This window comes from Capnocytophaga sp. H2931 (assembly GCF_002302535.1).
GTDB lineage: Bacteria > Bacteroidota > Bacteroidia > Flavobacteriales > Flavobacteriaceae > Capnocytophaga > Capnocytophaga canis.
The window spans coordinates 173,015-230,685 of record NZ_CP022381.1 but is presented as its reverse complement, the minus strand read 5'-3'; the positions used below and the strand labels follow the sequence as shown (position 1 = coordinate 230,685).

Genomic DNA, 57,671 nt, shown 5'->3' with positions numbered 1-57,671 from the left:
TATGCTTTCTACAGTTGGAGTACTGCTCACCGCCGTGTTTTTAGGAGTTTTTGTGTGGTATGTTACTGATTTTACTATATTTGAGAGTTTGCTATTAGGTTCAATTGTGTCATCGACTGATGCTGCTGCTGTATTTTCGATTTTACGATCTAAAAATCTAGAACTCAAAGAAAATTTACGTCCAACTTTGGAGTTTGAGAGCGGAAGTAACGATCCTATGGCTTACGTTTTAACAACTACTTTTTTAGGTTTGGTACAAATTCCTGATCAAGATTTATTAGGTGTAATTTTTATTTTCCTAAAGCAGATTATATTAGGTGGTATTTTAGGATTTATCTTTGGGAGACTTAGTAAAATTATTTTCAACAGAATATCTTTAGGATTTGAAGGGTTATATCCTGTGTTAGCCATAGCTTTGATGTACATTACTTTTTCAGGAACCGAAGCACTTGGTGGTAATGGATTTTTAGCAATTTACGTAGCTGCGGTTTACTTAGGTAATCACAGTTTTATCCACAAAGGAAGTGTTATCAAAATGTTTGACGGATTGGCATGGTTAATGCAAATTGTGATGTTCTTGACCTTAGGTTTATTAGTTAATCCTTCTGAAACCATTCCATTGATGGGAATTGGATTGTTGATTTCTGTATTCTTGATTTTAGTCGCACGTCCATTAAGTGTGTTTTTGGGAACATTGCCTTTCAAAATGAGTTTCGCACGACGTTCTTATATTTCGTGGGTTGGACTTCGAGGAGCTGTACCTATTGTATTTGCCACGTATCCTATGTTAGCAGGTCTTGAAAAAGCAAATATCATCTTTAATATAGTATTTTTTATTTCGGTAACTTCCGTATTAATTCAAGGAACAACACTTTCAATGGTAGCCAAGTGGCTCAATTTGGCATCTGAACAACCTGCCGAAAATGAAGAAAACCCAGCCGATGCTATCAAGAGAGAACATCCTCGTGCGGTCATGCAAGAAATTTTTATTCCAGAAGATTGCTATGTGGTAGACAAAAAAATAGTAGATGTGGACTTTCCTTCCAATGCCATTATAGCAATGATAAAACGCAAAGACAAATACATAACTCCTAACGGTTCTACCCAAATTGAAGGAAATGATACCCTGATTGTTATATCTGATAACACCCAAGTTATGGATGAGGTTCGCAATGCTTTGGAGTTGGAGTCATAATTTTAATAATAACTTGAAGATTTTTTCACTCAGATAAAAGTAGAAATAAATTACCAGAGAGAGGGTACCTATGGAAGTTCAAAAATAAATTTAAAATTCATATGAAGCAGCTATTTAAATTTTTTATATGTCTCTTTTCGATAAGTGTGTTTTCACAATCGATTGATAACAAGTTGTTTACTGTAGAAAGTAAGTATGATTTCAAGCAGACAATAAAGTTACTCAAAAAAGGATTGACCTCGGAGAATATACAAATATTTTCAGTGATTGATCATAGCAAAGCAGCTAAAAAATCGGCACTACATTTGGCTCCTACCACAGTTTTAATTATAGGGAATCCGAAAGTAGGTACCGTTTTGATGCAAGAAAATCAATTATTAGCTATTGAATTACCTTTAAAAATACTCATTAGAGAAGTCAACGGAAAAACTTTTGTAACCTATAAACGTTTAGAAACCTTATATAATGATTATACGATTGAAAAAACAAAACCTTTACTTGAAAAAATTGACCAAGCAATGCTAAAAATAATAGAAAAAAGTATTTCTATGTAAGTTCAATTAAGATGTGGAAAAAAAAAGTTTATTTTTAATATGTTGTTAAACAGTATGTTATAAATATTTTCAAAAAAAACTCAAAAAAAAGTGATTAAAAATTTGGAGGGAATAAAAAAAGTCGTATCTTTGCAACCGTAAAACAAAAGGATAGGCGGGAGTAGCTCAGTTGGTAGAGCGTCAGCCTTCCAAGCTGAATGTCGCGAGTTCGAACCTCGTCTCCCGCTCAAAGCCGTCGAAAGACGGCTTTTTATGTATATAAAATATATGTAAACTTACTTCTCTAATTTGACTATTTTACAACTGTAAAAATACTGATACTATGGATTTATTTTACGCTGTTGATTTGGCAGGAGTTTTTGTATTTGCTATTTCAGGAGCTTTGGCTGCTCGCGAAAAGAAAATGGATTTGTTCGGGATTTTCATCATCGCGTTCGTTACTGGACTTGGAGGGGGAACCCTACGAGACGTACTATTAGGTCGAACACCGGTTTTTTGGATGCAAGCCCCTATTTACGTAGCAATGATTTTCGGAGGAACCTTGTTTGCTATTATCTTCCGAAATAAAATTCATTATTTGCGAAAATCCTTATTATTATTTGATACTATTGGTATCGCTTTTTTTACCATTATTGGAACAGAGATAGCACTTTCCTTTTCCTATGAATTGCATCCGACCATTGTTGTGTCTATCGGAGTGATGAGTGCTTGTTTTGGTGGAGTTATTCGAGACATACTCTGTAATGATATTCCTGTAATTTTTCATAAAGAAATTTATGCAACTCCTTGTGTTGTAGGTAGTTTAATGTATTTGGGGTTGAAAGAGCTACCTTTTTTTCACGATTATATTTCTTTGATAACCATTGTTTTTATTATAGCTTTTCGAACTTATGCCATCAAAAAATCATTGGAATTGCCTAAAATAGGTTAGCTCACATATCCGAAAAACTTGAATATAACGCTGAGTACATAAATACTTTTATATCTTTTCAAGGAAAAAATATACGCTAAAAATTGTCAATTCAAAAAAAAATATTACATTTGCCTCGTCTTCAAGGAACACTATCTAAAAAGATTTTCTCAAAACACATACTATAATATTTTTCTGAACAACCAAAGTAGCTACAATGTTTTGATAGCTATTAAAACCCATATTTCTTTAAATAATTTAAGATTCAAATGTTAGACATTACAGATTTAAAATCTATGAAGCTACCTGAATTGCAGGGAATAGCTCAAGCAATGAAAGTGCCTAAGTTTCGCAGTTTCAACAAAGAGGATTTGATTTACCAAATTCTTGATCATCAGGCAGCTAACCCTTCTCAAGAACAACAGGAAAGCGAAAAGAATGAGGTGAAAACCAAAAAGCAGACACAAAAGAAAACTCAAAGAAAGACTGTAACAAATAAAAAGAAATCAAATTCAGCCTCGACTACCACTCCAACAGTTCCTCAAAAGGAGGAAAAGATACAAGAAGAAAATACTCAAAACAACGGAAAAACTAATAAAGAACAACTTCCAAAATCCGATGCTAAGGAAAATGTTACCACTAATAATAAGGAGAATAAACAATTCCAGAAAGTAGGATTTCAGAAAAAGAATAACCAAAATACTACAAATCAATCTCAACAAACATCTCAAAATCAGCAGAAGACAGGGCAAAATCAGAATACCTATCGCAATGGAAATGGACAAAATAACAACTCTGAAAATTTTGATAAAGAGAAACGAAATCGATACCGTTCACCTGATTTTGAATTTGATAGCATCGTAGAGTGCGAAGGAGTTTTGGATATTATGCAGGACGGCTATGGATTTCTGCGTTCTTCGGACTACAACTACTTAGCATCTCCCGATGATATTTATGTCTCCCAATCACAAATCAGATTGTTTGGATTGCAAACAGGAGATACCGTACTGGGTGAAGTGCGTCCTCCGAAGGAAGGTGAAAAATATTTTCCTTTGCTTAAGGTTTTGAAAATCAATGGTCTTGATCCGCAAATTGTACGTGATCGAGTACTTTTCGAGCATTTGACTCCACTTTTTCCCAATGAAAAATTTAAATTGGCAGATAAAGGAAGTACGCCTTCAACGCGTATTATTGATCTATTTTCTCCTATTGGAAAAGGGCAAAGAGCAATGATTGTAGCTCAACCTAAAACAGGTAAAACGATGTTACTTAAGGATATAGCTAATGCTATTTCAAAAAATCATCCAGAGGTGTACTTGATGGTATTGCTCATTGATGAACGTCCGGAGGAGGTTACGGATATGCAACGAAGTGTTCGTGGTGAAATCATCGCCTCAACCTTTGATAAAGAGGCTTCGGAGCATGTGAGAATAGCCAATATTGTTTTAGAAAAAGCCAAGCGATTGGTTGAATGTGGACATGATGTGGTTATTCTTTTAGATTCAATCACTCGTTTGGCACGAGCATACAATACCGTGCAACCAGCCTCAGGTAAGGTGCTTACAGGAGGTGTGGATGCTAATGCTTTGCACAAACCCAAGCGTTTTTTTGGAGCAGCTCGCAATATTGAAAATGGAGGTTCTCTGTCAATTATTGCAACCGCTCTAACCGAAACTGGATCAAAGATGGATGAGGTTATTTTCGAAGAATTCAAAGGAACAGGAAATATGGAATTGCAGTTGGATCGCCGTATTGCTAATCGTCGTATTTTCCCTGCCATCGACCTGATTTCGTCTTCAACCCGTCGTGATGATTTATTACTTGACGAAAAAACATTGCAACGTATGTGGATTCTACGTAAATACTTAGCCGATATGAATCCTTTGGAGGCTATGGAATTTATGGAAAATAGAATTAAACAAACTCGCGATAATGAGGAGTTTTTATTAACAATGAATCAGTAAAAAAATAATAAAATATTTCATAATTAATTTAAAATGGAAATAAAAGTAGACGCAAACAAAGTTGATATGTTTATCGTATCAAATGGAAAGTACTTCAAGAGTGAAGCTATTCCTTACATCCGAAAACAGTTGTCTGAAATGAATGAAAATCAGTGGGTTATGCTGCAAACTTTACAGTTTAAAGATCCACAAACAGCGTTGTTATTATCACTTCTTACACCAATAGCCGCAGTTAGTGGTATTGACCGAATTTTTATCGGAGACGTTGGTTTAGGGGTAGCGAAAATTTTAACTTGTGGAGGTTTAGGAATTTGGACAATTGTCGATTGGTTTTTGATCATGGATGCCACTCGTGATAAAAACTTTGAAATGTTACAAAATTTATTGCGATTTTGACCTCAAGAAACCTGTATGTTTTTGTAACGCTTCTTTCTATTGTTGGATGGATTTGGTTAGTAGTTAACTTGTTTCTTGAACAACATAGCGTTGGGGTGTCTGTTTGTTTGTCAAAACAAATCACCGATGTTCCTTGTCCTTCCTGTGGTTCAACTCGTTCGGTTCTGTCCGTTTTTAGAGGTGATTTTTTGGAAGCGATTTTTCGGTGGAACCCTTTGGGGATTGTTGTTTCACTGGCCTTGATGATTCTTCCCATATGGCTGGTCTATGACTTTTTGACAAAAAAACAGACACTGTACCAAAAATATATTACAGCAGAAAATCTATTAAAAAATCCGTATCTTTACATTCCGCTTTTTATATTTTTGGCATTGAACTGGATTTGGAATATTTATAAAGGACTATGATTGAGATATCTAATTTTAATAAAAGACTTACGGAAAGTGAAAAAGAACGAGCTTCATATAGCTACCTGATGTCAATTGTAGTGTTGCTTGTGGGGTTACCTTTGCCGATTGTAAATTTAATTTCAACTTTCTTTTTTTATATTGCTAACCGAAATAATACCTTTTTTGTTCGTTGGCACTGTATCCAGTCTTTAATTTCACAACTCAGTGTTTTTTTCGTCAATACAGTTGGATTTTGGTGGACAATTTCCATTATTTTTGGAAGTAATGAAGTTTCTAATCTGTATATTTCTTATGTTTTAGCAGCTATTATTTTTAATATTTGGGAGTTTGTAGTCACATTTTATACAGCAACAAAAGTTAGAAAAGGCATACACATTTCGTGGTGGTTCTATGGAGATATTACGAATCTAATAGTTAAAAATAATGATAGGAAGACTGATTTTTAGAGGTTTAGCTGTTTTTGGTGTTTTTTTTATCTCTTGGTTACTATTGGCTCAAATCAACTGGATTAGGGTGTTTAATTTTCTACCCAACAATTCAAAGTACCTACATAAAATTGAGGAGAAATTGGGCGAAGTTACCTTAGCTGATTTTAAACGGTACAATTCGGAATTGGAGAATGTCTTTGTTTCAAAAACTATTGATAGTATTGTAACAAAAATATGTACAGCTAACGGTATTGTAAAAGATTCTTTGAACGTATACATATTCAGCAATTCTGAGGTAAATGCTTTTGCTTTACCTGATAATCAAATGGTTATATATACAGGGTTGATCCAAAAAACTGAAAATCCTGAAGCCTTAGCAGGGGTCATTGCTCATGAATTGGCTCACATTCAGAAAGATCACGTGATGCAATCGCTAAAAAAGGAAATTGGGTTAGGAGTCTTATTTACTGTACTTACAGGACAAAGCGACTATACACTAATTTCTGAAATTAGCAAAATGCTTGTTTCTTCCTCTTTCAGTCGAAAAATGGAAAAAGAAGCCGATCTTTTGGGTGTGGAATATCTCATAAATGCTCAAATAGATCCAGTACCTTTTGCCGATCTAACAAGCAATCTTAATGATATGGAATTTAAAGCACTGAAATGGATTAACTCGCATCCTATGTCGGAAGAGCGTAGTAAATATATTATGAAAGTTGTTGATAATAAGGATTTTACTTTCAGAAAGCTTGTCCATACATCTACTTGGGAGAAGATTAAAGAACAAATTAATTCTGACTTATGAGAAAGATTTTCAGCGTAATTTTTTGTTTGTTATCACTTTCATTATCAGCACAAAGTAAGATAAAACAAGCTAAAAATAATTTAGGAACTCCACAGCAAACGCAGTCGGGAAGCTCCTCACAAAGTAGTGGTTACAGCACTTCATTTGGAGATTCTTCTGTAAGTTTTTGGGATATATTTTTTGAATCTTTCCTATATGACCTCACTTTGGCATTGGCATATAATATTGCTTTTGAAACTGAAGCTGAATCCGAAGGACGTATGAGTCGAGCTACATTAAATCGGTATCCTTTTTACGGAAATTCAAAAGGTGACTACCAGTACGAAGCTCCTTGGGAAGACTTTGTGTTATGGCGATTAGAGGGCTCAAATTACTATTTTTCAGAAAAAGGACGCTTCTTTACCAATGATTTTAATGCAAAGGTTCGTATTGGAGAGCGTTTTGGCATCAATTTACAATATTTACACTTTTGGGAAAAATTGCTACAAGCTGAGGACGAAAAATTAGATATTTTTGTGCTTACGGGTGAATACTACCGAATTAGAACTCAACGGGTTTCTACTCATTGGGGAATTGGGGCAGGATATGTAGGTAACGAATTGAAACAATGGGGATTAGCTTTTGAGTTAGGAAATGAAATATTCTTTAGGCCTTTTTCCCTTCATGCTGATTTAAAGTATGTTTATTTCAAACGAAACGATGTATTTTCATTTTCTGTTGGGCCTCGATTCTATTATCGAAACTTACATATCGGAGCAAAATATCAACGAATGAATTTGGCAAGTGTGCAAACCTCAGGCTTCAGTGTAGGTTTGGGAATTGTTTTTTGATATATATTATCGTGTTTTTATGTTGATATACAGTCACTTGTATTTGAATTACTTTTTTTTGTGAAATATTTGTAAGAAAAACTTTTTTATTTCAAAAATATACGTATCTTTGCAACCGCATTTGGGGGAAGATACTCAAGCGGCCAACGAGGGCAGACTGTAAATCTGCTGACTATGTCTTCGCAGGTTCGAATCCTGCTCTTCCCACTAAAAGAGATTTTCAGTTTTGAAGGTCTCTTTTTTCGTATACGACCATTTCGTTTTTTAATCATTTTATAAAATAAATAGCTATGTATAAGCAATTTATCCAGCCAATACTCTTTTCATTAGATCCTGAAAAAGCCCATCACTTAACGTTTTCACTGTTAAAAATCATCCATAAAATCCCTGGAATCCCTTCCCTGCTTCGTTCCATCTATCAAGTAGAGCATCCCGCTTTGGAGCGTGAGGTTTTTGGAATTAAATTTAAAAATCCGGTAGGACTTGCGGCGGGATTGGATAAGGAAGCAAAACTCTACAAGGAATTGTCAAACTTAGGTTTTGGATTTGTTGAAATCGGAACAATTACTCCCAAAGGGCAACCTGGTAACCCTAAAAAACGTCTGTTTCGTTTGAAAGAAGATAAAGCCATTATAAATCGAATGGGATTCAACAATCAAGGGGTAGAAGAAGCGATACAACGCTTGAAAACGAACAAAAACGTACTCATTGGAGGCAATATAGGTAAAAATAAAATTACTCCAAATGAAAACGCAGTAAACGACTATAGCTATTGTTTTGAACGTCTTTTCCCATATGTGGATTATTTTGTGGTGAATGTAAGTTCTCCTAATACTCCTAATTTGAGGACATTACAGGAAAAAGAACCATTAAAATTGTTACTCAATACATTGCAACAATTAAATCTTGCTAAGGAAAAGCAAAAACCAATACTTCTAAAAATTGCACCTGACTTAACCGATGAGCAATTGCTCGACATTATCGATATTGTTAAAGAAACAAAAATAGCAGGAGTAATCGCTACTAATACAACTATTTCACGTGAAGGATTGCAATCAGCCAATAAAAATGAAGTAGGAGGACTTAGTGGGAAACCGCTTACCAAACGCTCTACTGAGGTCATTCGTTTTTTAAGTGAAAAAAGTCGTAGAGCCTTTCCTATCATTGGAGTTGGGGGTATTCATTCAGCAGATGATGCCATTGAAAAATTGAACGCGGGGGCGTCACTCGTGCAACTTTATACGGGCTTCATTTACGAGGGGCCTAATCTTATCAAAGAAATTAATAAAAAACTAATAGCTACCGCACGGCAGCGTAGTTGAGTTTTAAATATTGAAGTAGAATCAGACAAGAGACTTTTCAGAATATGGAGTCTCTTTTTATATGACTCTTGAAACGGTCAAACCGTCACGAATTGGAAATAAAACGGTTTCTACACGTGGGTCTTCTTTGATTTTTTTGTTGTACTCAAGCAGAGCAAGAGTTTGTTTGTCGTTTGATTTCACATTTTGTACCACTTTTCCGCTCCAAAGTACATTGTCCGATACAATAATCCCTCCCGAGTTCATCTTGTTGATAATCAAATCGAAATATATAGCATAATTTTGTTTGTCGGCATCAATAAAAACCAAATCAAACTTGGTTTCCAATGTAGGAATAATGTCTTTTGCTTTTCCTAAATGCTGAATGATTTGTTTGCCTTTATCACTTCGGTCAAAGAATTCTCGTTGTAGTTCTTGTAATTCTTCCTTAATATCAATGGTGTGTAAAACGCCATTTTTTTGCAGTCCTTCAGCCAAGCATAATGTAGCATATCCAGTGTAGGTACCTATTTCTAAAATTGCTGATGGACTAATAAGTTTTGATAATAAACTCAATACACGCCCTTGAAAATGACCGCTAATCATACGGGGTTGTAAAACTTGCAAATGGGTACGACGAGTCAGCTCCTGTAATAAAAGAGGTTCACTTTCTGTATGTTCAGAAGCATATTTTTCAATTTCTTTAGGTAAAAAGTGCATTTAATGATTTTTTTATGTTGTTGTATATCAGTAATATAAGAAGTAAAGATTATAAAAAAATAACATTCAGTTGGCGATTGTTCAAATCTTATTTATTTTTGCAAACATACTAAAAAAATAAGAAATGCAAAACGGAATTTACGCAAAATTTAAAACTACCAAAGGTGATATTTTGGTAAAATTGACGCATGACAAAACTCCTGGAACCGTTGGGAATTTTGTAGCATTGGCAGAGGGAAAACAAAAAAACAATAGTAAACCCTTAGGTACCCCTTATTACGATGGGTTAAAATTTCACAGAGTGATAGCCGATTTTATGATTCAAGGAGGTTGTCCTTTGGGTACAGGAACAGGAAATCCTGGATATCAATTTGATGATGAATTTCGCTCAGATTTGAAACATGACAAACCAGGAATCCTATCCATGGCAAATGCAGGGCCTGGCACTAATGGAAGCCAGTTTTTTATTACACACGTACCAACACCTTGGTTGGATGGAAAACATACTGTTTTTGGTGAAGTTGTTGAAGGTCAGGGTGTTGTAGATGCTATATCTCAAGGAGATATTATCAATGCAATTGAAATCATTCGAGTAGGAGAGGAGGCTCAACAATGGGACGCCGTGCAGGTTTTTGAAACGTTCAATGCCGAAAAAGAAGAACGCATAGCAAAAGCTCGTGAAAAAACAGAAAAAGAATTAGCTACTGAAACCGCAGGATTTGAAAAGACTGAAAGTGGATTGTTCTATAAGATTATTGAGAAAGGAACAGGAAAACAGGCTGAAGCAGGCGAAGAAGTAGCCGTACATTACACGGGGATGTTGCTTGATAAAACTGTTTTTGATTCATCATACCGTAGAAAACAACCATTGAAGTTTACTGTTGGAGTAGGACAGGTGATTGAAGGATGGGACGAAGGAATTCTATTGCTTCAAGAAGGAGATAAAGCTCGTTTGGTAATTCCATCTGATTTGGCATATGGAAGTCGTGGTGCAGGAGGAGTAATTCCACCAAATGCTCCGTTGATTTTTGATGTGGAATTGGTAAAAGTGTACTGATAATAAACTATTAGAAATGAAGTTAGTCCAATTTAGATAAGCATTATTTGGGCTAACTTCATTTTGTATATGTTTATTAATATTAAACACGGAATAAAATACTCTTATTTAAAAAACTAACTTCAAATCCAATGTCCTTTTGAAATCCTGTAATAGAGGGTTTAATTCCACTAAACGGGCAAATTTTTCGTCTGGAGTTACACGTATTTTATGTATAATTTCTTCATTTTCAATGATGTTTAATGAGATGTCATAATTACTAAGTGATTTGCGTAGAAAACCCAATAACTTAGCTTCTTCACGATGAACCTCATCACGAATCGTTTTGTTTGGAACTTGTAAATCAAGAACAGTTCCATGCAGAGTCGGTTCTCCCATTTCTAAAGTCGAAGCTTGAATGCGTTCTCCTTGGGCTTTTAAGGTTTCAACGTATGCGTTAAAGCTATCAAAAAACTCTTTTTCAGTGAATTTTTCACGAGGTAAAGAGGCTTCGTCGATTTCTTCTTCCTTGAAATTTCGCAATACCTCTTGCTTGACTACAACACTTTTGATGGAGTAGTTCGACACTACCTCCTTCCTTGCTTCGGCACTTATGGAAGGAATCTGTTCCTGTACAGGAAGTGTTGTTGATTTATTAGTTATCTGCTTGGATACTACACTATTATCCTCTTCGGGAGTGTTTCCATTCAAAATATGAGCTGGGATTATGAAGCGTCCATCATTTTTTTTTTATCTCCTTCAAAGGTCAATGAAGCCAATTGCATTAGAGCAATCTCAACCAAAAGTCGCTGATTTTTACTAGTTCTATATTTTAAATCACAATCGTTGGCGATAGTAATGGCTTCCATCAGAAAAGGAACACTTGCCTGTTGTGTCTGTTGTGCGTATTTTCGTTTGGTTTCTTCTCCCATTTCCATTAGTGAGATCGTAGACATGTTTTTACATACCATTAAATCTCTGAAATGACTCGCAAGTCCTGAGATGAAATGATGTCCGTCAAAGCCTTGTGCTATGATATTGTTGAAAGTTACCAATAAATCAGGGAGTTTGTTTTTTAAAATAAGATCTGTTACGTTAAAGTATGTTTCATAGTCCAAAACGTTCAAAATCTCAGAAGTTGCCTGACGTGTTATTCTATCCCCCGAGAAACTTACTACTCGGTCAAAAATAGAAAGAGCATCACGCATGGCTCCATCCGCCTTTTGAGCGATTATTTGAAGAGCCTCATCTTCAGCCTCAATCCCTTGTTCTCCAGCTATATATTTTAAATATTCACGAGCGTCGTTTACTGTAATTCTTTTGAAATCAAATATTTGGCATCGAGAAAGAATTGTGGGAATGATTTTGTGTTTTTCCGTGGTTGCTAAGATGAAAATAGCGTGTTTTGGAGGCTCTTCTAAAGTTTTTAAAAACGCGTTAAAAGCAGCAGTCGAAAGCATATGCACCTCGTCGATGATATACACTTTATATTTTCCCACTTGTGGCGGGATACGCACTTGCTCTATCAGTTTACGGATGTCGTCCACGCTGTTGTTTGAAGCTGCGTCCAACTCAAAAATATTGAACGCAAAATCGTTATCATCTTGAGTACCGGAATATTGTTCGTTAATTTTCTTTGCTAAAATTCTGGCACAAGTTGTCTTTCCCACTCCACGAGGCCCTGTGAATAGAAGTGCCTGTGCTAAGTGATTATTTTCAATAGCATTGGTCAACGTATCGGTAATGGCTTGTTGCCCCACCACATCGCGAAACGTTTGCGGACGATATTTTCTGGCTGATACTATAAAATTGTTCATGCGTAATATTTTTCATTTGGCTTTGCACCTCCGTTCCCTTATCAAAGCCTTAAAATGTAGGTGTTTTTGCCTAATATCCTAATATTTTTAGCATATCTTCCGCTTTTTGTTGTTCCATAAACAGGCGGGAAGAGATTTTTCCTTCTTCGTCTTTGTCAATAAGTATGATTTTAGGTTGTGGAATCAGACAGTGTTGCAACCCACCTACACCTCCAATAGTGTCTTGATAAGCTCCTGTATTGAAAAATCCAATGTATAACGGTTTGTTTTTGTTATATTTAGGTAAATAAATAGCGTTCATGTTTTGTTCACTATTGTAGTAGTCATCACCATCGCAGGTCAATCCTCCCAATAGAACGCGTTCGTATTCGTCATTCCATCGATTGATAGGCAGTAGCACAAAACGTTTGTTAATGGCCCATGAATCAGGCAAGGTTGTGATAAATGAAGAGTTTATCATATTCCATTTTTCACGGTCGTTTTGTTGCTTTTGGTACATGATTTCATAAATTGCCCCTCCAGCTTCTCCCACTGTGAAACTTCCAAATTCGGTAAAAATGTTTGGTACAGGCACTTTTTCCTGGTCACAAGCAATTTTTATCTGACGAATGATTTCATCGACCATATATGCGTAGTCGTACTCAAAAGCTAATGAACTTTTGATAGGGAAACCGCCTCCAATGTTCAGGCTGTCTAACTCAGGAGCTACTTTCTTCAATTGAATATACACTTTCAAACATTTCAGAAGCTCGTTCCAATAGTAAGCATTATCCTTGATCCCTGTATTAATGAAAAAATGTAACATTTTTAATGTAACTTTTTCATTATCTTTTATCTCACGGTTGTAAAAAGGAACAATGTTTTTGTAGCCGATTCCCAAACGACTGGTGTAGAACTCAGAACGAGGATCTTCCTCTGAGGCAATACGAATGCCTATATTGTATTTTCCGTTGATTTTCTTATCGAAAAGATTGATTTCCTCGTAGTTGTCTATGATTGGCATACACCTGTCAAATCCACGATTTACTAAGTCAGCGATGCCATCAATGTATCCATTGCGTTTGAACCCATTGCAAATGATATGGTTTTCTTTTGTGATTCGTCCTTCCTGAATCAAGTTGTTGATGATGTCTATATCAAAAGCCGAAGAAGTTTCCATGTGGATATCGTTCTTCAAAGCTTCGACCATAACATGCTTGAAATGAGAACTTTTTGTGCAATAGCAATAGTTGTAATTTCCTTTATATTTATGTTTTTTTATCGCTTTTTGAAACCACGATTTGGCTCGTTGGATATTTTCTGAAATTCGAGGCAAATACATAAATTTTAACGGAGCTCCGTATGTACGAACCAGCTCCATTAAGTCAATATCGTGAAAACGAAGTTCGTCTCCTTCTAATCTGAATTCTTCTTGTGGAAAATAGTAAGTTTGGTCTATTAAGTCGATGTATTTATTTTTCATTTATATTGATTTTTTATATTAGGTTAAAAAAAATTTTTTGATTAAATAACTATTTTTTTCGGCGTGTTAAAATCAAAAAAAGGAATAAAATCAGTATAGAAAATTAAATACGCAAAGGCAATAATCTTTTTCTTCGAGGTTGTTCTTGTGATTTCTCAACAAACCTCAATCGGAAAAATATCAAAATGTCTTTTCCTTTGAAAATAGAATCTAAAATATTTTTTCTTTCAATGCGAAGAATATTCATTATTTGTAAAAGGTGCTTTCTTAATTATCAATTACTTACCTATAAAAACGCATATAACATGCACACACGTTGCAAAATTATATATTTTATTGGAATAAACATATATTTTTTTGAAATTAATATCAACAAATTGTTCATAAAAATAGAACACAAAAATATTTTAACTTTAAATAAGGGACAAAAAATCTTAACCTATTGATATGGCAACAGTTGCTTTTCGTTGTTAAAATCCTGTTGAAAACATATTCGTTTTTCATTATTATATTTGAAAATTATGCCTTTATTTTGCATTCGAGAAATAGATATACCATGACTCCGTATATATTTTTCTTTTATTTTATCTACTTGAAAATTAACTATTTAACTTAATAATAAATAATCATTCCCTAAGTAAAATTAAGGAAAAAACTAAACAATCATTATGAACGAAGAACAAAACATTTGGTGGCTCAATGAAGAATCCGAACAGATTTTAAACAGAGGGTATTTGTTAAAAGGAGAAACCGTTGAAGGAGCAATTGATCGCATCACTCATGCAGCGGCTCGTAGGCTTTACAAACCTGAATTACAACCTGCCTTTAAAGAGATGATTACCAAAGGATGGATTAGTTTTTCATCGCCCATTTGGGCAAATATGGGAACGGAACGTGGTTTGCCAATTTCGTGTTTCAATGTACATGTACCTGATAGTATTGAGGGGATTACGCACAAATTAGGTGAGGTAATCATGCAGACTAAAATCGGAGGTGGAACATCGGGCTATTTCGGGGAGTTGCGTCATCGTGGTTCTGCTGTTACCGACAATGGAAAATCAAGCGGCGCAGTGAGTTTCATGAAGCTTTTTGATTCGGCTATGGATGTGGTTTCGCAAGGAGGCGTTCGCCGTGGAGCTTTCGCTGCTTATTTAGATATTGACCACCCTGATGCAGAGGAGTTTTTGCAAATTAAAGATGTTAATTTTCCGATTCAGAATCTGTTTTTTGGTATTTGTGTACCAGATTATTGGATGCAAGAAATGATTGATGGCGACCTTGAGAAACGCAAATTATGGGCAAGAGTATTGGAATCACGTCAACAGAAAGGACTCCCATACATTTTCTTTACGGACAATGTGAACAGAAATCGTCCTCAGGTCTACAAAGATCATAATATGCTCATCCGATCAAGTAATTTATGTAGTGAAATTATGTTGCCATCCAGCTTTGATGAATCGTTCATTTGCTGTTTGTCATCAATGAATTTGGAATTATTTGACGAATGGAAAGATACTAAAGCTGTGAAATTAGCTATTTTCTTCTTAGATGCTGTTTTATCGGAATTCATTGAAAAAACAGAAGGAAATTACTACTTACAGGCAGCGAGAAATTTTGCCATCCGCCACCGAGCGCTGGGATTAGGTGTATTAGGGTATCATTCTTATTTACAGAAAAATATGATTCCGTTTGAAAGTTTTGAAGCAACACAATTTAATGCTCGTGCTTTCAAACATATTAAGGAAGAGGCGGATAAAGCTACCAGAGAATTGGCACATATCTATGGTGAGCCTGAGCTTTTGAAAGGCTATGGGCGTAGAAATACTACCACTATGGCAATCGCTCCTACTACATCAAGTTCTGCCATTTTAGGACAAGTTTCGCCGGGGATTGAGCCTTATTCAAGTAATTACTACAAAGTAGGATTGGCAAAGGGAAATTTTATGCGTAAAAATAAATACCTAACTGCCTTGCTTGATGAAAAGGGATTGAATAATGAAGATATTTGGAGAAGTATTCGCTTAAATCACGGTTCGGTTCAGCATTTGCAAGAACTAACCCAGCATGAGAAAAATGTATTTAAAACTTTCAAGGAAATATCTCCAATGGAAATCATTACCCAAGCAGCTCAGCGTCAGGCTTATATTGATCAAACACAAAGTTTGAACTTGAACATTCCTGCTATTATGCCAATCAAAGATGTGAATAAAGTGCTGATTGAGGCATGGAAACTGGGTGTGAAAACATTGTACTACCAACGAAGTCAATCGGTTGCTAAGGAGATGATGATGAATTTTGTGAATTGCAGTAGTTGTGAGGCATAATACGAATAATGAGAATATAAATGGAATACTAACAATGAATAAACTTACTTTTTTTCTGATTTTCTGTTCCATAGTGGTGTTTTCACAAGAGAAATCTGTGGAAGATATATCCTCAAAAAAAATAGATCGAGGGATGATAAATCCTTTTAGGAGAATGTATCAGGAGTTTGCTACTCCAAATCAGTATAGAACGGCTTCTGGGGCTCCAGGAGTGGCCTATTATCAACAACAGGCTGATTACGTGATGAAAATAGAAATAGATGATCAAACACAAAAATTGTATGGTGAACAGACTATTACTTATCATAACAATTCTCCCGAGACATTAGATTATTTGTGGTTACAGTTGGATCAAAACAAGCGTTTGCCAGAAGCTCCAACCAAAAAACGAAATAGCAAATTTATGGACGTGGCTTATGAACCTCAACGATTTGCTGAAACTTTTATGGCAGTACCTTTTGAGGGAGGTTACCATATTGAATGGGTCAAGGATGCTACTGGTAAAGAGTTGGCGTACACCATCAATGAAACGATGATGCGAGTGGATTTAAAACAACCTTTGGCATCGGGAACTAAAGTTTCTTTTTCAGTGAAATGGTGGTATCAGATCAATAATTATCAAAAAAATGGAGGAAGAGCTGGTTATGAATATTTTCCAAAAGATGATAATTGCTTATATGTAATCGCCCAGTTTTTTCCACGTATGGCGGTCTATAACGATGTGGAAGGTTGGCAAAATGAACAGTTTTGGGGCAATGCCGAATTCGCCTTGAATTTTGGAAATTATGATGTTTCCATTACAGTTCCTGCAGATCATATTGTCGAAGCCACAGGTGAATTGCAAAACCGGAAAGAGGTATTCTCCCCTAAGATGTTAGAGCGATATGCCTTGGCTGAAAGATCATTTGAGAAACCTGTCGTAATTGTGACCCAAGCCGAAGCTGAGGCTAAAGAAAACAAAAAAGAAACTGCAAAAAAGACATGGCGTTTCAAAGCATCAAACGTGCGTGATTTTGCGTTTTCAAGTTCTCGTAAATTTATTTACGATGCTATGGCAGTAAAAATAGGTAATAAGAAGGTAATGGCTTTATCACTTTATCCGAAGGAAGCAAATCCCTTATGGGAACAGTATTCAACTAAGGTGGTAGCTCATACGCTCGAAACATACTCAAAATTTACGTTTGACTATCCGTATCCAAAAGCAGTGTCTATTAGTGCTGAAGATCAAGGAATGGAATATCCAATGATTTGTTGGAACTATGGTCGTCCAAATTCAGAAGGATCCACCTCAATGGATACTAAATTTGGAATGATAAGTGTAATCACTCATGAGGTGGGACATAACTTTTTTCCCATGGTTGTAAATTCAGACGAGCGTCAATGGGGGTGGATGGATGAAGGAATGAATACCTATTTGCAATACTTTGCTGAACAGTCCTACGGGGAGCAATATCCTGAGGACATTGCTCCTTACAAAAGGTATCCAAGCAAACGTGGATTTGCCAAACAGATTGTGAAATATATGTCAGGTGACCCAACTTACTTGGAGCCAGTAATGTCTAATCCAGAGGAAGTTACTAGATTAGGAGAGAATGCGTATGGCAAACCAGCTGCAGGATTTGCTCTTTTGCGAGAAGTAATTATGGGAGCTGAATTGTTTGATTTTGCTTTTAAAACATATGCTAATCGTTGGAAATTCAAACACCCTACACCCGAAGATTTTTTTAGAACTATGAGTGATGCTTCAGGCGTTGAATTAGACTGGTTTTGGAGAACATGGTTTTATTCTACTGAGTATGTCGATTTGGGTATTAAATCTGTAAAACTGTACCAAGTATCGGATACGCCAAACGACAAATTGAAGGCAATGTTAAAAGAGCGAAACATGAAAATTACGGACTTACAGCCTTTAGTACATGTTGTTTCCAAAGGAGATGCTGCTTATAAAAAAGAGAATTTCGACAAACATCCATATGAATTATCAATTCCCTTAGGAGATTATGTTGCCGATAATCGGTCGTTGGAGCAACAGTCAATGGCTCCGCAACCTACATATTTTTACGAAGTAACGTTCGAAAAAAAAGGAGGTGTTCCAATGCCTATTTTATTGCAGGTTAATTATGCTGACGGTGCTTCGGAAATGATGAAATTTCCAGTACAAGTGTGGCGATTGAATAATAGGGAGTTCACGTACATCATAACATCTAATGAACGTATAACTTCATTTATGATTGATCCTGAAGAACTTACAGCAGATATTAATACTCTAAATAACCATCATACTACCGAAGAACCATAAAATAAGGATTACACTGATTTTCAACATACTAAAAGAAGCTGTCCGAAGAGGGTAGCTTCTTTGTTTTCATAGAAAAGGCATAAACTACATTTTACCAAGAAAAATCTATTTTTCACTTTGAAGTAACATTTTTCAGATTGTTTTTGGAAACAATATAGATTTTTCCCTGTTTTAGGCTACATTTCTAATTTTTTCGTGTAATTTTCTGAAATTATACTTGGCAATATTTTAAATTGTATCTTTGCCATCGGTTGTTTTTTTCACAGCCTAAAATTACAAAATTTTAAGGAAAAACACCAAATAAAAACTGTCCGAAAAGTCTCGGACAGCTTCTTCTCTTTAATACATTTTTTCATATCAGAGTTTCTTCTAAAAGAACTAACTCCTCGATAAAAAATTATTTTTCATAACCTGGATTATTAGGTTTTAATGCAGGGTTAAGCAATATTTCATTCGATGGTACCTCATATAAGTAATATTTATCTAACCAGCCTTTCCCGTCCTTTACAGGGTCATTATACAAATAACGATAACCTTCTGTAGCAGCGGGATTTGCGTGTCCAGAATTCAAATCTACTATGGCAGTGGGACCTTCTTTACCAACAAGAGTAGATTTTTTAATCCACATTCCATAAGCCTGTTTATTAACGAACCAGTCTGCCTTTTTCCAACGACGTACATCATCAAACCCAAATCCTTCACCCATAAGTTCAATGATACGTTCTCTACGGATTTCCCAAAGCACAGGATCAACCGTTTTATCTCTTTGTGGGTCAAATGAATCATCAACATTAGCTACAATCATTCTACCCACAGAAGCTCTGTCACGCAACCTATTTATGGAGCGGTCTGCTACATCTTGATTGAAAGCACCTAATTCAAATTTTGCTTCAGCATAATTGAGCAGTACTTCTTCAATTTTAAAAATGGGTTTATCAGAAGTATTTAGGGCACCATTGTTAAAGCTTTTTTCCCAGCCACTATAATTTTTCCATACGTAATAACCTGAACGACAAGAAACAAACCCTTTAGCCCCAACTCCTCCAACAAAATTAGGAATAGTGGGCACTAAGGATGCACTCCAGTTTTGTGCAGGTAGGCGTTTCATTCCTTCACCTGGATTGCTTTTTGTAATATTCGGTTTCATAATATCAATATATTCCCTATCCGCAGGATTGTTGGTATATGTCCAACCAGAACCACCCTCTTCCCCAGCTTTTGGGCTTCTTGCCAAGACTTTATAAGGAGGTATTACGGTATGGTATAATCTAGGATCTCTATTTCTGAAAGTTTCATAAGGAGTTTTATCTCCAGCATAGAGCGTATTGGCAGCATTATGAATAGGTAATCCGTCTTTGGTTAAATACATATCCACAGTATGTTGTGGCATTTCTATGAAATGCGAAGAGGTATGTTCCAAATAACTATCGTTATGACGGAAATAAGAGTGATCAAAATATTCCTTTCGCAAAATCACTCCAGGAACTCCTTCTAGTGAAGGGCTTGTCCAAAGTTCACCATAACCTGCAGCAACCTGTCCATCAGTACCTGTGTATAATGCAGGATATGATTTCATCAAAAGTTCAGAAACGCGAACACATTCTTCAAGATATTTTTCATAATCTCCTAAATTGTGGTATTTGCGCCAAGTAGCCTCACGTAGAGCAAAGCGAGAGAGTACCACTCGAACCACATCTTGAGATATGGTATTCTTTCCCGACTTGGCACCTCCTATGTGTTGTTCTGCCCATTTTAATCGCTCCAAAATCTTGTCTGTAACTTCTTTCCTAGGAGTTCGTGGACCGAATGCTTCAGGAGAATCTTCATTCAATACTGTTTCTACCCAAGGTACATCTCCAAATCGGTTTACTAGTTCCATATACTTGTAAGAATGGAAAAAATACCCCACAGCTCTCCAATAATTCTTCTCATCTTGAGTCATCTCAGATTTGTCAATATTAGCAAGAAGCATATTGGCACGACGAATGTGACCGAAATCCCAACCATTTCCAGAAACGGCATCACCAATGGTTTGCCAAGCATACGGATTTTGAGCACTTACTCCTTTGTGTGTAAGGTATCCTGCATAGCGGTCTGCGTGATAATTATTCCCTCCAGGAAATAATCCATAAAGCGGATAAGCAAATGCTTTAAAATTATCAAAATTTTTGAAAGCATTAGCCTCTGTAGGTTTATCAAGTGGGTGTTTTTCAAGAAAATCATCATTACATCCTACTGAAAATAAAGACCCTACGATTATTATAGTTTTAAGTAGATTTTTCATTTTTGTACTGATTTTAAAAAGTTAAACTTCCTCCGAAGGAAACAATCCGTGAAAAAGGATATCCCCAATTGATTCGTTCTGGGTCAATTCCTTTTGGTAAAGAGCTGAAAGTAGCCAAATTCTCAACCCCTATAAAAAAGCGAAGTTGAGAAACATTTAAAATTTCGAGAACTGGTTTTTGGAAAGCGTATGATAAAGTAATATTTTTGATGCGAAGATACGAGGCATCTTGTAAGAACTTATCCGAAGTACGTCTGTTATGTCCTGCGTTTCCTCCTTGCCCGTAAATTCTGTAATAGGTAGCATTAGGGTTTACCGCAACCATATAGTCAGGATTTGAAGGGTCGTAGCTTTTAGCTCTCCAATAATCGGTTTGATTATAAAACAATGGATTGAATTGCCCATCTGGGGCAAACGGAAATATTGCCTGTCCACCTATCCAAACATCGCGTTTGCCTATACCTTGCAACATTACATTCAAGTCAAACCCTTTGTAATTAACACCAAAATTAGCCGAATACTGATAGCGTAAAGAACTGTTTCCTATCACTTTCATATCTCCAGGATCGTCAGCCGTATTTTTACCATTATCAATTCGGTTAGTAGCGTGTTCGTCATCACGTAAATTTCTAAACTTCATATCACCAGGACGTACATTCACATTTTTAACAGAGGTTACCCCATCTTTCAACTTCCAACTGTTAACATCTGCAAAATCATCAACTGAGTAGTATCCGTCGGCTACATAACCCCAAATTTCACCAAAATCACGTCCTTCATACCATAAAGCCTCTCCTTTTCCGTTAAAAAGAACTCGTGATTTATTAGTTTCAAATTTAGTAAGTTTCGACTGATTATCGAATAAATTAACTCCTATACGATACCCAAAGTCACCTATTTTGTCTTTCCAATTGATCTCAAATTCCCAACCTTTAGTATGCATAGTTGCCGAATTTTGACTAGGTGCAGCGATACCAACAACCGCAGGTAATTGCACAACACCTTCTGTCAGCATATCTTTAGTATCTCTCTGAAAAATATCAAAAGTAGCTCTTAATCGATTATTAAAAAATCCAAAATCTGCCCCGAAGTTAATGGAAGTAACCGTTTCCCAAGTAAAAGAATTACTAACCAAACTAGGCAACCCCATAGCTGTAATTCTATCGAAGTTTTCTGACCATTCATTTGACTTATAAACCCCCAATGTTGGAGAATACTGATAAGGATTAATGTTCTGATTTCCAATTTGTCCCCACGAAGCACGTAACTTGAACTCATTAAGCCAGTTTTCGGAAAAAGCCATAAAATTTTCGCGACTTACCTGCCAACCTAGTGATGCAGAAGGAAAAAAACCAAAACGAGAATTTTTAGGGAATTTTGAAGAGCCATCATAACGTCCGTTGATTTCAAGTAAATACTTTCTATCATAATTGTAGTTGAATCGGAAAAAACCACTTCGGATAGTATATTCTGAATATCCATCGGTTATCACAAAATTCTCGGTAGCACCGCCAAAGGAAGGTACAGTTGGTACATTCTGACTTTCAGCGGTACTGCGTACTATCTCATAATAACTTGATTCTTGGGAAAATCCTGCCATCAAACTAAAATGATTTTTTAGAATATCTTTTGTATAGGTTCCGTAAGCATTTACAGAATTGTAATTAGTAAAACTATAATCTTTCCGATATACATCTTTTGTTGGAGAAGACGTTTCGCCTCCTTGTATAGAGGTATGTATCCACTTGTTAGAAAAATGGCTATGTCTGTTATCTGTTTTATTGAAAGTATATTCAAAAATCCCTGTAAATCCTTCAAAAGGCTTAAATATAGATTTTGAAAAGATACGCGTTGTACCCCCATTGTTTACTGATGTGTTATTTCCTAAAATAGAGTTACGCGGTGTAATTAAAGGCAGGTCTTTATTTGAGCCAATATTAACACTTGCGGGAAAATTTCCTTCTGGATAATACGAAATCAATCGAAGGCTATAAAGATGAGCTCCTTGCGGATTCGTTTTTTGGGACTCAGAATATCTTACATCAACCTCTTGAGTAAACCAATTAGCAATATCTGCTGAAATAAATGCTCCTAAATTTTTACGTTTGTAGGAATCTTTATCGGTAATCAAAGGGCCATCTTCGTGATTGTATCCTCCAGACATACGATAACGTAACTTGTCAGTCCCTCCCGAAACAGATACATTATGCGTCTGCAAAAGTCCTGTACTTAATATATTGTCATATAAGTCTTTTTCGTGTAAATAATAAGGAATTCCGCTGGGATCTACATAAATACCATCACCAATGATATTGAATTTAGATGGGTTTTCTCGGTATTCTTTTAAATATTGTACCCATTTGGTAACATCCTGTGAATTTGCCCAATATGCGTTAGGAAAACCTGCTTCTTGATATGCCTCAAAATATTCATATAGAGAAGCTTGTTTAGGTTTATTAATTGATTTTTCAAAACCAATGTTGTAATTGTAATTGAATTGAAATTTAGTACCTGAAGAAGGTCGTTTGGTGGTTATGAGTACTACACCTCCCGCTGCACGAGCTCCATAAATGGCAGACGAAGCAGCATCTTTTAACACAGTAACTGACTCAATATCCTCTGGATTGAGTGAGCCTATATCACCAGGTACGTTATCTATCAGCACAAGAGGACCTCCTCCGTTAATGGATAGATTTCCTCGTATTTGGAGGGTATTACCATTTTGCCCAGGGGTAGGATTTCTCGTTACTTGTAATCCTGCAACAGCTCCTTGTAAAGCACTAGATGTATTAACTACGGGACGATCACCTAAAACCTCCGCCATCTTCACTTGCGACACGGCTCCTGTTAAGTTCTCTTTCTTCTGTGTTCCGTATCCAATTACCACTACATCTTCAAGCTGTTGTGTCTCCTCTTCAAGAATTACATTGATAATCAGGTTTTTAACACTTTCGTCCATTACTTTTTTGGATTGCGTCTTAAAACCAATAAAACTAAATTCAAGTACATCGCCCTGTTGCACTTGAATTTCGTAATTTCCATCAAAATCGGAAACCACGCCACTCTTAGTCCCTTTTATCATAACATTAGCTCCTGGTAAAGGGCTATTCATCTCATCAGTAACTTTTCCAGTTACTTTCACTTGTGCTATTAGCGGTAAAGCTAAAAATGTCAGCATAAGTGTAGTTAATAATTTTTTTAGCATATAGTGTTAATTTTTATGATTACATGTGCCAAATTTATGAAAAAAAAGAAGTGAAAAACATGATTTTTGTTATGTTTTTGGGTGTAATGGACAAAAAATAGACTTTTTTAGAAGATTGGTTTTAATAGTTATTTCTTAGACCCTATTTTTTTACTAAATTATTGAGACCTTTGCAAGAACCATTTAATCCCTATATTTCCGTATTCGAATGATTTTTTACATGTGTTTTTGAAAATTTAAAAGTGTACTTTTTATCGTTTTTCCCATTTTTTCGGATTGATTTTACCCGCCTCTTTTTTTTGAGTTATCTATCTCAATTGTCTACTACATTTTTAGTAATTTATTTAAAAAATCTTTTGTTTTTCAACTTTTCCCTCGGACAATTCATCTTCTTTTCGATCTTAGGAGATTTCAAAAGATTTCGGTTTTTTCGAATAAAACCAACTTTGCGTATACTTGTATCTACTTTCATACTTTCATGAATGACGACTCTGTGTTTTTCCAATTGATGGTTGATTTCCGAAAGTAATAGAAATGAAAGTATTTCATTTCGGTAAACTTAGGACAGAATCTTTCACCTGTATCTGCAGAGTTTTATAGCCGATAGATGGTTGCTTCACATTCCGATGAGCAACATTTTGAAGAGCAACATTTTGAAGAGCACTAATCCATTGCAAGGTTTTTCGCCCGAAGTGGAAAGTCCTTTTTAATGATGTGGGGTGATGAAAAACGCAATATAATGGTAGCCATTTTTGTTTTAAAAGAATCTTTTCGATTGCTTCTTTCTATATTGTAAGAATCAAAGGTCGTAACGGATAGGCTTTTGGAGCTTTTAATGAGACAAATATACAACACAAACACTTAATAATTAATTGTTTAAATGTTTATTTCTCATTTTTATCCTACAAAGGTTTTTACTGTCCAAAACCGATAAGTTACATAAAAAACGTCCAAAAATCAAAAACTTTTGGACGGGAGTGATTTAATAAATATTTTTCAAGGGATACTCTAATTTTCCCTTTTTTACTCTTTTCAACATCTTCAAAGAACATTCTCAAACTAACAGTCGGCTAAACTAACAGCCACAGCTAACCCTCCTTCCGAAGTTTCTTTATATTTATGATTCATATCTTTGGCGGTTTCCCACATAGTGCTAATTACTTTATCAATAGGGACTTTCGCATTTTTGGGGTCTGTTTCGATAGCGAGTTCAGCCGCGTTAATTGCTTTGATAGCTCCCATGGCATTTCTTTCAATACAAGGCACTTGCACCAAACCTCCGATGGGATCACAGGTAAGTCCTAAATGGTGTTCCATGGCAATTTCAGCAGCTATAAGCACCTGGTCTGGCGTACCTCCCATCAACTCACATAAAGCTCCTGCCGCCATTGCTGATGAAACGCCAATTTCAGCTTGACAACCACCCATCGCAGCAGAAATAGTAGCTCCCTTTTTAAATAAACTACCTATTTCACCCGCTACTAACAAAAATTGCTTGATTTGCTCATTGGAAGCCTCATGATTTTCAATAGTTAAATAATAGAGCAATACAGCGGGAATTACACCCGCACTTCCGTTAGTTGGAGCTGTAACCACGCGACCCAATGAGGCATTTACTTCATTGACAGCCAGTGAAAAACAGCTTACCCATTTCAATATTTCACGGAATTTAACATTCGTTTTTTTGATAGAAAGCAACCAATCTTGTGGATTGTGATATGTTACCACCCCAATCAAATTTTTATGAATATCATAAGCACGACGACGAACGTTTAGCCCTCCAGGCAGTATCCCCTCAGTGTGGCAACCTATGTAGGCACATTCAAGCATTGTATTCCAAATACGCAATAGTTCGCTATCAATTTCGGCTTCTGAACGTATAGATTTTTCATTTTCGAAAACAATTTCTGAGATTTTTTTGTTTTCTCTATGACAATATTCTAGCAATTCGGTAGCTTTTTCAATTGGAAAAGGAAAATTTCGTACAACTTTTCCTGTATTATTGTCGCTTTCTTCGTTTTCTTTGATAATAAAACCTCCTCCTATAGAATAAAAAGTAGAATTATATTCAAAATCATTGCCTTTTGCGGTAAAAGAAATTCCATTGGCATGGAAAGGTAAGAAGTTTTTGTTAAAAACAATATTTTCTGAAGGAATGAATTTAATAATTGACTCATTCCCTAAGCAAAGTTCCTGATTCCTATTGATGGCATTGATGATGACTTCTAAACTTTCAATAGGGACATACTCAGGGTCAGCACCACTAAGCCCTAACATCACAGCTAAGTCCGTAGCATGTCCTTTTCCAGTTAAGGACAATGAACCATATAAATCTACTTGAACTTCAAAAGTTTTATGTAAAAAATTTTTGTCTTTCAATTCTTTAACAAATGCCTCAGAAGCTCTCCAAGGGCCTAAGGTATGTGAACTTGAGGGGCCTATCCCTATTTTTAACATATCGAATACGCTGATTCTTTCCATTGTATTTGCTGTCATAGTAAATTTACCGCAAATATAGTAATTTAGGCTGTTCTGTAGTTAAAATTTTCTGGAAATATTTTACCGAATTACGGTCAATTTTTGCCACAGAGGCTCATCGGGTAGGGGAGCGATGATTTCGATTTTTTCCTTTTTTACAGGATGAATAAAACTCAATTTTCGAGCGTGTAAATGAATACTACCATCTGCATTTGAACGTCTGGCTCCGTATTTTAAATCACCCTTAATAAAGCAATCTACAGCAGCTAATTGTGCTCTAATTTGATGATGTCTTCCTGTAATTAATTGAATTTCCAACAGATAGTAATTGGTTAGTTTTTCTAACACTTTGTAATGTAAAATAGACTTTTTACTATCTTTAACTTCTTTTGAATGGGCTGTGGATTTATTTTTCTCCGAGTTTCGCGTAAGCCAATGAACTAAGGTTCCCTCGCTTTCGGTCGGACAGTTATCAGTCATTGTCCAATATGTTTTTTCAACAGCGGTCTTATTGGCAAATAGGATATTGAGCCTTGAAAGAGCCTTTGAAGTTTTTGCAAAAACAACAATTCCTGTAGTAGGTCTATCTAAACGATGTACCACACCAAGGAAAACTTCTCCAGGTTTATGGTATTTCTCTTTGAGATATGATTTCACAATTTCACTGAGTGGAGTGTCGCCAGTTTTATCGCCTTGAACGATGTCTCCTGCTCGTTTATTGATGATGATTAAATGATTGTCTTCGTAGAGAACGTCTAAATTTTTTTCGTTTGAAATTACTTTCATATTTTCGTTTTTTAGTCAAATACATAAATCGGAAGTCGTCATAGAACAAACCTCCCAAAAGTAATGCTATAGCAATGGTAAGAGCGTATAGATTCATCTTCATCTTAACGAAGAAAAAACCTCCGGATAATCCTCCTAAAAAGAAAAAGGTAATGATAAATAATCGAAGTTTAATAGTTGATTTTAAGTTTTTTAGCTGATTTTTGTGTTTATTTTTACTCAGATAAATCCACTGTGAAAGTTCGATACCCAAGTCTGTGAAAAGTCCCGTTAGGTGAGTAGTTCGTACCACTGAATTTGATATTTTCGTAACGAAAGAGTTTTGTACACCCATTGCAAACAGCAGAATAAAGGCTGTCACATCATTCGAAAAATCAGTGATAAAATAGTTGAGAGCCATTGCTGTAAATAACAAAAAGCACTCAACAATGGTTGGAGCTAAAAAAATATTGTGTTTTTTGTAAAAATTTGCTGTTTCTATTAAGTAACCCGATGTAAATGAACCCATTAGAAATGAAAGAATATATAATAAATAGAGAGTTCCTTTCCAAAATTCCATAATAAAAACGTCGTACATAAAGAGTGCAAAATGCCCCGTTACGTTAGTTGTCAATTTCCCTAAAAATAGAAATCCAACAACATTTACGACCCCTGCAACGAAAGATAATACTACCGCTATTTGCAGATTATTTTTTGGAGTCCTTTTCTTTCCCTGATGTCGAAACATTTTATAAGCCTTAAAAATCAATAACCTCAATAAATCATACAAGGGCGTATAGACTACGCCCCTGCATGTATTTACCTTTTGTAAAAAGATATAGTGTCATTGACTATTAAAAAAAGTGACGTCTAAAGGCCTCCATAGCTTGATATTTTGCCAAACCTAGTTTGTGAAGACGGTTAGCCGTATCAGAATTTCGCTCTTCTGCTCTTTGCCAGAATTCACGCATGTCACTTCCCATATACATAGCTCCGTCTTTTTGTGATTGGTGGAAGAAAATCGCCTGACGTTTGCGAAGCACTTGGTCACGTGTCATAGGAACAATCATTTCCATTTCGTGAACATCCCACTCATGCCATGCACCGCGGTAAAGCCACACCCAACAATCTTTCATATAATCTTCATTTTTCAAACGTTCCAAAGCAGCAAAAATTCCATCCAAGCATACTTTATGTGTTCCATGAGGATCGGCTAAATCACCTGCTGCATATATCTGATGAGGTTTTACTTCACGAATCAAATCTTCTATTATTTTGATGTCTGCCTCACCAATTGGTTGTTTTTCAACCGCTTGAGTTTCATAGAAAGGTAAGTTCAAGAAATGCAAATTTTCATCGGGAACATTGTAATAACGCGTAGCTCCATAGCACTCATGACGACGGATGTTTCCTTTAAGTTTCCAAACATCCAAGGTCTCTTTATCTCCTTGTTTTTTATTTTTAAGGATTTGCATTACTTTTTCAAGATGTGATACATCCGTTTTTCCCAGTAATATATCATGAGCTACTTCTACAAAACGTAACGCTTCAGTGTCAGCAACTGCCGTGCTTCCCGAAGTTTGGTAAGCAATATGTACCTCGTGCCCTTGTTCTACCAATCGGTCAAAAGTACCTCCCATTGAAATTACATCATCGTCGGGGTGAGGGCTGAAAATAATAACTCTTTTTTTGTGAGGATGTTCTCTCTCAGGTCGATACGAATCATCGGCATTAGGTTTTCCGCCTGGCCAACCTGTGATGGCTCTTTGAATACGATTAAAAATACGGATATTTAGGTCGTAAGCCGAAGTGTCCTCTAACAAGACTCCTAATCCATTTTCAAGATAATCTTCCTCACGAAGTCCTAAAATGGTTTTATCTAAACGTTCGCACAACCAAACTACCGCACGTGCAATTTCTTCTTCGTTTTTATTATTGAAATCATAATCTCCTACTAACCAAGGAGTTTTATTGCGAATCAATTCACTTGCAGCTGTTTCATCAATCACAAAAGTTGTATTTTTGTGTTCTTGTAAAAATGTAGCGGGAATTTGTGACGAAACTTCTCCTTCAATAGTTTTTGCAATGATTGAAGCCTTAGAAGCTCCCCAAGCCAAAAGCACTACGCGACGAGCCGCTAAAACTGTTCCAACTCCCATTGTAATGGCTTTACTAGGTACATTTTTATATCCACCGAAAGCGTGTGCTGCATCCGTTTTTGTTACTTTGTTCAAAGTGACCATACGCGTGATGGAATTTACGTTTGAACCAGGTTCGTTAAATCCGATATGTCCAGTACGTCCGATTCCTAAAAGTTGGAAATCAATTCCACCTGCTTGTTTTATTTTTTCTTCATAAGCGTAGCAGTAGTCACGAACTTCTTCCTTGCCTAATGTTCCGCTTGGGATGTTGATGTTTTCAGGAAGTATGTCCACATGGTTGAATAAGTTTTTGTGCATAAAATGCCAGTAACTTTGAATATCTTCCTTTTGCATTGGGAAATACTCATCCAAGTTGAACGTAATTACATTTTTAAAGCTAAGACCTTCCTCTTTATGCATACGAATTAACTCCTGATAAACCTTTACAGGAGAAGAGCCAGTCGCTAAACCGAGTACGCAATTCTTTCCTTCAGCTTGTTTTGTTCTAATCAATTCAGCTATTTCTTTGGCTACGGCAATAGAAGCCGAATTTGCATCCGAAAAAATAACATTGTGTATTTTTTCATAGCGAGTTTCCTCGAACAATCCAGCAGGCTGGTGTTTGATGGATTGCGTGTTTTTTTGAATGGTTGTACTCATTTTATTCTTTTTTTGGTTGTTTCTTTACTTTATTTAGGTAATAAGTTATAATAATCTTTTGATTTTTTAAGTATGGATTAAGGATGCAAGACTCTCTTTGATTCAATCACTGTATGATCCGTAATATCTACTTATTTCCGAAATCAGAATACTCTCATGTGAGAAGAATAATTAGTTAATAACTTTCTTCTTCATTTGGAAAACTTATGTTTTTCACATCTTCGACATAGCGAGAAACCGCTGAATTAATATCTTCATATAAATTAGCGTATCTACGTAGAAAACGAGGATGAAACCCTTGAGTCATTCCAAGTACGTCGTGTAGTACAAGTACTTGGCCATCCACATGGCTTCCTGCTCCGATACCAATTACTGGAATTGAGACAGATTTAGCAACCTCTTCCGCTAATTTTGCAGGAACTTTTTCCAAAACAATAGCAAAGCATCCCATTTTTTGCAGTAAAAGAGCATCTTGTTTTAGTTTTTCAGCTTCAGCATCTTCTTTTGCTCGAACAGTGTATGAACCAAATTTGTAAATTGATTGTGGTGTCAATCCCAGATGCCCCATAACAGGGATTCCTGCATTTAAAATACGTTTTATACTCTCCTTTATTTCCTTACCGCCTTCCAATTTTACTGCGTGTCCACCGCTTTCTTTCATTATGCGGATGGCAGAACGTAGAGCTTCCTTAGGGTCGGACTGATATGAACCAAAAGGCAAATCGACTACTACTAAGGCACGGTTCGCACCACGAACCACTGATGAAGCGTGGTAAATCATTTGGTCTAACGTAATTGGTAAAGTCGTTTCATGTCCTGCCATTACGTTACTTGCCGAATCTCCCACCAAAATAACATCTATTCCAGCTCCATCAATGAGTTTACTGAACGTATAGTCATACGCCGTAAGCATTGAGATTTTTTCACCTCTTGATTTCATATCAATCAGTGACTTGGTTGTTACACGTTTATATTCTTTTTTTGCTACTGACATATTCAAATTGTTGATTTATAATCGCCTATTTTCTGTGTATAGTTTGCGTTCTGTCAGGACCTACCGAAACTAAGGTAATTGGTACTTCGAGTTCCTTCTCTAAGAAATCAATATAATTTAGCAACTCCTGTGGCAATTTATTATGATCTTTGATTGTCGTTAAATCCTGAGCCCATCCTTTCATCTCTGTGTAGATAGGCGTAACATTTTGTTCCTCAATATTGTATGGTAAGTGTTTGATTTCTTGTCCTTTATACAGATATGCAGTACATACTTTCAAAGTGTCAAATCCACTTAGTACATCGGCTTTCATCATCATCAGCTGTGTAACTCCATTTATTTGAACAGCGTATCGTAATGCAACCAAATCCAACCAACCACAACGACGTTTTCGCCCAGTGGTAGCTCCAAACTCTTTACCCACACGTCCCATTGTTTCACCTGTTTCATCAAACAATTCGGTAGGGAAAGGTCCACTACCTACACGTGTGGTATAAGCTTTGAAAATTCCTAACACATCTCCAATCTGCGTTGGAGCAACCCCCAAACCAGTACAAGCTCCAGCAGCCGTAGTATTTGACGAGGTTACGAAAGGATACGTGCCAAAATCAATATCCAACAGCGAACCTTGAGCTCCTTCAGCCAAGATTTTTTTATTATTTCTGATAGCTTGGTGTATATATTCCTCACTGTCAATAAACTGTAAACTTTTTAGAACCCCTATAGCTTCAAAAAACTCAGCCTCTAACTCAGCTAAGTTGTACTGAATTTCAACATTGTAGTGAGAAATCATTTCTTCGTGTTTGTCGGTCAAATTGCGGTAACGTTCTTTGAAGTCATCCAATTCGATGTCCCCCACACGAAGTCCATTTCTTCCAGTTTTGTCCATATAAGTAGGTCCAATGCCTTTGAGTGTAGAACCAATTTTTGCTTTTCCTTTTGAAGTTTCAGAAGCAGCATCTAACAATCGGTGAGTAGGTAAAATAAGATGTGCTTTACGAGAGATTAATAATCTTTTTTTCAGATCAATATCGAATTTTTTGAGTGCTTCGATTTCTTTTTTGAAGATGATAGGATCAATAACTACCCCATTTCCAACGATGTTTATTGCACTTTCATGGAAAATTCCAGACGGTATGGTGTGCAAGACGTGTTTGATGCCGTTAAATTCAAGAGTATGTCCTGCATTAGGTCCTCCTTGAAAACGAGCTATGATATCATATTCTTGAGTGAGAACATCTACAATTTTTCCTTTTCCTTCGTCGCCCCATTGAAGCCCAAGAAGTAAATTTACTGCCATTTTTTAGCGATTTTATGATTTGGTTATTTGTTTTTCTTTCCGTAAAAATATAGCGAATGGTTCGTAATTTCTATATTAAAAACCTCTTCAATTGTTTTTTTGATAGATTGGATTCTCGGATCACAAAATTCAAACACTTCGCCTGTATCGGTTAAAATTACATGATCGTGCTGACGGTCAAAGTATGATTTCTCGTAGTGAGCTTGGTTTTGTCCAAACTGGTGTTTACGTACCAAACCACATTCCAAAAGCAACTCAATAGTATTGTAGAGCGTAGCACGACTTACTCGATATTTTTTGTTTTTCATGCTGATATACAGCGTTTCAATATCGAAATGTTCACCACTTTCATAAATTTCTTTCACGATAGCGAAACGTTCAGGTGTTTTTCGATGTCCATTTTCCTCTAAGTAGGCGGTGAAAACCTTACGAACAATTTCCAGATTTTCCTCTGTGGTATTAGCCATATCTTTTCAAGTGTTAATTATAAGGGACAAAGTTACAATTTTTTTTGCTATTAAACAATTATGGTTTGATATTATTTATACCTTAGATTCAATCCCCAAGTACAATTTTTTATGCCATCAATTTATAAAATAAATTTTTAGGTTCTTCAAAATCTAGTGTTATTACTTACTTTTATAGTTTTTAAAGTTAAGGTGTTCGTGATGTGCTCTCTAAAAAAGAATCATCCTTCGGTTAATTTTTTGTTCTTTAGAAAATATTTCCTTGCGAATATTGGCTTGTTCCTGAGTGTTTTGAGGGTTATAAACACCTCTTTTGAGCCTATTCCTCTTAAGCTCCTACTGATGGTGCCTTTCTGATACACCTAATTGCTTGGTAACAAATTTTTGTGATTTATTACATTTAAGATATGCTTTTATTTCGTATCTTTGCTCCAAAGTTAAGTGTTTATACTTCATTGTTTTATGTGATGTTTCTTAAATTACATTAGTATTTAAATTCCATCGGTAAGTGCGATTTGTTGATGATAGTTGTTTATTCATATACAAATGACTACCTTTGTCCGCTTGTTATACAGTAGAATAGTTTTTATTTAACTTCACCTATGGTACTACGTACCTATATTTCAAAAGTATATTTAAAGTAAAATAGTATCAATAAAAATTTAAACATGCGATTACATCGAAATCTTACAGAGGCTGTCATCGAAGGATTGGGGTTTATTTTTAACGAGCAACAGTATGCCGATAAAGTAGTTGAAAGACAACTGAAAAAAGATAAACGCTGGGGGGCTCGTGATCGTGCTTTCATAGCCGAAACGATGTATGACATTGTACGATGGAAACGTCTGTATGCTGAAATTGCAGAGGTAAAAGCTCCGTTTTCTTCACATGATTTATTTCGGATGTTTGCTGTATGGGCAGTTCTTAAAGGTGTTCATTTGCCCGATTGGTCGTGTTTTGAGAACACACCCCAACGTCGTATTAAAGGCAAATTTGATGAACTTTCAAAAATACGTAAATTTAAAGATTCCGTTCCCGACTGGCTTGATGCTTTGGGAGAAGCGGAGTTAGGTTCAGATATTTGGAGCAAAGAGCTCACTGCCCTCAATGAATTAGCTCCTGTTGTATTACGAGTGAATACTCTAAAAATTGCTCCTGCACAGCTCAAAAACCTATTAAGAAATGAAGGTATCGAAACAAAACTTCTAAAATCCTATCCTGAAGCCTTAGAGTTGATTCAGAGAGCTAACATATTCACTACCAAGGCTTTTTCAAGTGGTATGTTTGAGGTGCAAGACGCTTCGTCACAGAGAGTAGCTCCTTTCTTGGAGGTACTTCCCTCAATGCGAGTGATTGACACATGTGCCGGTGCTGGTGGAAAAACCCTACACTTGGCATCGCTGATGAAAAATAAAGGGCAAATTATTGCAATGGATATTTATGAGAACAAATTGCAAGAACTCAAACGTCGAGCCCGTCGTAATGAGGTATTCAATATAGAAACCAAAGTTATTGATAATAAACACCTTAAACGAATGCAAAACACAGCCGACCGCGTATTGATTGATGCACCTTGTAGTGGATTGGGAGTGCTTAAACGTAATCCAGATGCTAAATGGAAATTACAACCTGAATTTTTAAATAAAATTAGGGAAACACAACAGCAGGTTTTGCAAGATTACAGCAAGATGGTAAAGCCAGGAGGAAAAATGGTTTACGCAACCTGCTCCATACTTCCTTCGGAAAATCAAAAACAAGTAGAAACTTTTTTAGAGTCTGAGGCAGGTAAAAACTTTATATTTGAAACTGAAGAAAATATTTTTGCACACCAAACAGGCTACGACGGATTTTATATGGCTCGAATGCGGAAAAAGTAAAATTTTTTTCATAACTTTGCGTGATAGAGACTCAATTTATTAATTCTGTAGGAGCTATTAGGTTTTAACAATAAATAGAAATTCCTCAGAAAAGATATAAAATGGATTTTTCCCTAAGAATAGTTGTAGTGTTTTGAATATTTTGATAAAAAACACTAGAAAATAAGTACCTTAGTAGGACTATTAAATCATTTAAAATTAAAACATCTAAATAATTTTGGAGAGCTTAGAATATAACACAGAACGTACCCCTTTAATCATTCCTGAATATGGTCGACATATCCAGAAAATGATTGAGAAGGCAATTCATATCGAAGACCGAGAAGAACGCAACAATACCGCCAAAGGAATTATTGCAGTAATGGGAAATCTAAATCCACATTTAAGAGATGTGCCTGACTTCCAACATAAATTATGGGATCAACTTTTCATCATGTCGGGATTTCAGCTGGATGTAGATTCTCCTTTTGAACGTCCAACAGAAGCTGTTTTAGTACGACACCCTGACAGGTTGAACTACCCCCAAAGTCATCCAAAATATCGTTTTTACGGTAACAATATCAAAAAAATGATTGATGTTTGTGTGCGTTGGGAAGAAAGTGATTTAAAAACAGCATTGAAATTCTCAATAGCGAATCATATGAAAAAAAGTTACTTAAATTGGAATAAAGAAACTGTTGAGGACGAAGTAATCTTCCAACATCTGTATGAATTAAGCAATGGGCAGATTGATTTAAAGCAAGATAAAGAAGATTTAACAACCAGTCAGGAATTGATTAAAACAAAACAGAATCTGACCAGAAAAAATACATCTCAAAACAATAAAAAAGGAGCTACAAATCATAAAAAAACAAAATAAGTATGGGAATTTTTAAAATTGAAGGGGGGCATCAGCTTAAGGGTGAAATTACTCCACAAGGTGCTAAGAATGAAGCACTACAGATTTTATGTGCTGTACTGCTCACCGATGAAAAAGTGACCATTCACAATATACCAGATATTTTAGACATCAATAAATTGATGTCATTACTTGAAAACTTAGGAGTGAAAACTCAAAAATTAGGAAAAGGATCATATAGTTTCCAAGCCGATGAAATCAATATCAACTACTTGGAATCCATGGCATTTCACTCTGAAGGACAAAGTTTACGAGGGTCTATAATGATTGTTGGGCCTCTTTTAACACGTTTTGGTGTGGCATATATTCCGCAACCAGGAGGTGACAAAATAGGTCGAAGACGTTTAGATACCCACTTTGAAGGGTTTATAAAATTAGGAGCTGACTTCAAATATGATTCTGACAATCACATATATAGCGTAAAAGCAAATGGACTCACAGGAACGGATATGCTATTAGACGAGGCTTCGGTTACGGGAACGTCGAATATAATTATGGCAGCAGTCTTAGCTAAAGGAACTACCACGATTTACAATGCCGCTTGCGAACCCTACGTACAACAACTGTGTCGTATGTTAAACAATATGGGGGCTGACATTCAGGGTATTGGTTCTAATTTTATTACTATCAACGGAGTAGAAAAACTATCGGGATGCACACATACTATATTGCCGGACATGATTGAAATAGGTAGCTGGATTGGACTTGCAGCCATGACTCAAAGCGAAATTACAATTAAAAACGTAGGCTGGGAGCATTTAGGATTGATTCCCAACGTATTCCGTAAGTTAGGTATTAAATTAGAGCGCCAAGGTGATGATATTTATATTCCTGCCCACAAAGATGGGTATGAAATTCAAAGTTATATTGATGGCTCTATTCTGACAGTTGCTGATGCTCCTTGGCCTGGATTTACGCCTGATTTACTGAGTATCGTTTTAGTAGTTGCTACCCAAGCTCGTGGGGAGGTACTTATTCACCAAAAAATGTTCGAAAGTCGCTTGTTTTTCATTGATAAACTTATTGATATGGGGGCAAAAATTATTCTGTGTGACCCGCATCGAGCTACTGTCATAGGTAACGATTTCAAATCACCCTTACGAGCCACATTGATGACTTCACCCGACATACGTGCTGGAATTGCCTTGCTTATCGCAGCACTTTCTGCCAAAGGAACGTCAATTATCTATAACATTGAACAAATTGACCGAGGTTACGAAGATATCGATGAACGATTACGTTCCTTAGGAGCTAAAATCATACGTGTAAACTAAAATATAAAAAGATGCTCATTATAGGAATTGCAGGAGGAACGGGATGTGGAAAAACAACCGTTGTAAATCAAATTGTTAGTGAATTATCCCAAGAAGTAAGTGTCATTTCACAGGATTCTTACTATCGGGAAATGAGTCATTTGCCTTATACCGAAAGGGTAAAAACAAACTTTGACCACCCCGATTCTATCGATTTTGATTTACTAAAACAACATTTGATATCTCTAAAATCAGGAATACCAGTGGAAAGTCCCGTCTATTCTTTCGTTGAACACAACAGAACAGGCGAAACGGTACTGATAAAACCAACTAAAGTAGTCATTGTAGAGGGAATTTTAATTTTTTCACGTGCTGATATCCGTGAGTTGTTCGATATTAAGATTTATGTACATGCCGACCCTGATGAACGACTTATCCGACGTATTAAACGCGACATTACCGAACGAGGACGCGACGTAGAAGAGGTGTTGAACCGCTATCAAACCACTCTCAAACCGATGCACTTGAAGTTTATTGAACCAGTAAAAGAATATGCAGACATTATAATACCTAATAATAGACGTAATTTCGTAGCTATTGACATCATTAAAACCATTGTACATAATCGCATCTTAGCAAATTAAATGAAAAAAACTATTTTTCAATACATTTCATTTCTCAAAGGATATAGACTGTATGTCTTTATTCTGTTTTGTTTTTTCTTTTGGATGGCTTTTTTTGATTCTAATTCTTTACTCACACACCGTGAATTGAATAAGGAAATTCATAAATTGAATCGACAAAAACAGTTTCTACAAAAGGAAATTGAAAAAGATAAAGAAATGCTATTGATTTTAGATACCGATGAAGGTCGTGAACGTTTGGGACGAGAAGAGTACTACCTGAAACACGACAATGAGGATGTTTATATTATTGAGCATGACACTATTGATTAATAAAATATTACGAAGTTATTTTACATATAGTCTATGAATTTTGGTATTATCATCCCCGCTCATAACGAAGCTAATTACATTGCACAAACTTTGGAATCATTGTTTAATCAAACGCTATTACCAACACAAATTATCGTAGTAGATGACGCTTCAACGGATGAAACCCCATTAATTTTAGATAAAATACGTCGGAAAAATCCTATTTTAGAAGTTATTCGCAAAGAAAATACAGGAAAACACCTTCCTGGTAGCAAAGTAGTACAAACCTTCAATACAGGACTACCTTTTTTGCGCAAAGATATTGATATAATCTGCAAGTTTGATGCAGATTTAGTGTTTCCTACAGATTATTTAGCTACTCTACAACGACATTTCCTTGAAAACTCACAATTAGGCATGTGCGGGGGATTTTGTTATATTGAAAAAAACGGCACTTGGGAATTAGAAAATCTGACCAACAGGGATCATTTACGAGGAGCTTTAAAAGCATATCGGAAAGATTGTTTTTCGAACATAGGTGGACTGCCTCCTGCTATGGGTTGGGACACTATCGATGAGTTACTTGCTCGTTATTTCGGATGGGAAGTATGTACTGATTCATCACTGAAAGTCAAACATTTAAAACCTACAGGAACGAGTTACACTCTCCAAGCTCGTCTGCTACAAGGCGGTGTTTTCTATCGCCTCCGCTATGGATTTTGGTTATCACTCTTAGCTTCTGCTAAATTAGCATCGAAAAAAAGAAAATGGCAACTTTTTAAAGATTATCTACAAGGTTATTTTAATGCCAAACGTGAAAAACAACCATACTTGGTAACCTACAAACAAGGTCAGTGGATTCGCAACTATCGATGGAAAGGGGTTTGGAAACAATTATTGAAAATCAAATCATAAAATTGTACAAAATCTCTCTAAACGTTGTATTTATTTATGTTTTTAATCTCTTATTTGATTTTTTTTCATCTTTTGTTGTAAACAAATACTTTTTTTGTAATTTTGTCGCCTGAAAAATTATTACTTTACTATATGACACAAATCAAAAACATCGCAATCATTGCCCACGTTGACCACGGAAAAACCACTTTGGTAGATAAAATACTACACCACTGTGCGTTGTTCAGAGAAAATCAAGAGTCGGGAGAATTGATTTTGGACAACAACGACATTGAACGCGAACGCGGAATTACTATTCTTTCTAAAAATGTTTCCGTGAATTATAAAGGAACAAAAATCAATATCATAGACACTCCAGGACACGCCGATTTCGGTGGTGAGGTGGAACGTGTGCTTAATATGGCGGACGGAGTGCTTCTTTTGGTAGATGCTTTTGAAGGTCCAATGCCACAAACGCGTTTCGTGCTTCAAAAAGCTATCGAAATGAAACTCAAACCTATCGTGGTTGTAAACAAAGTAGATAAGGAGAATTGTACCCCTGATGAAGTTCACGAAAAAGTGTTCGACCTAATGTTTGAACTCGGTGCCGAAGAATGGCAGTTGGATTTCCCTACCGTGTATGGTTCTGCCAAAAACAATTGGATGTCAGAAGATTGGAAAAACCAAACCGATTCTATCGACCCGCTTTTAGATATGGTTATCAAGCATATTCCATCGCCCAAAGTAGAGGAAGGAACCACACAAATGCTTATCACTTCTTTAGACTATTCTTCTTTTACAGGTCGAATTGCTATCGGGCGTTTGCAACGTGGTGTGCTAAAAAGCGGAATGAATGTTTCGTTGGTAAAACGCGACGGAACTATCACAAAATCAAAAATTAAGGAATTACACACTTTTGACGGATTAGGACGTAAAAAAATCGATGAAGTACAAGCGGGTGACATCTGTGCCATCGCAGGACTAGAAGGTTTTGACATCGGTGACACCATTGCCGATTTTGAAAATCCAGAAGCCTTGCCTACCATCGCCATTGATGAGCCTACAATGAGTATGTTATTCACTATCAACGATTCTCCTTTCTTCGGAAAAGAAGGAAAATTCGTAACTTCACGCCATATTAAGGAGCGTTTGGAGAAAGAATTGGAGAAAAATCTTGCCCTTCGCGTAGAACCTACCGATAGTGCCGACAAATTTATGGTTTTCGGACGTGGTGTATTGCACCTTTCAGTACTTATCGAAACGATGCGTCGTGAAGGTTATGAATTACAAATCGGTCAGCCACAGGTAATTATAAAAGAGATCGATGGAGTGAAATGCGAACCCGTTGAAGAATTGACCATCGACCTACCTGAAAATCTATCAGGAAGAGCTGTAGAGTTCGTAACTCTTCGTAAAGGTGAAATGTTGTCAATGACTCCGAAAGGCGAACGAATGGTTATTGAGTTCATCATTCCATCACGAGGGATTATAGGTCTTCGTAATCAAATACTTACTGCTACTGCTGGAGAAGCCATTATGGCACATCGTTTCTTGGAATACCAACCTTACAAAGGCGAAATATCAGGGCGTATCAATGGCTCGTTAATTTCTATGGAAAACGGAAAAGCTATCCCATATTCTATTGATAAACTGCAAGATAGAGGGAAATTCTTCATCGACCCGAACGAAGATGTGTACGAAGGACAAGTAATAGGCGAAAATTCACGTGGTGATGATATGGTGGTAAACGTTACTAAAACCAAGAAACTCACTAACATACGTTCGGCGGGTGCGGACGACAAAATGCGTATTGCTCCTGCTATTAAATTCTCTTTGGAAGAAGCTTTGGAATATATCCAAAAAGATGAATACGTAGAAGTTACGCCAAAATCATTGCGTCTGCGTAAAATCTACCTAAACGAAAACGACCGCAAACGTTACGAAAAAGAGTTTAAATAATTGTAAGATTTCTTTTAAAGAAGTAATAAAAAAGCCGAAAGTATTGCACTTTCGGCTTTTTTATCAATATGATATGACTATTTTTGTCTGAAGTAAATATCAATTGGAACTCCTCTAAAATCGAAGTTTTCGCGTAATTTATTCTCAATGAATCGTTTGTAAGGTTCTTTTACATACTGAGGCAAATTGGCAAAAAACACAAATTGAGGCATTGGTGTAGGTAATTGCATACAATATTTAATTTTGATATACTTACCTTTGATGGCAGGTGGTGGATAACTTTCAATCAGAGGTAACATAATTTCGTTTAGCTTTGAGGTTTGAACACGCTTTGAACGATTTTTATAAACTTCCACAGCCTGTTCAATAGCTTTAAAAATACGCTGTTTGCTCAGTGCTGAGATGAAAATAATCGGTACATCAGTGAATGGAGCAATTTCTTTACGTATGATTGCTTCATACTCTTTCATCGTATTATTTTGTTTTTCAACCAAATCCCATTTATTTACCAAAATAACGATTCCTTTTCGGTTCCGTTCCGCTAACCAAAAAATATTAGAGTCTTGACCTTCAAACCCACGTGTTGCGTCAATCATCAGGATACACACATCGGCATGTTCTATGGCTCGAATAGAACGCATCACGGAATAAAATTCCAAATCTTCCTTTACTTTTGATTTACGACGGATACCCGCTGTATCAACCAAATTAAATTTGAATCCAAATCGGTTGTACTCTGTGTCAATTGCATCGCGTGTAGTACCTGCAATGTCTGTAACTATATATCTATCCTCTCCAATCAATGCATTGATAAATGATGATTTTCCTGCATTAGGTCGTCCAACCACTGCAAAACGGGGTAATTGCTCTGTTTCTTCATCACCTTCTTTAATAGGAAGTACCTTTACCAGGTCGTCCAATAACTCACCACTGCCACTTCCATTTAAACTGGATAGTGTATACACATTTTCAAAACCAAAGGCATAAAATTCGTGTGAATCAGCCACTCGATTGTTGCTATCTACTTTATTTACAGCTACAAAAATCGGCTTTTTTGACTTTCGAAGCAAATCAGCCACTGTTTCATCCATTCCTGTAACGCCATCTTCCACGTTTACCATGAAAATAATGGCATCAGCCTCATCAATGGCTAAAGTAACTTGTTTATCTATTTCTTTTTCAAAATAATCGTCGCTCCCTAAAACATATCCTCCTGTATCAATAACAGAAAATTCAACTCCATTCCAATCCGTTTTCCCGTAATGACGATCACGTGTAACTCCACTCACAGCATCAACAATCGCCTCACGGCGTTTTATTAGTCGATTAAAAAAAGTAGATTTCCCTACATTTGGGCGACCTACAATGGCAACTATTGCACTCATAATTTTGCTTATTTTTTGTGCAAAGATATAAAAATAATTAGGAAACGCAATTGGGTGGGCAAACGGAAAAGGTTCTCAAATTTGATTATCACATAAAGAAATGTAGCGTAATAAAGTGGGGGAGGAGTAGCAATAAAAAAGGCTACCCCAAAAAGTTTGCGGATAGCCTTTCTACGATTTCAATTGTTTTTACTTCTTTTTCCAAGCATTTATATTTTCTTGGATAGCCTTTACATAACCATCATTTCCTGCTTTTTGAGCTCTTTCCAAAGCTATTTCAGCAGTTTTGATAGCATTTTTATAATCTTTTTTGGCTGCTTGGATATCAGATTTCAGTTTTTGTACCCAATAAGCTGTAGGGTTAAGTTCCACCGCTTTTGATGACCATTCCAAAGCCTTGTCTAAATCTATATTTTCTTCAAAATAGAACATAGCAGCTCTGTGATAATCACTTGCTGTTGGGCCGTTCATTGTTTTTCCTATACTTTCGATTACGGCTTGTCGGGTATTTACTTTGATAGGGACTTTTACTAAGATATTATCCCATGCAAGGGTAAGCATGGCATCATTATTACGAATTTCATCAAAACCAATCGTAAAAGTTTCTACTTTGGGGTTTATAGTTAATGGTTTGACAACAGATTCTGCAATTACCTTTCCTTGATCGAAATTTTTACCTGGAGCTCCCCACAATTCTGAGTCAGCATATAAAAATACTTTCCATTGGTTGGTGTCAGGCACAGAATAAAGAGCATATTTTCCTGCTTTGACTTCTGTATTTCCAAAAGTTATTGGAGTAGAAAACTCAATAACCGTAGCAGCATTAGCTCCAGTACGCCAAATTTTTCCGTATGGAACCAAATCTCCGAAAATAACCCTGTTTTTCACTGACGGACGAGCGTAAGTTATCTGTACTTCCGTAAGTCCAATAGTCTGATTTATTGATGATTTAGGACTCGCGTTTGGTGTTTTTAACTGAGCCATACCCAGTTGAAATGTCAATAAAGCAACGATAGAAATAGCTATTTTCTTCATACTAAACTAAGATTTAATTATATTATTCCACAAAAATATATATTTTTTTGAATTTGAACTAATTTTTATAGCTATAATTTTATTTGATATTATTTAATATTATTTGCTTTGGAATTAGTAATTAAGTATAGATAGTTCATTGTTTAGTTTAAGCATTAATAATTTTAAACTGTAAATCATCATATATAATTGTTTTGTGTAACATTTGGTTTTTCTTCTAAATCGGGCTAAATAATGCCGAATTCTGCTGTTGTAACTTTCAACAGTATAAGTTTCCGCTTTAGTTTGCAGATGCTTTTCAGCAGGGATAAACTCTTTGTAGCTTTTCCAATAATCCGTACAATACACCTTTGATAATTCCATTTTTTATTTTGTTTTTGCTTTTACAAATTGGACAATCCATCTCTTATTTTTCTGCCAAGTATACAAAAACTATATTTAATAGCCAAATAAAGTAAAACGTGCTAAACAATATTTTTAGAGCTGATAATTTGAAAAGAAGCTGTCCGAAAAGGACAGCCTCTTTTGTTTTCTGAGTTTAAATTTTATTTTAGACTACCTACCATATCTTCTGGTTTCACCCACGCGTCAAAATCCTCAGGGGTTACGTATCCCAAACGAACGGCTTCCTCTTTCAGAGTAGTTCCGTTTCGGTGTGCTGTTTGAGCAATTTCAGCAGCTTTGTAATATCCTATTTTTGTATTTAAAGCGGTAACCAACATTAAAGAATTATCGACTAACTCTTTGATACGTCTGTGATTAGGTTCAATTCCTTGTGCACAATGTTCGTCAAATGACACACAAGCATCTCCTAATAATTCTGCTGAACGCAAGAAGTTTGAAGCCATCAAAGGTTTGAAGACATTCAACTCGTAGTGACCTTGAGCTCCTCCAACGGAAATAGCAACGTCATTACCCATAACTTGAGCAGCAACCATTGTAAGTGCTTCACACTGTGTAGGGTTTACTTTTCCTGGCATGATAGAACTACCAGGTTCATTTTCAGGGATTAATATTTCTCCAATTCCTGAACGAGGCCCAGAAGCCAACATACGAATATCATTTGCAATTTTGTTCAAAGAAACCGCTAATTGTTTCAAAGCTCCATGAGCTTCCACAATTGCATCATGCGATGCTAAAGCCTCAAATTTGTTAGGAGCTGTAACAAATGGATGTCCTGTGAATTTAGCAATGTATTCAGCTACTTTCACGTCGTATCCTTTTGGAGTATTGAGACCTGTTCCTACAGCAGTTCCACCTAAGGCTAATTCAGAAAGATGAGCCAATGTATTTTTAAGGGCTTTAAGTCCATAATCCAATTGAGCTGCATATCCTGAAATTTCTTGTCCTAAGGTAAGTGGTGTGGCGTCCATAAGGTGAGTACGTCCAATTTTTACTACATCTTTGAAGGCTTCAGCTTTAGCTTTTAAGGTGTTGCGAAGTTGTTCTACGCCAGGGATAGTTTTTTCAACCACCATTTTATAACAAGCAATATGCATTCCTGTTGGGAAAGTATCGTTTGAAGATTGCGATTTGTTTACGTCATCATTTGCTTTTAAAACAGGATCACCTTCGCCTATTTTCCCGCCTGAAAGTACTTGTGCACGGTTCGCAATTACTTCGTTTACGTTCATATTTGACTGCGTTCCGGAACCCGTTTGCCAAATTACAAGCGGAAATTGGTCATCTAATTTTCCTTCTAAAATTTCATCACAAACTTGTGCAATGGCATCTCTCTTTTCAATAGGAAGTACACCTAGATCGCAATTTGCATAAGCAGCAGCTTTTTTTAGATAAGCGAAACCGCGAACAATTTCAATAGGCATTGAAGCAGGTGCACCGATTTTAAAATTGTTGCGTGAGCGTTCGGTTTGAGCTCCCCAATATTTGTCGGCAGGAACTTTTACTTCACCCATTGTGTCTTTTTCAATTCTGTAATTCATTGTATTCTTTTATTTTATATTAAACGATTTTTTGGTTCTAAAACTCTACAAAGTTACTAAATTAAAAATAAAAAGAAGAAATTTTTTAAGATTTTTTTATGTAGCTTTTATCATATACATATTTACACTATTTCTGTTTGATATTCGCTCTCAGTGAGCAAAACTGTTTTATATCGAAGTGTTTCCTGTTTGATTATTTTCTGTTCAACATATTTTATCAAAGCATTGTAAGAGAAAAATATATTTGATACTTTTGTCGAAAACTAACGTAGAAATGAGAATAAAATTGATAAAAACATTGTTATTTTTTACATTTACAGCAATACTCACTGTTGGATGTAAAAAGGAAGTAGAGGAAACGCCTTACTTTACCCTTAAAGATTCCATAGAAGTTTCTAGAGAAGCGTCTTTTGAGTTTATTGAAGTACAAACAAATGTATCGAATTGGCGAATTGTAGTGCCAACGGAAGCTGCTTCATGGCTAACAGCCGTAAAGGAAAAAGGAGGGTTTAAAATTGCAACAGTCTCAAATAAGGGAGGAGAGCGTTCAGCAACTTTACAATTAATAGGAGAACGAGTAACTTACAATTTTTTGGTAACCCAGCTTGGTATATATCCAAATCCGGATAGCATAGAAAATGATTTGAAGTTGAAAATAGTTACAGGTTCTGCGTCTTCTTTTCAGAAGGGTTCCGAGATTGAAAAGGTCTTTGATGGAAATTTGAAAGGGGGTTCAGATGCTGAGATATATCATTCGGCGTGGGACAACAGAGCCTCTAATTATTTTCCGATTACCATCGAATTAGCATTGGAAAGTGCAAAGGACGTGGATTATATGATGTATTACCCGAGAACCAATAGCTCGAATGGTCATTTTAAAGAGGTAGAAATTTGGGTTAGTACGGAGAAGAAATACGAATATACAAAAGTTAAAGATGTTGATTTTGGTGGTACAGGGGCTGTGAGTCGAGTGAACTTCGGTGCAACCATTGTAGGAGCAAAGTCGTTTAAGCTCGTTGTTAAATCGGGACAAGGCAATGGGGCAGGATTTGCATCTGCTGCAGAAATTGAATTCTATGCTAAAAGAACCAGTAATTCTGATGCTCTTTCCATATTTAAAGATATAACTTGTTCGGAACTTAAAGAAGGAATTACCGAGCAAGAGATTCAAAGTATTAGCAATACATTTTATAAGAATATAGCTATGCTAATTAAAAACAATCAATATCAGTCAGAATTTCGCATACAGGAATATAGAGCTTGGGCTGATCCAAATGTAATTAAGACTAAAAATCGTATGCAATATGCCTATAGTAATCTTGATAATCCAACGGGAATTTCCGTGAACGAAGGAGAAGATTTGGTTGTTTTTGTAGGAGAAACCAAGGGTCAAAAGCTACAAATTAAAATAATGAACTTGGATAAACCAGGGGGAGATGGTTTTGACCAAGCTTCATATCATCCCTTGTATGAAGGTGTTAACAAAATAAAAGCAGGTTCAAAGGGACTTATCTATTTACAGTACCAAACTCCTAACTATGCAACAGCACCCAGAATTAAAATACATTTTGCAACAGGGAATGTCAATGGATACTACGATAAAACAAAACATACTGCGGTTAATGATTGGAATCGTTTGATAAGTGCTGCAACTAATAAGTATTTTGATGTAATTGGAGAACATGCTCATTTGTGCTATCCGACCGAAAGTTACAAGGCATACGCAACTTCTAAAGGAAAGGAATTGATTGATATTTATGATGAAATTGTGCGTCAAACCCATATTTTTGCAGGAACTATAGGCGAGAGAGCCATGACCAATAGAGCTTATTTTCAAGTGATGTATCACTCTTACATGTATTGTACGGCATATAGGACTTCCTATCACGAAAGTACTATGTCAACGGTTTGTAATCCCGATGTTTTGAAAACAGGGAATAACATTTGGGGGGTAGCACACGAAATTGGACATGCTCATCAAGTACCTCCTGTTTTTCAGTGGATTGGTATGACCGAAGTTTCCGTAAATATGAACCCTATGAATATCCAAACCGCTTGGAATACCCCAACACGTTTGGAAGTAGAATCCATGCAAGGCGAGGGTGGTTATAATAACCGTTATGAAAAGGCTTACAACATAGGTTTGATTCCAGATGTGCCAAATTGTGAAATTCCAGATGTATTCTGCCGTTTAATACCTTTCTGGCAATTAAATTTATACTTTTCAAGAGTGAAAAATGACCCTACTTTTTACGCACGATTCTATGAGAAAATGCGAACAATTGATTTAAAACCTACCTTGAAAGATGGAGAATATCAAGTAGATTTCACCAAAATAGCCTCTGAAATGGCGGGAATGAATCTTATTTCTTTTTTTGAAAAATGGGGATTCTATAAACCTGTTGATAAATCAATTAAAGATTATGCTACCCGACAATTGACTGTGACGCAAGAGTATGTTGATCAAATCAGAAAAGAAATCAATGTTTTAGGACTTCCTCCAATAACGGATAAGATAGAATATATTTGCGATAGCAATTGGACATATTTCAGAGACCAATCCTCCGTTATTAAAGGGACAGCTACCAGAAGAGGGACGACAGTGACCACCATTGGATATAAAAATGTGGTTGCTTATGAAGTTTACAGTAATAACGATTTGATTTATGCGACCAACAAAAATTCATTCGATTTTAAAAATACAGCGGCAACAAATGTAATAGTTTATGCAATTGCCTATGACGGCACAAGAACCGAGGTTACTTTTTAAATCAATCACACACCATCAGTTGTAAACTCCTATCTTGTAAAATTAAAATTCAGTATTCTTGATTTTTCTGCATAAATAATTTTTTATTTTCGAAAGAAATATTTACTTTTGCGAAATACTAAATAAAAAAACATGAGCGTATTAGTTAATAAAAATTCAAAAATAATTGTACAAGGATTCACTGGAAGCGAGGGAACTTTCCATGCTGAACAGATGATTGAGTACGGAACAAACGTAGTGGGAGGTATCACTCCTAACAAAGGTGGGCAGGTACATTTAGGAAAACCTGTTTTTAATACGGTAAGAGAGGCTGTTAAAGAAACGGGAGCAGATGTTTCAATCATTTTCGTTCCACCTGCATTTGCTGCTGATGCCATTATGGAAGCTGCCGATGCAGGAATCAAAGTGATTATTACTATCACAGAGGGGATTCCTGTTGCAGATATGATTAAAGTATCGGACTATATTAAAGATAAAGACTGTCGTTTAATTGGGCCAAACTGTCCTGGGGTTATCACTCCTGAAGAAGCTAAAGTAGGCATCATGCCCGGGTTCATTTTCAAAAAAGGAAAAGTAGGAATCGTTTCAAAATCAGGAACTTTAACCTATGAAGCAGCAGATCAAATCGTACGTCAAGGTTTAGGGATTACCACGGCTATTGGTATTGGAGGTGACCCAATTATCGGAACAACCACTAAGGAAGCTGTTGAACTTTTAATGAACGACCCTGAAACAGAGTGTATCGTAATGATTGGAGAAATTGGAGGACAGTTGGAATCGGAAGCAGCCCGTTGGATTAAAGCTAACGGAAATAAAAAACCTGTTGTAGGGTTCATCGCTGGAGAAACCGCTCCAAAAGGAAGAACAATGGGACATGCAGGAGCTATTGTAGGAGGTGCTGATGACACTGCTGAAGCTAAAAAACGTATTTTAAAAGAATGCGGTATTCATGTTGTAGATTCACCAGCTAAAATTGGGGAGAAAGTAGCTGAAGTATTGAAAAAATAAATTCTCAGAAGATAATGTGAATGAATAGGCTGTCCTATAAAAAACGGACAGCCTTTTTGATTTATAAATTTTTTCTGTAAGGTCTGAGAAGTTAATGAAAATCTATGGTTTCGTGATATAATTTTTATATTTTGAAAATCAATGATTTAATAAAATATTTCTTCAAAAAAATATTTTTTTCAGTTTATAATAAAATATTTTTTTGAAGAAATATTTTTTTTGAGTACTTTTGTCGCTAAAATTATACTGTAATGAAAAAGCATCCTTCTGAGGAAGGAAGAAAAATAAAAATCGTAAGAATATGAAATTCATTGTATCAAGTTCGTACTTATTGAAGAAATTACAAGTCATAGGTGGAGTTATTAATAGCAATAACACAATGCCGATACTTGATAATTTTCTGTTTGAACTAAGTCCTAATCTTTTGACTGTTTCAGCATCGGATTTGGAAACCACCGTAAAAGGTACTTTGGAAGTGGAGTCTGATTCAGAAGGAAGTATTGCCGTTCCTGCTAAATTATTGATTGAATCACTAAAAGCATTTCCTGAACAACCTCTTACTTTCATTGTGAAAGAAGGAAACCAGATTGAAATCAGCACAACAAATGGTAATTATCAGTTGACTTATTTCAGCGCCGAAGATTTTCCTAAACCAATTAGTTTACCAGAAGCAAGTAAAGTAAGTTTATTAGGAGATATCTTAGCTACCGCTATTCAGAAAACCATTTTTGCTGTCGGAAATGATGATTTGCGTCCGACAATGAGTGGTGTATTCTTTGAATTTAATGATGAGGGCTTGACTTTTGTGGCAACGGATGCTCACAAATTGGTAAAATACCAACGTACGGATATCAAAGCAACGGAAAGTTCCGATTTTATTATGCCTAAAAAACCTCTAAACTTGTTAAAAGGAATTTTAGCAGGAAGCGAATCGGAGGTTACGATTGAATATAACGAAAGTAATGCAAAATTCTCTTTTGATGATATGGAAATTATCTGCCGATTGATTGATGGAAAATATCCAAATTATGATGCAGTAATTCCGAAAGAGAATCCTAATAAATTAACTGTAAACAGATTACAGTTTTTAGGTTCAGCACGTCGGGTTTCTATTTTTTCCAACAAAACCACACATCAAATTCGATTGAAAGTTGCAGGGTCTGATCTGCAAATTTCAGCTGAAGATGTTGATTATAGTAACCGAGCTGAAGAACGTTTCGCATGTGACTACCAAGGGGATGATATAGAAATTGGATTTAACTCCCGTTTTTTGATTGAAATGTTGAATAATTTAGAATCGGACGAGGTCATGCTCGAAATGTCGTATCCTAATAGGGCAGGAATTTTGACTCCTCTTGATGGGTTGGATGTAGGTGAGAAAGTGCTTATGTTGGCAATGCCTATTATGCTAAACCAACAAGCACAATAAAAATAAATAAATTTTAAAAGCTGTCTGTAAAGGCAGCTTTTTATATGTTATTTGATAAATAACCTAGATTTGGAAAACGTTTTCGAGAAAAAAGAAGAAAAAAATATCTTATATTTAAGAAAAAAACTGTAACTTTACGTCCCAAAAAATAGAATAGAAAATAAAAAATAAATAAGACAATGTCAGTAAAAAAAATAGCAGTATTGACTTCAGGGGGAGACGCTCCTGGAATGAATGCAGCCATTCGTGCTGTAGTGCGTACGTGTGCATATCACAACGTAGAAGTATTAGGTGTGTATCGTGGCTATCAGGGAATGATAGAGGGCGATTTTGTTGAGTTGAATGCTCGTAGCGTTCGTGATACTATTAACAAAGGAGGAACATTTTTGAAATCAGCTCGTTCTAAAGAGTTTAGAACTCCCGAGGGACGTAAAAAAGCTTATGAAAATCTAAAAAAATCAGGAGCAGATGCGTTAATTGTTATCGGTGGGGATGGTTCTTTTACAGGAGCGTTGTTGTTCAATGAAGAATTTAATTTTCCAGTGATGGGAATTCCTGGAACCATTGATAACGACATCTATGGAACTAGCCATACGTTGGGGTACGATACAGCTTTAAATACAGCTGTTGAGGCTATTGATAAAATCCGCGATACGGCAAGTTCCCATGATCGTATGTTTTTTATTGAGGTGATGGGACGCGATGCAGGGTTTATAGCACTGAATACAGGTATTGGAGTAGGGGCTGAACGAATCTTAATCCCAGAGGAAAATACTACAGCCGAAGAATTGTTAGCTGATATAGAGAAAGGATATGCTAAAGGAAAAACTTCGAATATCATTATTGTTGCTGAAGGGGACAAATCGGGGAAAAATGTATTCCAATTGAAAGAATACGTGGAGAGCAAACATCCTGGGTTTGATATCCGTGTGGCAATCTTAGGGCATATGCAACGTGGAGGAGCTCCTTCGTGCTATGATCGTGTTCTTGCCAGTCGTATGGGAGTGAAAGCCGTAGAAACACTTTTAGAAGGAAAATCAAACTATATGGTTGGAGTAAATAACGATGTTATAGATTTAACACCGCTCGAAAAAGCCATCAAAGGTGGAAGCAAATTGGATATGGAGCTTGTTCGCGTAGCAGAAATTATGAGCGTATAATACAAAAATCATTGCCCTTGAAAAGTTATTTTCAATTTTTGAGTTTTAAGTAATCAAAAAACACAAATATTATGGAAATCACAAGTTTATGGCAATTGGAACCAAACGGGATTTATACCTAAACTGATTATTCACTTTGAAAATAGAAGGAAAAAGTAGAACTTTTCAAGGGCAAGATTTTTACGAGTTATACGAAGAGAGGTTGATGTTCAGGAATGTTGGGTAGTTCATTCTACTGAAAAAGCCATTTTTGTGTATGTTTTGGAAGATAACAAATATGGACTACTTAAACCTATTTTTGAAGGCGATGTTTTTTACTTCGGTGATTTTCCCGAATTTAGAAATAGAAGCAGACACAGTTTTTGAAATCTAATAAGAATGACTATACCTAAAGAGTTAAAAGAAGCGATAAGTCACTTATCATCAGCAGAAAAAGATAAGCTTATTTTCAGATTATTAAAAAAAGATTTGGTCTTGGCAAATCGGCTTTTGTTTGAACTTGTTAGTGAAGAATCTGTTGAAGAAAAGCGACAAAAAACACAAGAAAAAATAGAGAAAATTATCGAGCGAAGAGCTAAACATTTTTATTCGTGTGGAGTGCTTAATATGGAAGTTCGTGAGTTAAGCGGTATGATTAACGAACACGTAAGCATAACCAAAGATAAATTTGGGGAAATTTCGTTGAATTTATCAATGATTTGTAAAATTCTTGAAACTCATAAAAAAGATATTTTGGAACAAAATTTTAAAAAAGCTCAAAAATTTTGTACGGCAGTTATTGCCCGAGCATTTAAATTGCTGATTTTGATAAAGAAAATGCACGAAGATTATTTTATGGAGTTTCAAGAAGATTTACAAAAATTCGGAGAGCTGATTGCCGATAATCCGTATTTGATAAAATCGGCAATTCACAACGGATTGGATGTTCGTTGGCTCATTTCAGGAGAAATCCCTGATGATATTTCCAAAATACATAGAGAGATTAGAGATAAGGGTCTTCTGTAAAAAAAGAAACAAAAGAAAACCATCAATAGATAACCCGTTGCCATTCAGGAGTTGCTTTAAGTAATAGTGGATACTATCTCATTGCTCCTAAAAATGGAATAGAGTAAAAAAACAAGCAGAACAAAATAGGATATAAAGGTTTTTTTTGTGAAAATTTAACATTTAAAAATCGTATATTTGCAAGGATTAAAATAGTAGAAAAAGTGAGTAAAGATATCGTCACGCCCCAAGAATGGATCGCAAATTGGCAATCAAATCGGCGATTGACACGTAAGGTGATAGAAGCGTTTCCCGAAAAAGAATTATTTGAATTTTCAATCGGTGGAATGCGTCCGTTTGCAAATATCGTTGATGAGTTGGTTTATCTAACTGATTTGTCAATTAAACAAGTATCTGAGAATCAAGTTGTTGAATTTTCTGATTTTATGGGATATGCCGGAAAAACCAAAGCTGAAATTTTAACCCATTGGGACAAAACCACCGCTTTGATTCAAAAATTTGGCAAGGAAACATCACAAGAAAAATATCGTGAGGTTTTCAATATGTTTGGAATGTACAATTATCCCGTGATTGAGAATTTAATCTATCTACTTGAAAATGAAATACATCATCGAGGACAAGGCTATGTTTATCTGCGGGCTTTGGGCATAGAGCCACCCGCCTTTTATGGTGAGTATTAGGAATTAATTATCAATTGTTGAAAAACATTTTCAAAATTAGAAAAACTATAAAAAATGAAATACAAAGGCTATCAGCCAAAAGCCAATAGCTAATCGCTAACAGCAAAAAGAATAAATTAATAACAAAAAAAAATAATTATGTCAACATTAAAAATTGGAATCAACGGATTCGGACGCATTGGACGTCTTGTGTTTAGAGCGGTTTACGAAAGACCAAATGTAGAAATCGTAGGGATTAACGACCTTCAAGATGTAGAATACATCGCTTATCTTTTAAAATATGATTCAGTTCACGGAACTTTCAAAGGAAACGTAGAAGTAAAAGACGGAAACTTGGTAGTTGACGGAAAAGTGGTTCGTATCACTGCTGAAAAAGACCCAGCAAACTTAAAATGGAATGAAGTTGGAGCTACTGTAGTTGCTGAATGTACAGGTATCTTCACTACATTGGAAAAAGCTCAAGCTCACATCAATGCAGGTGCTAAAAAAGTAGTTATTTCTGCTCCATCTGCTGATGCTCCAATGTTCGTAATGGGAGTTAACCACAAATCAGTAAAACCAACTGACAACATCGTTTCTAACGCTTCTTGTACAACAAACTGTTTGGCTCCTATCGCTAAAGTTATCAACGATGCTTTCGGAATTGAAGAGGCTTTGATGACAACAGTTCACGCTACAACAGCTACACAATTAACTGTTGATGGTCCTTCTAAAAAAGACTGGAGAGGCGGTCGTTCAGCACTTATCAACATCATTCCTTCATCAACAGGAGCAGCTAAAGCGGTAGGAAAAGTTATTCCTGAATTGAACGGAAAATTAACAGGTATGGCGTTCCGCGTTCCAACAGCTGACGTTTCAGTAGTGGATTTAACAGTTCGTACTAAAAAAGATACTTCACTTGAAGAAATCAACGCTGCAATGAAAAAAGCATCAGAAGGAGAGTTGAAAGGTATCTTAGGATATACTAACGAACTTGTTGTTTCTCAAGATTTTGTAGGAGATAAAAGAACTTCAATCTACGATGAGAAAGCAGGTATTGCATTAAGCAAAAACTTCTTCAAAGTAGTTTCTTGGTACGATAACGAAGCAGGATACTCTAACAAATTGGTTGATTTGGCAGAGCACGTAGCTTCTTTATAATAGTATATTTCAAGGCTGTTTGGCGGAGTCAAACAGCCTTAATTTTTTAATTATTCAATAAATAAATTAGAAAAATATGATTTTAATTGTTGATAGTGGAGCTACCAAGGCGGATTGGACGGCACTAAATGACAAAGGAGAGCAATTGTTTTTTACACAAACTTTGGGCTTGAACCCAGAAGTTTTGACAGAGGAACTCATTATTGAGCGTATTACGACTAATAATGACTTATTCTCAAACAAAGATAAAGTTACAGGATTGTATTTTTATGGTGCAGGTTGCGGTACAGAGCGTATGACTTCGTTTATGGCTCGTACTTTGCAAACTATTTTCAGAACAGCCAAAATTGATGTAAAAGAAGATACTTTTGCTGCGGTTTATGCAACTACGCGTCCTGAAGATAAGGCTATTGTTTGTATTCTTGGTACGGGGGCTAATTGCTCCTACTGGAATGGAGAAAAATTAGTTCAAGCAGTTGATTCTCTAGGATATATTCTGATGGATGAATCCAGCGGAAACTTCTACGGAAAGCGTCTGGTTACAGATTACTTTTTCAATAAAATGCCCAAAGAATTAGCTCAAAAATTTGAGAAAGAGTATGATTTAAACTCAGATGTTATCAAAAATCACTTGTATAAACTTCCGAATCCAAATAGTTATTTAGCAACGTTTGCAAAGTTCATTGTAGAAAATAAGGAACACGACTATTGTCGAAATATTGTTCGTAATGGAGTACAGCTGTTTGTTGATCATTGGATTTCCCAATACGAGGCTCGTTATGAAGTGCCAATTAATTTTGTAGGAAGCATTGCTTTTTATTTGCAAGATATTCTAAAAGAGGTGCTTACAGAAAATAATTTGAAGTTAGGTAACGTATTACGTAAACCTATTGATGGGTTGGTGGCTTTCCATGTTAATAAAGTGAAATAGTCAAAATCAAATTATGGAATAAAGGCTTCAACATTTTTTATGCTGAAGTCTTTATTTTATTGCTAAAAAAAACGTTACCCTTTTACTCTTATAAAAATATGTTTTATATTTGCGCCAAATATAGAAGTATTATGTTAAAAATTAAACTTTTTGTTGTTTTTTTGTTGTTTATTGGGTCGTTTCATGTGTCTATAGCACAGACTGAAATGGATGTACAACAAATATCTTCAGTAAATGTAGATAACTTATCCGATGAGCAAATTAGAGCTTATTGGAAAAAGGCTCAAGATCAAGGTTATTCTTTAGAACAGCTTATTGTAGGAGTACGAACTCGAGGAATGTCTGAAAATCAAGCAAATAAATTGAGACAACGTATTTTGCAGTTATCCACATCAACGCCTTCTTCTAACCAGAAACAAATATCACAGCGAGTTGATTCAGAAGCAATTGGGTTTACTGGTCAAGAAAATAAAGACTCATTAGCGGTTAAAAATGATAAGAATAGTATTTTTGGAATGAATTTTTTCAAAAATCCTAAAATTTCGTTTACGCCAAATAGCAATATGGTAACTCCTGAAACTTATCAAGTAGGGGTAGGAGATGAATTGCTGATTGAAGTTTGGGGAGCTACAGAAACTTCATTTAAACAGGTTGTTGATAATCAAGGTAATATATCTGTTAATGGTGTAGGGAAAATTAATGTGTTAGGCTTGCCATTAAATCAAGTTAAAGCGAAAGTAAATTCTCAGTTAAAGCGTATTTATTCTGGAATTTCTGCTTCTGAAGGTAGCTATAACAAAATATATACAGGTGTAACTATCACTCAGGTGCGTACCGTGAGTGTCAATATTATTGGAGAGGTTGTTGTCCCTGGGACATATTCGCTAAGTGCTTTGTCTACAGTTCTTAATGCTCTATATGCTTGTGGTGGTCCCACTGAAAGTGGTTCATTTCGAGAGATTAAATTAATCAGAGGAGGAAAACAAGTTGCTATTTTTGATGTTTATGATTTCCTGATTAAAGGGTCGGAAAAAGGCAATTTGACATTGCAAGACCAAGATGTAATCATTGTACCTCCTTACATAAATCGTATTTGGGTTGAGGGTCGTGTAAAAAGAGAAGGAGCTTATGAAACGAAGGAAGGAGAGACTTTAGCAAACTTAGTTACCTTTTTTGGAGGATTCGAATCAGATGCATTTGTAAATACATTGGTTGTTGAACGTATTAAAGATGCTAAACGAGAAGTTCGTGAAGTTATGTTCGAAAACATAGCAAATTTTAAAATGCAAAATGGAGATAAATTAAACATCCATCCAATCACAGATGAATACGAAAACCGATTGAGTATTGGAGGAGCTGTTTACCAACCTGGTACGTATGAGTTTAAAGAGGGAATGACAGCTTTTGATTTATTAAATCGAGCTAATGGACTTAAAAGAGAAGCTTCGTTAGAAAGAGGTCTGATTTTCAGAACTTTGAATAGAGTTGATTATCAAACCATCAATTTTTCCGTGAAGGATTTGATTGAACAGAAGCACAATATAGCTCTTAAAGATAACGATAGTATTCATATCTTTTTTAAGGATTCTTTACAAATGAGTCGTTTTGTAAAAGTAGAAGGAGCTGTTAATAAACCTAAAGATCTTCCTTTTATGGAGAATATGACTATAAAGGATGTTATTGTACTTACGGGAGGATTGGCACAAGGAGCTGATGCGTCAACGATTGACGTTTTTCGTGAAACATACGATCAAAATTTTAAAAAATTAAGTCAAGAGTTTAAAGTAACAGAAGACGATTCGGACTTTATATTACAACCCAACGACATCGTTTCAGTGCGTTATCTTAAAGGTTATACTCCTATGCAATCCGTAAAAATAGAAGGAGAGGTACTTTATCCTGGTGTGTATAGCATACAAAGCAAAGATGAGCGCATTTCAGATTTAATTGCGAGAGCGGGGGGATTTTCACCTCATGCGTATATTGAGGGAGCTACTTTAATTCGTAAGAAATTAGATGAGAGTGAAGTCAAGCAAGAGCAGTTTTTGGATGAGTTGATATCTATTGGTAGCATTGGTGATCAAGATAAATCTTTAAAAAAGATAGAAAAAAAAGTTTCTGAATATCGTATAGGAATTAATTTACAAAAAATATTAGAAAAAAAGCATAGTAAATATGACTTGGTTCTTAATGAATCCGATGTGCTGTTGATTCCCTCTGAAAAACAAACTGTTGAAATTCGAGGTGAAGTGTTAGCACCTTCACTGGTTCGCTATCAAAAAGGGATGACACTTCGTGATTATGTGAACAGAGCAGGAGGGTTTTCTGATAGAGCTAAAAAACGTTCCGTGTATGTGATGTATGCTAATGGTGATATTCGTTCTACAGATATTTCCTTGATTTTCAATAATTATCCAGAAATTAAGCCGGGAGCGATTATTATTGTTCCTTCAAAACCTGAACGTCAACGACTTTCACCAGGAGAAACCATCGGAATTATTTCAGCCATAACCACTATGGGGGTATTGATTTATAACGTTATAACAAAATAAAATGGAAAGTAGTAAACAAAAAAAAGAAGATGAAATAGATTTATTGGAGTTAATCCGAAAGCTTTGGGATGC

46 protein-coding genes, 2 tRNA genes and 1 pseudogene (2 of these 49 running past the window's edge) are annotated in these 57,671 nt (G+C 35.9%); 32 read left to right on the top strand and 17 right to left on the bottom strand.

The features are described from left to right. From CGC52_RS00980 to CGC52_RS00925, 12 genes are all read left to right on the top strand, one after another. A protein-coding gene (locus tag CGC52_RS00980) for a potassium/proton antiporter (RefSeq protein ID WP_042008163.1) crosses the window boundary here: on the top strand, window positions 1-1,195 show its 3' portion. Its footprint begins 275 nt before the window's first position; 1,195 of the gene's 1,470 nt are visible here — the last part of the coding sequence; its start codon lies off the left edge, out of view; its stop codon occupies window positions 1,193-1,195. A 146-nt stretch (window positions 1,196-1,341) separates the two neighbouring features. Next, on the top strand, window positions 1,342-1,749 hold the full coding sequence (locus CGC52_RS00975; protein ID WP_157909090.1) for a DUF302 domain-containing protein: 408 nt from the start codon (window positions 1,342-1,344) through the stop codon (window positions 1,747-1,749). A 154-nt stretch (window positions 1,750-1,903) separates the two neighbouring features. Continuing rightward, a tRNA-Gly gene (locus tag CGC52_RS00970) sits at window positions 1,904-1,976 on the top strand. Window positions 1,977-2,071: 95 nt separating this feature from the next. Then, window positions 2,072-2,680: a trimeric intracellular cation channel family protein gene (locus CGC52_RS00965; protein WP_095893175.1), complete on the top strand. Its 609-nt coding sequence runs from the start codon at window positions 2,072-2,074 to the stop codon at window positions 2,678-2,680. Window positions 2,681-2,928: 248 nt separating this feature from the next. Beyond that, window positions 2,929-4,623: a transcription termination factor Rho gene (gene rho, locus CGC52_RS00960; protein WP_042008158.1), complete on the top strand. Its 1,695-nt coding sequence runs from the start codon at window positions 2,929-2,931 to the stop codon at window positions 4,621-4,623. Window positions 4,624-4,656: 33 nt separating this feature from the next. Beyond that, window positions 4,657-5,019, top strand: coding sequence for a TM2 domain-containing protein (locus CGC52_RS00955; protein WP_042008156.1), 363 nt, complete (start codon window positions 4,657-4,659; stop codon window positions 5,017-5,019). Continuing rightward, window positions 5,016-5,426 (top strand): DUF2752 domain-containing protein, encoded by a 411-nt coding sequence (locus CGC52_RS00950; protein ID WP_042008154.1) that lies wholly within the window; start codon window positions 5,016-5,018, stop codon window positions 5,424-5,426. Before CGC52_RS00955 ends, CGC52_RS00950 begins: the two co-directional genes overlap by 4 nt. Further along, a complete protein-coding gene (locus tag CGC52_RS00945) occupies window positions 5,423-5,875 on the top strand; it encodes a hypothetical protein (protein ID WP_042008152.1) in 453 nt (150 codons plus the stop codon). Before CGC52_RS00950 ends, CGC52_RS00945 begins: the two co-directional genes overlap by 4 nt. After that, window positions 5,853-6,662 carry a M48 family metallopeptidase gene (locus tag CGC52_RS00940; protein WP_095893174.1) on the top strand — a complete coding sequence of 270 codons (810 nt, stop codon included), beginning with the start codon at window positions 5,853-5,855 and terminating at the stop codon, window positions 6,660-6,662. The genes CGC52_RS00945 and CGC52_RS00940 overlap by 23 nt, the downstream gene beginning before the upstream one ends. Further along, window positions 6,659-7,492 (top strand): hypothetical protein, encoded by an 834-nt coding sequence (locus CGC52_RS00935; RefSeq protein WP_095893173.1) that lies wholly within the window; start codon window positions 6,659-6,661, stop codon window positions 7,490-7,492. Before CGC52_RS00940 ends, CGC52_RS00935 begins: the two co-directional genes overlap by 4 nt. A 125-nt stretch (window positions 7,493-7,617) precedes the next feature. Beyond that, a tRNA-Tyr gene (locus CGC52_RS00930) sits at window positions 7,618-7,699 on the top strand. 83 nt (window positions 7,700-7,782) lie between these two features. Continuing rightward, the gene (locus CGC52_RS00925) at window positions 7,783-8,814 is read left to right on the top strand and encodes a quinone-dependent dihydroorotate dehydrogenase (protein ID WP_095893172.1); all 1,032 of its coding nucleotides are present in this window, start codon (window positions 7,783-7,785) and stop codon (window positions 8,812-8,814) included. 57 nt (window positions 8,815-8,871) lie between these two features. Here CGC52_RS00925 and CGC52_RS00920 read toward each other — a convergent pair whose 3' ends face one another. Next, window positions 8,872-9,513 (bottom strand): O-methyltransferase, encoded by a 642-nt coding sequence (locus tag CGC52_RS00920; protein WP_095893171.1) that lies wholly within the window; start codon window positions 9,511-9,513, stop codon window positions 8,872-8,874. Between the two features lie 124 nt (window positions 9,514-9,637). On the opposite strand from CGC52_RS00920, the gene CGC52_RS00915 reads away from it, so the two are divergent. Then, entirely contained in the window at window positions 9,638-10,570 is a 933-nt protein-coding gene (locus tag CGC52_RS00915) for a peptidylprolyl isomerase (protein ID WP_095893170.1), read from the top strand. A gap of 108 nt (window positions 10,571-10,678) precedes the next feature. Here CGC52_RS00915 and CGC52_RS00910 read toward each other — a convergent pair whose 3' ends face one another. The 3 genes from CGC52_RS00910 to CGC52_RS00900 all read right to left on the bottom strand — a co-directional run bounded on the left by CGC52_RS00910 (window position 10,679) and on the right by CGC52_RS00900 (window position 13,828). Beyond that, on the bottom strand, window positions 10,679-11,260 hold the full coding sequence (locus CGC52_RS00910; protein WP_232751825.1) for a DNA polymerase III subunit gamma/tau: 582 nt from the start codon (window positions 11,258-11,260) through the stop codon (window positions 10,679-10,681). 14 nt (window positions 11,261-11,274) lie between these two features. Beyond that, the gene (dnaX, locus tag CGC52_RS00905; RefSeq protein WP_042008136.1) at window positions 11,275-12,366 is read right to left on the bottom strand and encodes a DNA polymerase III subunit gamma/tau; all 1,092 of its coding nucleotides are present in this window, start codon (window positions 12,364-12,366) and stop codon (window positions 11,275-11,277) included. A 70-nt stretch (window positions 12,367-12,436) separates the two neighbouring features. Beyond that, complete coding sequence (locus tag CGC52_RS00900; protein ID WP_042008134.1) at window positions 12,437-13,828, bottom strand: decarboxylase; 1,392 nt, start codon at window positions 13,826-13,828, stop codon at window positions 12,437-12,439. A gap of 668 nt (window positions 13,829-14,496) precedes the next feature. Between CGC52_RS00900 and CGC52_RS00895 the strand changes: the two genes are divergently transcribed. Beyond that, window positions 14,497-16,152, top strand: a complete 1,656-nt coding sequence (locus tag CGC52_RS00895; RefSeq protein ID WP_042008132.1) for a ribonucleoside-diphosphate reductase subunit alpha — start codon at window positions 14,497-14,499, stop codon at window positions 16,150-16,152. A 34-nt stretch (window positions 16,153-16,186) separates the two neighbouring features. After that, on the top strand, window positions 16,187-18,451 hold the full coding sequence (locus CGC52_RS00890; protein ID WP_095894411.1) for a M1 family metallopeptidase: 2,265 nt from the start codon (window positions 16,187-16,189) through the stop codon (window positions 18,449-18,451). 397 nt (window positions 18,452-18,848) lie between these two features. On the opposite strand, the gene CGC52_RS00885 is transcribed toward CGC52_RS00890, so the two are convergent. The 9 genes from CGC52_RS00885 to CGC52_RS00845 form a co-directional block, all read right to left on the bottom strand. After that, window positions 18,849-20,735 carry a RagB/SusD family nutrient uptake outer membrane protein gene (locus CGC52_RS00885; RefSeq protein WP_095893169.1) on the bottom strand — a complete coding sequence of 629 codons (1,887 nt, stop codon included), beginning with the start codon at window positions 20,733-20,735 and terminating at the stop codon, window positions 18,849-18,851. 13 nt (window positions 20,736-20,748) lie between these two features. Continuing rightward, the gene (locus tag CGC52_RS00880; protein ID WP_232751824.1) at window positions 20,749-23,940 is read right to left on the bottom strand and encodes a TonB-dependent receptor; all 3,192 of its coding nucleotides are present in this window, start codon (window positions 23,938-23,940) and stop codon (window positions 20,749-20,751) included. Between the two features lie 1,059 nt (window positions 23,941-24,999). Next, complete coding sequence (locus CGC52_RS00875; protein WP_095894409.1) at window positions 25,000-26,421, bottom strand: L-serine ammonia-lyase; 1,422 nt, start codon at window positions 26,419-26,421, stop codon at window positions 25,000-25,002. A gap of 78 nt (window positions 26,422-26,499) precedes the next feature. Further along, window positions 26,500-27,204, bottom strand: coding sequence for an RluA family pseudouridine synthase (locus CGC52_RS00870; protein ID WP_095893168.1), 705 nt, complete (start codon window positions 27,202-27,204; stop codon window positions 26,500-26,502). After that, window positions 27,134-27,931, bottom strand: a complete 798-nt coding sequence (locus CGC52_RS00865; protein WP_095893167.1) for a YoaK family protein — start codon at window positions 27,929-27,931, stop codon at window positions 27,134-27,136. Before CGC52_RS00865 ends, CGC52_RS00870 begins: the two co-directional genes overlap by 71 nt. Window positions 27,932-28,037: 106 nt before the next feature. Next, window positions 28,038-29,984, bottom strand: a complete 1,947-nt coding sequence (gene nagB, locus CGC52_RS00860) for a glucosamine-6-phosphate deaminase (protein ID WP_095893166.1) — start codon at window positions 29,982-29,984, stop codon at window positions 28,038-28,040. Window positions 29,985-30,159: 175 nt separating this feature from the next. Next, a complete protein-coding gene (panB, locus tag CGC52_RS00855) occupies window positions 30,160-30,978 on the bottom strand; it encodes a 3-methyl-2-oxobutanoate hydroxymethyltransferase (RefSeq protein WP_095893165.1) in 819 nt (272 codons plus the stop codon). Window positions 30,979-31,003: 25 nt separating this feature from the next. Then, on the bottom strand, window positions 31,004-32,278 hold the full coding sequence (locus CGC52_RS00850) for an adenylosuccinate synthase (RefSeq protein ID WP_095893164.1): 1,275 nt from the start codon (window positions 32,276-32,278) through the stop codon (window positions 31,004-31,006). A 23-nt stretch (window positions 32,279-32,301) separates the two neighbouring features. Next, a complete protein-coding gene (locus CGC52_RS00845; protein ID WP_042008119.1) occupies window positions 32,302-32,745 on the bottom strand; it encodes a Fur family transcriptional regulator in 444 nt (147 codons plus the stop codon). Between the two features lie 668 nt (window positions 32,746-33,413). Here CGC52_RS00845 and CGC52_RS00840 point away from each other — a divergent pair. The 7 genes from CGC52_RS00840 to typA all read left to right on the top strand — a co-directional run bounded on the left by CGC52_RS00840 (window position 33,414) and on the right by typA (window position 40,561). Continuing rightward, the gene (locus tag CGC52_RS00840; protein WP_095893163.1) at window positions 33,414-34,622 is read left to right on the top strand and encodes an RsmB/NOP family class I SAM-dependent RNA methyltransferase; all 1,209 of its coding nucleotides are present in this window, start codon (window positions 33,414-33,416) and stop codon (window positions 34,620-34,622) included. A 217-nt stretch (window positions 34,623-34,839) separates the two neighbouring features. After that, complete coding sequence (locus CGC52_RS00835; RefSeq protein WP_042009637.1) at window positions 34,840-35,481, top strand: DUF4290 domain-containing protein; 642 nt, start codon at window positions 34,840-34,842, stop codon at window positions 35,479-35,481. Between the two features lie 2 nt (window positions 35,482-35,483). After that, entirely contained in the window at window positions 35,484-36,794 is a 1,311-nt protein-coding gene (gene murA, locus CGC52_RS00830) for a UDP-N-acetylglucosamine 1-carboxyvinyltransferase (RefSeq protein WP_042009640.1), read from the top strand. Between the two features lie 11 nt (window positions 36,795-36,805). Continuing rightward, on the top strand, window positions 36,806-37,417 hold the full coding sequence (gene udk, locus CGC52_RS00825; RefSeq protein ID WP_042009643.1) for a uridine kinase: 612 nt from the start codon (window positions 36,806-36,808) through the stop codon (window positions 37,415-37,417). After that, entirely contained in the window at window positions 37,418-37,729 is a 312-nt protein-coding gene (locus CGC52_RS00820; RefSeq protein WP_042345305.1) for a septum formation initiator family protein, read from the top strand. It begins immediately after the preceding gene. A 33-nt stretch (window positions 37,730-37,762) separates the two neighbouring features. Next, window positions 37,763-38,623, top strand: a complete 861-nt coding sequence (locus CGC52_RS00815) for a glycosyltransferase family A protein (protein WP_095893162.1) — start codon at window positions 37,763-37,765, stop codon at window positions 38,621-38,623. 132 nt (window positions 38,624-38,755) lie between these two features. Further along, complete coding sequence (gene typA, locus CGC52_RS00810; protein WP_095893161.1) at window positions 38,756-40,561, top strand: translational GTPase TypA; 1,806 nt, start codon at window positions 38,756-38,758, stop codon at window positions 40,559-40,561. Window positions 40,562-40,638: 77 nt separating this feature from the next. Here the strand turns inward: typA and der are convergent, their stop codons facing one another. The 4 genes and pseudogenes from der to fumC form a co-directional block, all read right to left on the bottom strand. Further along, a complete protein-coding gene (der, locus tag CGC52_RS00805; protein ID WP_042345299.1) occupies window positions 40,639-41,946 on the bottom strand; it encodes a ribosome biogenesis GTPase Der in 1,308 nt (435 codons plus the stop codon). A gap of 189 nt (window positions 41,947-42,135) precedes the next feature. Next, entirely contained in the window at window positions 42,136-42,981 is an 846-nt protein-coding gene (locus CGC52_RS00800; protein WP_042345297.1) for a DUF2911 domain-containing protein, read from the bottom strand. Between the two features lie 114 nt (window positions 42,982-43,095). Then, window positions 43,096-43,341 (bottom strand): annotated as a pseudogene (locus CGC52_RS00795) (IS1 family transposase); the annotation flags it as partial. Window positions 43,342-43,526: 185 nt separating this feature from the next. Beyond that, on the bottom strand, window positions 43,527-44,924 hold the full coding sequence (gene fumC / locus CGC52_RS00790; RefSeq protein WP_042006488.1) for a class II fumarate hydratase: 1,398 nt from the start codon (window positions 44,922-44,924) through the stop codon (window positions 43,527-43,529). Window positions 44,925-45,198: 274 nt separating this feature from the next. Here fumC and CGC52_RS00785 point away from each other — a divergent pair, with 274 nt between their 5' ends. The 10 genes from CGC52_RS00785 to CGC52_RS00740 all read left to right on the top strand — a co-directional run. Continuing rightward, window positions 45,199-47,694, top strand: a complete 2,496-nt coding sequence (locus CGC52_RS00785; RefSeq protein ID WP_095893159.1) for a M60 family metallopeptidase — start codon at window positions 45,199-45,201, stop codon at window positions 47,692-47,694. A gap of 132 nt (window positions 47,695-47,826) precedes the next feature. Further along, window positions 47,827-48,702, top strand: a complete 876-nt coding sequence (gene sucD / locus CGC52_RS00780; protein WP_042006491.1) for a succinate--CoA ligase subunit alpha — start codon at window positions 47,827-47,829, stop codon at window positions 48,700-48,702. Window positions 48,703-49,003: 301 nt separating this feature from the next. After that, complete coding sequence (gene dnaN, locus CGC52_RS00775) at window positions 49,004-50,131, top strand: DNA polymerase III subunit beta (RefSeq protein WP_042006493.1); 1,128 nt, start codon at window positions 49,004-49,006, stop codon at window positions 50,129-50,131. Between the two features lie 179 nt (window positions 50,132-50,310). Further along, window positions 50,311-51,291 (top strand): 6-phosphofructokinase, encoded by a 981-nt coding sequence (gene pfkA, locus CGC52_RS00770; RefSeq protein WP_042006495.1) that lies wholly within the window; start codon window positions 50,311-50,313, stop codon window positions 51,289-51,291. Between the two features lie 378 nt (window positions 51,292-51,669). Continuing rightward, window positions 51,670-52,296: a hypothetical protein gene (locus CGC52_RS00765; RefSeq protein WP_042006497.1), complete on the top strand. Its 627-nt coding sequence runs from the start codon at window positions 51,670-51,672 to the stop codon at window positions 52,294-52,296. A 203-nt stretch (window positions 52,297-52,499) separates the two neighbouring features. Beyond that, on the top strand, window positions 52,500-52,976 hold the full coding sequence (locus CGC52_RS00760; protein WP_095893158.1) for a DinB family protein: 477 nt from the start codon (window positions 52,500-52,502) through the stop codon (window positions 52,974-52,976). 138 nt (window positions 52,977-53,114) lie between these two features. Next, window positions 53,115-54,116 carry a type I glyceraldehyde-3-phosphate dehydrogenase gene (gene gap / locus CGC52_RS00755; RefSeq protein ID WP_042006499.1) on the top strand — a complete coding sequence of 334 codons (1,002 nt, stop codon included), beginning with the start codon at window positions 53,115-53,117 and terminating at the stop codon, window positions 54,114-54,116. 76 nt (window positions 54,117-54,192) lie between these two features. Beyond that, on the top strand, window positions 54,193-55,047 hold the full coding sequence (locus CGC52_RS00750; RefSeq protein WP_042006500.1) for an N-acetylglucosamine kinase: 855 nt from the start codon (window positions 54,193-54,195) through the stop codon (window positions 55,045-55,047). Between the two features lie 131 nt (window positions 55,048-55,178). Continuing rightward, the gene (locus CGC52_RS00745) at window positions 55,179-57,599 is read left to right on the top strand and encodes an SLBB domain-containing protein (protein WP_095893157.1); all 2,421 of its coding nucleotides are present in this window, start codon (window positions 55,179-55,181) and stop codon (window positions 57,597-57,599) included. A 1-nt stretch (window position 57,600) separates the two neighbouring features. Then, on the top strand, window positions 57,601-57,671 hold the 5' portion of the coding sequence (locus CGC52_RS00740; RefSeq protein ID WP_095893156.1) for a Wzz/FepE/Etk N-terminal domain-containing protein. Its footprint extends 1,012 nt past the window's final position; 71 of the gene's 1,083 nt are visible here — the first part of the coding sequence; it begins with the start codon at window positions 57,601-57,603; its stop codon lies off the right edge, out of view.

Coding starts and splice junctions, on each gene's coding strand:
- sucD (WP_042006491.1), top strand. CDS start 47,827: ATGAGCGTATTAGTTAATAAAAATTCAAAAATAATTGTACAAGGATTC.
- udk (WP_042009643.1), top strand. CDS start 36,806: ATGCTCATTATAGGAATTGCAGGAGGAACGGGATGTGGAAAAACAACC.
- CGC52_RS00785 (WP_095893159.1), top strand. CDS start 45,199: ATGAGAATAAAATTGATAAAAACATTGTTATTTTTTACATTTACAGCA.
- CGC52_RS00765 (WP_042006497.1), top strand. CDS start 51,670: ATGACTATACCTAAAGAGTTAAAAGAAGCGATAAGTCACTTATCATCA.
- CGC52_RS00940 (WP_095893174.1), top strand. CDS start 5,853: ATGATAGGAAGACTGATTTTTAGAGGTTTAGCTGTTTTTGGTGTTTTT.
- CGC52_RS00745 (WP_095893157.1), top strand. CDS start 55,179: ATGTTAAAAATTAAACTTTTTGTTGTTTTTTTGTTGTTTATTGGGTCG.
- CGC52_RS00820 (WP_042345305.1), top strand. CDS start 37,418: ATGAAAAAAACTATTTTTCAATACATTTCATTTCTCAAAGGATATAGA.
- dnaX (WP_042008136.1), bottom strand. CDS start 12,366: ATGAACAATTTTATAGTATCAGCCAGAAAATATCGTCCGCAAACGTTT.
- CGC52_RS00935 (WP_095893173.1), top strand. CDS start 6,659: ATGAGAAAGATTTTCAGCGTAATTTTTTGTTTGTTATCACTTTCATTA.
- nagB (WP_095893166.1), bottom strand. CDS start 29,984: ATGAGTACAACCATTCAAAAAAACACGCAATCCATCAAACACCAGCCT.
- CGC52_RS00800 (WP_042345297.1), bottom strand. CDS start 42,981: ATGAAGAAAATAGCTATTTCTATCGTTGCTTTATTGACATTTCAACTG.
- CGC52_RS00925 (WP_095893172.1), top strand. CDS start 7,783: ATGTATAAGCAATTTATCCAGCCAATACTCTTTTCATTAGATCCTGAA.
- CGC52_RS00965 (WP_095893175.1), top strand. CDS start 2,072: ATGGATTTATTTTACGCTGTTGATTTGGCAGGAGTTTTTGTATTTGCT.
- CGC52_RS00845 (WP_042008119.1), bottom strand. CDS start 32,745: ATGGCTAATACCACAGAGGAAAATCTGGAAATTGTTCGTAAGGTTTTC.
- CGC52_RS00920 (WP_095893171.1), bottom strand. CDS start 9,513: ATGCACTTTTTACCTAAAGAAATTGAAAAATATGCTTCTGAACATACA.
- gap (WP_042006499.1), top strand. CDS start 53,115: ATGTCAACATTAAAAATTGGAATCAACGGATTCGGACGCATTGGACGT.
- der (WP_042345299.1), bottom strand. CDS start 41,946: ATGAGTGCAATAGTTGCCATTGTAGGTCGCCCAAATGTAGGGAAATCT.
- fumC (WP_042006488.1), bottom strand. CDS start 44,924: ATGAATTACAGAATTGAAAAAGACACAATGGGTGAAGTAAAAGTTCCT.
- typA (WP_095893161.1), top strand. CDS start 38,756: ATGACACAAATCAAAAACATCGCAATCATTGCCCACGTTGACCACGGA.
- CGC52_RS00900 (WP_042008134.1), bottom strand. CDS start 13,828: ATGAAAAATAAATACATCGACTTAATAGACCAAACTTACTATTTTCCA.
- CGC52_RS00840 (WP_095893163.1), top strand. CDS start 33,414: ATGCGATTACATCGAAATCTTACAGAGGCTGTCATCGAAGGATTGGGG.
- pfkA (WP_042006495.1), top strand. CDS start 50,311: ATGTCAGTAAAAAAAATAGCAGTATTGACTTCAGGGGGAGACGCTCCT.
- CGC52_RS00875 (WP_095894409.1), bottom strand. CDS start 26,421: ATGGAAAGAATCAGCGTATTCGATATGTTAAAAATAGGGATAGGCCCC.
- CGC52_RS00885 (WP_095893169.1), bottom strand. CDS start 20,735: ATGAAAAATCTACTTAAAACTATAATAATCGTAGGGTCTTTATTTTCA.
- CGC52_RS00955 (WP_042008156.1), top strand. CDS start 4,657: ATGGAAATAAAAGTAGACGCAAACAAAGTTGATATGTTTATCGTATCA.
- CGC52_RS00945 (WP_042008152.1), top strand. CDS start 5,423: ATGATTGAGATATCTAATTTTAATAAAAGACTTACGGAAAGTGAAAAA.
- CGC52_RS00865 (WP_095893167.1), bottom strand. CDS start 27,931: ATGTTTCGACATCAGGGAAAGAAAAGGACTCCAAAAAATAATCTGCAA.
- murA (WP_042009640.1), top strand. CDS start 35,484: ATGGGAATTTTTAAAATTGAAGGGGGGCATCAGCTTAAGGGTGAAATT.
- CGC52_RS00815 (WP_095893162.1), top strand. CDS start 37,763: ATGAATTTTGGTATTATCATCCCCGCTCATAACGAAGCTAATTACATT.
- panB (WP_095893165.1), bottom strand. CDS start 30,978: ATGTCAGTAGCAAAAAAAGAATATAAACGTGTAACAACCAAGTCACTG.
- CGC52_RS00750 (WP_042006500.1), top strand. CDS start 54,193: ATGATTTTAATTGTTGATAGTGGAGCTACCAAGGCGGATTGGACGGCA.
- CGC52_RS00870 (WP_095893168.1), bottom strand. CDS start 27,204: ATGAAAGTAATTTCAAACGAAAAAAATTTAGACGTTCTCTACGAAGAC.
- CGC52_RS00890 (WP_095894411.1), top strand. CDS start 16,187: ATGAATAAACTTACTTTTTTTCTGATTTTCTGTTCCATAGTGGTGTTT.
- rho (WP_042008158.1), top strand. CDS start 2,929: ATGTTAGACATTACAGATTTAAAATCTATGAAGCTACCTGAATTGCAG.
- CGC52_RS00880 (WP_232751824.1), bottom strand. CDS start 23,940: ATGCTAAAAAAATTATTAACTACACTTATGCTGACATTTTTAGCTTTA.
- dnaN (WP_042006493.1), top strand. CDS start 49,004: ATGAAATTCATTGTATCAAGTTCGTACTTATTGAAGAAATTACAAGTC.
- CGC52_RS00850 (WP_095893164.1), bottom strand. CDS start 32,278: ATGGCAGTAAATTTACTTCTTGGGCTTCAATGGGGCGACGAAGGAAAA.
- CGC52_RS00915 (WP_095893170.1), top strand. CDS start 9,638: ATGCAAAACGGAATTTACGCAAAATTTAAAACTACCAAAGGTGATATT.
- CGC52_RS00895 (WP_042008132.1), top strand. CDS start 14,497: ATGAACGAAGAACAAAACATTTGGTGGCTCAATGAAGAATCCGAACAG.